The following is a 57,671-nucleotide window of genomic DNA, read 5'->3' on the forward strand; positions in this document are numbered from 1 at the left end:
ATCGACGCTGATGGATTGTAATCAATGTGTTAACTGCGGGATAATAAACCGTACATGCTGAGTCTGTACCCGTTGGGGACGCCTATATTCGTCCCGATTGACGCGGGCGCAGTATACGCTGCCCCTACAAAGCAGGGGGTTATTATGCGATTTAGCGCAATAACCGACTGATTAAAAATACGTAAGGTATGGGGAGTTTTTTGACGCGGCCTGCCCCGAGCTGGCTGAGTAAGTGTGAATTTAACGCAGCTGATGTTGCAAGTGAGAGATCAATGTCGAATAAACCGTTCCATTATCAAGATCCGTTCCCGCTGAAGAAAGACGATACCGAATACTATCTGTTGAGCCGCGATCACGTTTCCGTGAGCGAGTTTGAAGGCCAGGAAGTCCTGAAAGTAGCCCCCGAAGCGTTAACCCTCCTTGCTCAACATGCGTTCCATGACGCCTCATTCATGCTGCGCCCAGCGCACCAGCAGCAGGTTGCCGATATTCTCAAAGATCCGGACGCCAGCGAAAACGACAAGTACGTTGCGCTGCAATTTCTGCGTAACTCAGAAATCGCCGCCAAGGGTATTTTACCGACCTGTCAGGACACCGGGACGGCCATTATCGTCGGCAAAAAGGGCCAGCGTGTCTGGACTGGCGGTGGTGATGAAGCCGCATTGTCACGCGGGGTGTATAACACCTTTATTGAAGACAACCTGCGTTATTCGCAAAACGCCGCGCTGGATATGTACAACGAGGTCAACACCGGCAGCAACCTGCCAGCGCAGATTGATCTCTACAGCGTCGACGGTGAAGAATATAAATTCCTGTGCATCGCCAAGGGCGGTGGTTCAGCCAACAAAACCTATCTTTACCAAGAAACCAAAGCGCTGCTGTCACCGGGCAAGTTGAAGGACTATTTGGTTGAGAAAATGCGCACGTTGGGTACCGCGGCTTGCCCGCCTTATCACGTCGCGTTTGTTATCGGCGGGACGTCTGCCGAGGCAACGTTGAAAACCGTGAAGCTGGCGTCCACCAAGTACTACGACGGGCTACCGACCGAAGGTAACGAACACGGCCAGGCGTTCCGCGATGTGGCGTTGGAAGCCGAATTGCTGAAAGAAGCGCAGAACCTCGGGTTAGGTGCCCAGTTTGGTGGTAAATACTTTGCGCACGACATCCGCGTGGTACGTCTGCCGCGTCATGGCGCATCCTGCCCGGTGGGCATGGGGGTTTCCTGTTCCGCGGACCGCAATATCAAAGGCAAGATCAACCGTGACGGCATCTGGCTGGAGAAACTGGAACATAACCCGGGCAAGTTTATTCCACAGGAACTGCGCCAGGCCGGGGAAGGTGAGGCGATTAAAATCGATCTTAACCGCCCAATGGCCGAGATCCTCAAACAGCTGTCGCAATACCCGGTATCCACCCGTTTGTCACTGAGTGGCACCATTATCGTGGGCCGTGATATTGCACACGCCAAATTGAAAGAGCGGCTGGACAAGGGGGAAGGCTTGCCGCAGTACGTGAAGGATCACCCGATTTACTATGCTGGCCCGGCCAAAACGCCGGACGGCTACGCATCGGGTTCGCTGGGGCCGACAACCGCTGGGCGTATGGACTCGTACGTTGATCTGCTGCAGTCCCACGGTGGCAGTATGATTATGCTGGCGAAAGGTAACCGTAGCCAACAGGTGACCGACGCTTGTAACAAGCACGGTGGCTTCTATCTCGGCAGTATCGGTGGCCCAGCTGCGGTATTGGCGCAGCAGAGCATCAAGAGCCTGACCTGTGTCGAATACCCGGAGTTGGGGATGGAAGCGATCTGGAAAATCGAAGTGGAAGATTTCCCGGCGTTTATTCTGGTCGATGATAAAGGCAATGACTTCTTCCAGAAGATCCAGGCCGGCCAATGTTCACGCTGCGTGAAATAACCCCGCTCTAAAGACCTACCGCCCGACGCCGGGCGGTAGGTTTCCTGCTTGTGGGGTTCATGTGTAAAGTCCTGTAGCCTGCTGGACGCCACCTTTTAACCTGTATAACCTACGCGCTAAGCAGTATCACTCGCGTAAAGGCATATTTGGAATAGAAGGTTCGGCAAACACATGGAAACGCAGGAAAATCATATCAGGGAGTTGCTGGTCTGGATTGAAGACAACCTGACTAACCCACTGTCATTGGATATCGTTTCTGCCAAATCAGGCTACTCGAAATGGTATCTGCAGCGAATGTTCAAAACGCAAACCAACCTGTCGCTGGCCTCCTATATTCGCGCTCGTCGTTTGTATCTTGCCGCCTTCGCCTTACGTTTCACACGCAAAAGCATTCTTGATATTTCAATTGAATATCAATTTGATAACCAACAGACTTTCTCTCGTTGCTTCAAGAAGCACTTTGCTGAATCCCCCAGTGTTTACCGCCATGCCCGCAAGCAGGATTTCAGCCATTTGGTGCGTTCATTGTCGGTCAGTCAACCGGGTGACATCCAAGTGGACTGCATCAAGGTCGCCAAAGGCCAGTATGCGATCCGAGGCAAAAGTTATACTTACCATCTGGACATTGCCGATCTGGATAAATCGCATCTGCATATCCGCAGTAAGCTCAGAGAGAGATTCTATGCGTCGGTGGCTAGTCGGCCGGCGTTGACCTATGCACTCACCGAGTTTATTCCGGATGGTGAACAGGTCAGGGTCGAGTATGTTCTCGGTGTTGCAGCGGACTACCCCGTCAGCGACGATGCAGGTCTTGAGCCGCTGCCTGAAATTTACGGCGATTATTGCCGATTTTTCTACTCCGGCAAGCCTGTTGCCTTGCACGATCATGTCGTACAAATCTATACCCAGGCATTACCGGAGCTCGGCCTGGCCCGTCGTGAAGGGCCAGACATTACGATGTTCAACTATTCGCTGAATGAGCAGGAGGAGCTGCATCTTGAGCTCCAGCATCTGGTGCCAGTGACGCCCCTGGGCTGAGTGACCGAACGTCAGGCGTGCGGTTTTTTTGTTGCACAATATCGGCCATTACCGCCAGCGCAATTTCCGCCGGGGTTTTACTGCCGAGCGGCAGACCGATCGGGGCATGTATACGCTCCAATTCTTGTGGGCTGAACTCGGCAATTTGCTGCAGACGCTGGCGGCGTCGCGCACTGTTACGCAATGAACCCATGGCACCAATGTAAAAGGCGGGGGTGTGAATCGCCTCCATCAGCGTCAGGTCGTCCATGCGCGGATCGTGCGTTAGCGCCACAATCGCGGTATTGGCATGACAGCCGCCATCTTCAATAAATTTGGCCGGGAACTGGCGCAACAAGGTGACGTTGGGTCTGAGCTGCGCGGCAAAATTATCCAGCGCATCTGGGCGGTTTTCACAGACCAGCACTTCAAAACCCAATGAACTGGCGAAGTCGGCGCAATACAGGGCCACGCTGGATAACCCGGCGATCAGTAAACGCGGGGCTGCAGCGATATGCAAAGTGATGTGCGGGCCACGGCGCTCGACTTGGGTGGCGCTGGCAAAATCGGTCAGTGTCAGGCCGTTGCAAGCATCAGGTAAGGTCAGTCGTTTAATCAACGCGTGGTGCCCGTTGAGAGCACCGGCAATGGTAGTCAGATAGTCAATACTCTCATCACCGGCCGGTAGGTACTCAATCAACACTTCCAACACGCCGCCACAGGGCAGCGCGACGTTCGGTTCCAGTCCGCCTTCGCCGTAGCGGATCACCTGGCTGGCCGCCTGATACTCTCCAGCCGCCACACGCCGAAGAAAATCCTCTTCCACACAGCCGCCTGACAGCGAACCGCAATAATGCCCATCTTGGGTTGCCGCCAGCAATGCTCCCGGCGAGCGTGGCGAGGAGCCATAAGTATTCAGTACGGTGCACAGCCACACCGGTTGCTGTTTCAGCCAGTTTATCGCCTGGCTGACCACGCTGATATCGAGATGTTGCATAGATGATTTACTCGCTGACGGGGAGCTGCGACGGAAGATCAATATCCTGCACGACAGCGGGTTGTTCAACAGGAAGCAGATGCACCGGTTGCCCTTTAACTAGCTCTCGTGCCCCATTATCACCACGCAATTGGCACAGTTGTTTGCGCAATAGAGCGGAAAAACCGACCGGATGACCCGGTTGCTGCTGGAAAATGGGGCGAACAATGGCGTGTTGCTGCAGGGCGCTGGCCACCCGTTGGAAAACGGTGGGTGTAACGAACGGCATATCCGCCAAATGTATCAACCAGCCCTGCCAGTGGGGCGTTGCATTAACGCCCGCGGCGATGGAATCGCCAAGACCCGGGCTGGCGAGCAGCGTGGTCGCAACCTGATAAGTGGCGCAGATCTGTTGTACTTGCACGTTATCCGGTCGCGTGACTACCCATACCGGCAGGCCAGAAGCCAGTGCCTGACGCAGCGTTTGTTCAAACAGCGAGCGTTGTTGACCCGCACCATCCACAAACGCAGCATTTAATTTATTGCCTTCGCCACCGGCCTGGGAGAAACGTTCTCCACGTCCGGCGGCTGCGATCAGTATGCCTGCTGTCATTTTCCACGCCCGAATTTGCGCAACTTTTTATTACCTTACTAAAATTATGTGTTTTTGAGATGTATTTTTGTTGAAAACAACATGTTAATCATCACATAATTTTGGTTATAAGCATATGCTTATGACGTCTACGGCAAGGTCGTCAGCGTTTGCGCAACAACACCGCTGAATACAAAAATACAATAAAGATACGAAGGACTTTTTTATGAGCAATTTCAACCCGTCGCGGCGTCGCTTTATCAAAAGCGCCGTGATAGCGGGGGTATCCGTATACCTCGCGCCATTGTACAGCCGCGCCTATGCCGCACTGTTTGAGCAAAAAATACTCCAGTCCCCGAACTGGGATGCCCATGAAAAGCGTATACGCTTCCGTATTGATGGTCGCGCTAAAGTGATGGGGCAAAAAGTGTTCGCGCGTGACATCCGTGCGGTCGACATGCCGCATTGGCCGCAGCAGCAGGCACATGCCTTCGTTCTACGTGTGACCAAGGCCGACAGGCTGTTTGCGGGGATCGATCTCTCATTGCTGGGGGACGACTTACAACCAGACAGACTGGTAACGGCGGAGGATTTGGCCCGTGACGGCCTGGCGTTCCCAGCCTTCTACGGCGATGACATGCTGTTGCCCGTCGGCAAAACCCCAGCCTATCTCGGCCAAGCCGTGGCCATCCTGATTTATCATGATTTCGCGCGTTTCCGCTTTGCAAAAGACAAGCTGAAATTCCGTGAGGAAACCCTGAAATACGGGGCGGAAACCGGCCCGCTGCAGCGTGATCCCTGGGGGACATTCCGTTATGTGCGCGTTGGCGGAGATAAACCGTTTGACGACGATCGCTTCTCCAGCCTGAAAGACACGCCGATTTTCCCTGTATCGATGAAGAAACACCTGCCGGTTTGGCCAGAAGGCCGTGAAGGCGGCAAGCTGGATCAGGAAGGCATGTATTACGCCGGTATGATCGCCAATGAGCTGCAAACCCCGCCGGAAGACTGGCTGGTAATGTCGCGGCGCTACACGACGCAGTCAGTGGATACCTCTGCGCTGGAGCCGGACAACGCGAACGGTTGGTTCGACCCAGCGACCCAGACTTTGCATCTGGTGATACCTACCCAGTCACCGCAGGAAGTGGCAGATGAAATGCCGCGTATGCTGGCTAAGCATAATCCGCCGGTGAAACAGCTGATTCTGCACCCATGCTACACCGTTGGTTACGGTTCGAAAGATCACTATAACTTCCCGTACTACGGGGCGGTGGCGGCAATGTACGGTGATGGGCGTCCTGTACGCTTGGCCAATGACCGTTTTGAACAGTTCCAGACCGCGCTCAAACGCCACGCTTTCGACATGAATTACCGTATTGCGGTGAATCGGCACACCGGCGTGCTGCAGTCATTCCACGGCGAGATGACGGCAGACGGCGGCGGTCGTAGCAACTTTACGCCATCGGTAGTCATGGTGGCGGCAACCGCGGCGCAGTCGATCTACTACTTCCCGAAAAGCGATTTGTCTGCGGTGGGGTTAGCCTCACGTGCGATAGACGCAGGATCGGCACGTGGCTATGGCACGCTACAAAGCATGGCTGCCACCGAAATGATGGTGGATGAGCTGGCTGCCGAGCTGAAGATTGACCCGATCGAGTTCCGTTTGCGCAACGTGCTGAAATCCGGCATGAAAAATACCCAGGGTGCGATTCCTGCCGGGGCCATTCGTGCCGATGAAGTGCTGGAAAAGGCCGCCAAGCATGAGATGTGGTTGCAACGTGCCCAGCGTAAGGCGGAATTTGAAAGCCAGCACCCAGGCAAACGTTTTGGCGTTGGCTTCGGTTGCGTGCAAAAAGACTTCGGTACCGGTGCCGAGACTTCGTTCGCCCGTGTTGAACTGGCGGAAGATGGGCGCATCATGCTGCATCACAGCGGTGCGGAGATGGGGACCGGGATGTCGACTTCGCAGTCGGTGCTGTGTGCTCAGTGGCTGGGCAAACCGGCAGATGAGGCGCACTTCTCGGTGACCGATTGGTCGGTGTTACCAATGGTCACCAGCGGCGATCCTTATATCATGTCACAGGCCGATCAGGATCGGTTGCAAGCCAACCCAGCCTGGACACCAAGCTACTGTTCGCCGTCCAGTGCCAGTAACTCGGCATATTACTTCTCACACAGCACACGCGAAGCTGCACGGTTGATATTCGACCATGGTCTGTGGCCGGCGGCGATGGCCATTTGGCAATCCGGCATCGGCGGTGGCCAGGCTGCCCCCTTGGTGGTGCGCAGAGAAGACGCACGTTGGGTGGAAGGCGGGTTGACCGCTGCGGGTATGGAGGTGCTGAGCCTGGAACTGTTGGCGAAAAAAGCCTACCAGATGGGCGGGATCACCGGTGCGGCGGTGCACGTGTTCAACCGTTGGCAGTGGGCGGAAGCGGACTTCACCCTGGGCGGCAAGAGTGAACGTCTACCGATTGACGGGCTGGCGGTACGCAATGCCAACGGTGAGTTCAAGACGCTGGCGCGCAACCAGGTCTATTACCCACCGACTCAGCGCAATAACGCTGCGGTGACGTATTACAGTGCCGTCGGAACACTGGCGGAAGTGGCGGTGGATATCGCAACCGGCCAGGTGGAACTGTTGAACCACCATTCCATCATGGAGTGCGGCAACCTGATTGTGCCGGAACTGGTTTCTGGCCAATTGCAGGGTGGGTTGGCGATGGGTATCGGCCATGCGCTGCACGAATATTTACCGCTGTACGAAGACGGACCCGGTAACGGTACCTGGAACTTTAACCGTTATCACCTGCCGCGAGCCAGCGATGTGGCGGTCTGGAAACAGACTGATGACATCCTGCCCGCGCTGTCGGAAACCGATCCGCCAAAAGGTATGGCTGAAGTGGTGATGATCCCAGTGGTTGCCGCACTGGTCAACGCTATCGCCGACGCTACCGGCCATCGTTTCCGTGATTTGCCCGTTCGTGCAGAAAATATTCGTGAGGTATTACAATGAGCATTAAAACCCAGCCAATTTCCCTGACCATCAACGACAAGCAGTACGGCCCTATCGACGTGCCGGAAGGGCTGATGATGATCGATTTCCTGCATGAATATCTCGACCTGACCGGCTCACGCCTTGGCTGCGGGCAGGGGATTTGTCACGCCTGTGTGGCGATTGTCGATCATCCGAGCGGCACCAGTGAGGAAGTGCGTACCTGCATCACCGGCGCACATTTCTTCAGCGGCAAGAAAGTGCGCACGGTCGAAGGTCACGCCAAGGTGGATGAACAAGGCGAGGTCGTCGAGCTTTCCCCTATTCAGCAGGCTTTCCTGGAGCATTACAGCTTCCAGTGTGGCTACTGCACGCCGGGCTTTGTCAACGCTGCCACCATTTTCGTGGAAAAACTTAAGCGTGAACCGATAGCCCGCGAGCAACTGGAAAGCGCTATTGAACAGGCGCTGGACAGCCATATCTGCCGCTGTACGGGCTATGTGCGCTATTACGAAGCCGTACGTGATGTGGTGCTGAAAACCCCAGGTCTGGTGAAGGAGACTGCGCAATGAAGAAACGTCTCGCGCTGTTGATCCTGCTGGTGGTGATTGTCATCATTGCCGTGCTGTGGTGGCGTGAAAACCGCCATTATGATGGCCCTGTGCAGCAGGTGACGGCCAGTACTGAACAGGTTGCCCGTGGTCGTTATCTGGCTCAGGCTGCCGACTGTGCCGCCTGCCACACCGCCAGTGGCGGTGCGCCAATGGCTGGCGGTTATCCCCTTGATACGCCATTTGGCACGATCTACGGCAGTAACCTGACACCTTCTGCCGACCAAGGTATTGGCCGCTGGACCAAAGACGACTTCTTCCTGGCGCTGACTCAGGGTGTGGCACCCGGCGGGCGTCATCTGTATCCGGCGATGCCTTATACCTCGTATAAAGGCATGTCGCGCCAAGATGCCGATGATATCTATGCTTACCTGATGACTCGCCCGGCGGTAGATGTCGCCATTCCAGAAAACGCCATGCCATTCCCGTTCAATCAACGCATGGCGTTGATTGGCTGGAATCTGCTGTTCCGCAGCCAGGATCCGCTGCCGGCCAGCTCGCAGGGTGATTCAGCCCAGTGGCAGCGCGGTCGCTATCTGGCGGATACGCTGGGCCACTGTGGCGAATGTCACACGCCGCGCGGCATGCTGGGGCAGATGGATCTCGGCAAACCGATGCAGGGCGGTGATTTGGGGCGCTTTATGGCGCCGAACATTACGCCGCATGGGTTGGCACAACGCGGTTGGACGCCGGACGATCTGAGCCGTTTCCTCGCGACCGGTATAGCACCGCAGGGTTCCGCTTTCAGCGAGATGCATATGGTGGTCGATCTCAGCACGCGTCACCTGACGCCGGAAGATCATCAGGCGTTGGCGACCTATCTGATGGGTGAGCAACCGCCGGCAGCAGTACCGGTCAAAATCGGCCAGGGTAGCGATGCCGGACGCATCAGCTATCTGGATCAGTGCTCGGGTTGCCATGCGCGTGAAGGCGAGGGTAAACCGCACGTGGCGGTGGCGATGCGCGATAACGCCACGCTGCGCCAACCGGACGCAAAAAACCTGATTGTCTCGGTACTGGACGGTTTGCCGGCGCAGCAATTCCCTAACGATGAAAGTATGCAAAGCATGCCAGCCTTTGGCGACCGGCTGGATGATGCGCAGGTGGCGGAACTGGTGAACTATCTGCGTGTGACCTGGGGCGGATTACCGGCGGATGTGACTGCCGAACAGGTGAAAGCCTTGCGTCATAAATAGGTTGAGTTAAGCTAAAAAAATGGCCCGCAGACGATCAATCTGCGGGCCATTTTGTTTTGGGAAAAGCTTATCCGCGGTGGGTTGCGCTTACTGCGCGCTGGCTACGCTGCTTGACGGCGTAACCGATGGCCAGTACCGCTACCCAAACGGGGATCAGCAACACCGAGATTTGAATCCCCGGCGTCAGGTACATGATCACCAGAATGCCGGCCATGAACACCAGGCACAGGTAGTTGCTGAACGGATACCAGAAGGCTTTGAACTTTGGTTCTACGCCTTCACGGTTCTTGGCTGCACGGAACTTCAGGTGTGCCAGGCTGATCATCGCCCAGTTAATCACCAGTGCCGATACCACCAACGCCATCAGCAGTTCGAAGGCGCGGCCAGGGATCAGATAGTTAATCAGCACACAGAATGCCGTGGCCGTTGCGGAGACGGCAATCGCAATGACGGGCACCCCGCGGCCATCGACCTTCAGCAAACTCTTCGGACCATTACCCTGTTTAGCCAAGCCGTACAGCATGCGGCTGTTACAGTAAACACAGCTGTTGTACACCGACAGCGCGGCGGTCAACACCACGACGTTCAGTACCGTTGCCACCAGGTTGCTGTTCAGTGCGTGGAAGATAAGTACGAACGGACTGCCGCCTTCAACCACTTTCCCCCACGGGTACAGTGACAGCAGGATTGCCAGTGAACCGATATAGAACAGCAGGATACGGTAGATGACCTGGTTGGTCGCTTTAGGAATGCTTTTCTGTGGGTTGTCTGCTTCCGCTGCGGTGATGCCGACCAGTTCCAGCCCGCCGAACGAGAACATGATCACCGCCATTGCCATCACCAGCCCCATGATGCCGTTCGGGAAGAACCCGCCCTGAGCCCACAGGTTGGTCACGGTGGCCTCTGGGCCCCCCATGCCGCTAAACAGCAAATAGGCGCCGAACACGATCATGCCGATAATCGCCACGACCTTGATAATGGCGAACCAGAATTCCATTTCGCCATACACCTTCACGTTTGCCAGGTTGATGGCGTTAATGGCCAGGAAGAACACTGCCGCAGACACCCAGGTTGGGATCTCGGGCCACCAGTACTGCACATAGATACCGACCGCGGTCAGTTCCGCCATGGCAACCAAAACGTACAGCACCCAGTAGTTCCAGCCGGAAGCAAAACCGGCGAAGTTGCCCCAGTATTTGTAGGCAAAGTGACTAAAGGAACCGGCAACCGGCTCTTCTACCACCATTTCACCCAGTTGGCGCATGATCAGAAATGCGATAAAGCCGCCAATGGCATAGCCGAGAATAACCGATGGACCGGCCATCTTTATTGTTTGCGCGATACCGAGAAATAGCCCGGTACCAATAGCGCCCCCTAAAGCAATAAGCTGAATATGGCGGTTTTTCAGGCCGCGTTTCAGCTGGTCGCCATGCTGTTGACCATCCATTAATGAAACCCTCTGTCGTTGCAGAATTACTCACATGCTGTAAAGCAGTGGTTACGATGTGTGTTTTGTTTTATTTACGGCGTTATATCTATTAATTCCACGGAGCCGCTACCGTTTGGCAAAGAATAATGTTATGCGCTTCAGTTTGCACCTGCTTTATGTTGTGAGTGATTAAGATTTCAGCAGTTTAGGAAACAAAATGCGGGTTGTGTGACGGCAGGGGGGATTCAATGCATGAAATAAGCAATAACTCACATAATGCGCAAAAATAATTTAGATGGCGTGGGTTGTCGGTGGCGAAGTATTAACCGGTTAAATGGACCTTTTGCGATGCAAATAGGTATTCGTTAAAGCTTAATAAACATGCAGTAATATCCTGCCCTTGAGGCCTCAGTCTGCTGACTGGAAGGTTTCGCAAAAGTTAAATCAAGAACCTACCGCGTAAATGGTATTACCACGCGTGCGTTAGCGGTTTGCAGCAGGTCTGGAATTGAGGTGTTAAAATGTGCGGGTAACCTGATTTCGATCAAGGCCCATATGGACAGGAGGTGAATACTTTGTTACTTTACCGTCACGTTTTTGAAATTGGTATTACCAATTGACTCCGCGCCATTCGCAGAGAAGAATTCACCCATGGCCTACAGCAAAATCCGCCAACCCAAGTTGTCAGATGTGATTGAGCAGCAGCTCGAACACCTGATCCTCGAGGGTACACTGCGTCCAGGCGAGAAACTGCCACCGGAGCGCGAACTGGCGAAACAATTTGATGTTTCCCGTCCTTCTCTGAGAGAGGCCATCCAGCGCCTGGAAGCTAAAGGGCTGCTCCTGCGCCGTCAGGGCGGTGGCACCTTCGTACAAACTAATCTGTGGCAGAGCTTCAGCGATCCGCTGGCTGAACTGCTGGCCGACCATCCTGAATCGCAATTCGATCTGTTAGAAACCCGTCATGCCCTCGAAGGCATTGCTGCCTATTACGCGGCGTTGCGCGGGACCGACGAAGATCTGGCACGCATCCGCGATTGCCACATTGTGATTCAGCAGGCCCAGGAAAGCGGCGATCTTGACGCCGAAGCGGACGCGGTCATGCAGTACCAAATCGCCGTGACCGAAGCTGCCCATAACGTTGTGTTACTGCACCTGCTGCGCTGTATGGGGCCGATGCTGGAACAGAACGTACGACAGAACTTTGAATTGCTCTACTCGCGCCGTGAGATGTTGGCAAAAGTGAGCAGCCACCGCGCCGGAATTTTTGAGGCGATAGTGGCACGCGAGCCGGAAAAGGCTCGTGAAGCCTCGCACCGCCATTTGGCGTTTATCGAGGAAATCTTGCTGGATCTCAGTCGGGAGCATACTCGACGCGAGAGATCGCTGCGGCGTCTCCAGCAACGCAAGGATTAAGAACGGTTCTCTTCAGGGTACACCAGCCTGTGGGGCTTACGTTCGAAGTGCTTAGTTAAGCATTTAAGCGGCAACTAAACTGATGGGCCTGTCTTCGTGTGTTTTGCCTCAGAACACAGGAAGACAGGCTCCAAAACAAACCATTAGACAGATAAGGAATACCACCATGTCAGAACGTTTAAACAATGACGTGGATCCGATCGAAACCCGCGACTGGCTGCAGGCGATCGAATCGGTCATCCGTGAAGAGGGTGTTGAGCGAGCTCAGTTTCTGATTGATCAGGTTCTGGGTGAAGCCCGTAAAGGCGGTGTTAGTGTTGCAGCCGGTGCTGCAGCTCACAACTACGTCAACACCATCGCGGTGGAAGACGAACCTGCTTACCCTGGTAACTTGGATCTTGAACGTCGTATCCGCAGCGCCATTCGCTGGAATGCGGTAATGACCGTTCTTCGTGCTTCCAAAAAAGATCTGGACCTGGGCGGCCACATGGCTTCCTTCCAGTCTTCTGCGACCTTCTATGAAGTCTGCTTCAACCACTTCTTCCGTGCACGCAACGAGCAAGATGGCGGCGATCTGGTTTACTTCCAGGGCCACATCTCTCCGGGCGTTTACGCACGTGCCTTCCTTGAAGGCCGCTTGACCGAAGACCAAATGAACAACTTCCGTCAGGAAGTTCACGGTAAAGGCTTGTCCTCTTACCCGCATCCAAAACTGATGCCTGAATTCTGGCAGTTCCCGACCGTTTCTATGGGTCTGGGTCCAATCAGCGCCATCTATCAAGCGAAGTTCCTGAAATATCTGGAACACCGTGGCCTGAAAAATACCTCTGCTCAAACCGTTTACGCCTTCCTGGGCGATGGCGAGATGGACGAGCCAGAATCCAAGGGCGCGATCACTATCGCTACCCGTGAGAAGCTCGACAACCTGGTCTTTGTCATCAACTGTAACTTGCAGCGTCTGGATGGCCCGGTCACCGGTAACGGCAAGATCATCAATGAACTGGAAGGCATCTTCGCTGGCGCTGGCTGGCAGGTACTGAAAGTCATTTGGGGTGGTCGTTGGGACGAGCTGCTGCGTAAAGACACCAGCGGCAAGCTGATCCAACTGATGAACGAAACCCTGGACGGCGATTACCAGACCTTCAAATCCAAAGACGGCGCTTATGTCCGTGAGCACTTCTTCGGCCGCTTCCCAGAAACCGCTGCTCTGGTCAAAGACATGACCGACGACGAAATCTGGGCGCTGAACCGTGGTGGTCACGATCCGAAGAAAGTCTTTGCTGCACTGAAAAAAGCGCAGGACACCCAAGGCAAACCAACCGTTATCCTGGCCCATACCATCAAAGGTTACGGCATGGGTGAAACCGCGGAAGGTAAAAACATTGCTCACCAGGTGAAGAAAATGAACATGGAAGGGGTTCACCACTTCCGCGATCGTTTCAATGTGCCGGTTGCCGATGCTGACATCGAAAAACTGCCATACATCACCTTCGAGAAAGAGTCTGAAGAGTACAAATACCTGCACGAGCGCCGCCAGGCACTGAAAGGTTATGTACCGACCCGTCTGCCAGCGTTCACCCAGAAACTGGAAATGCCGGCACTGGAAGACTTCAGCTCACTGCTGGAAGAGCAGAACAAAGAAATCTCTACCACCATCGCCTTCGTGCGTGCCCTGAACGTGATGTTGAAGAACAAGTCGATCAAAGATCGCCTGGTTCCAATCATCGCCGACGAAGCGCGTACCTTTGGTATGGAAGGTCTGTTCCGTCAGATCGGTATCTACAGCCCGAACGGCCAGCAGTACACCCCGCAGGACCGTGAGCAGGTTGCTTACTACAAAGAAGACGAGAAAGGCCAGATCCTGCAGGAAGGCATCAACGAACTGGGCGCAGCATCTTCATGGCTGGCCGCAGCGACGTCTTACAGCACCAACGATCTGCCAATGATTCCGTTCTACATCTACTATTCGATGTTCGGTTTCCAGCGTATCGGTGACCTGTGCTGGGCAGCAGGCGACCAACAGGCTCGCGGCTTCCTGATCGGCGGTACTTCCGGTCGTACCACCCTGAACGGTGAAGGTCTGCAGCACGAAGACGGCCACAGCCACATCCAGTCCCTGACTATCCCTAACTGTATCTCTTACGATCCAGCTTACGCATACGAAGTGGCAGTGATCATGCACGACGGTCTGGTCCGCATGTACGGTGACGCACAAGAAAACGTCTACTACTACATCACCACACTGAACGAAAACTACCACATGCCGGCAATGCCGCAGGGTGCAGAAGAAGGTATCCGTAAAGGTATCTACAAGCTGGACACTCTGGCAGGCAGCAAAGGTAAGGTTCAGTTGCTGGGTTCAGGTTCTATTCTGCGTCACGTACGTGATGCGGCGAAGATCCTGGCAGACGACTACGGTGTTGGCTCTGACATCTACAGCGTGACTTCCTTCACTGAACTGGCGCGTGACGGCCAGGATTGTGAGCGTTGGAACATGTTGCACCCAACCGAAACCCCACGCGTACCTTACATTGCTCAGGTGATGAACGATGCGCCAGCGGTTGCGTCTACCGACTACATGAAGCTGTTCGCAGAACAGGTTCGTACTTACGTTCCAGCCAGCGACTATCGCGTACTGGGTACTGACGGCTTCGGTCGTTCAGACAGCCGCGAAAACCTGCGCCACCACTTTGAAGTTGATGCTTCTTACGTTGTGGTTGCTGCACTGGGTGAACTGGCTAAACGCGGTGAAATCGAAGCTTCTGTGGTAGCTGATGCGATTAAGAAATTCGACATCAACCCAGAAAAAGTTAACCCGCGTCTGGCATAAGAGGTACTGAAGAATGTCTATCGAAATTAAAGTACCGGACATCGGTGCAGACGAAGTGGAAATCACCGAAATTCTGGTGAAGGTTGGCGATAAAGTTGAAGCAGAACAATCGCTGATCACCGTTGAAGGTGATAAAGCTTCCATGGAAGTCCCATCCCCGCAGGCGGGTGTGGTTAAAGAGATCAAGGTTTCCGTCGGTGATAAAACCGAAACGGGCAAACTGCTGATGATCTTTGAAGCAGAAGGCGCAGCGGCTGCTGCGCCAGCGGCCAAGGCGGAAGAAAAACCGGCTGCTGCTCCTGCTGCGCCGGCTGCCGCTGCAGCCAAAGACGTTGCGGTACCAGACATTGGTGCTGACGAAGTTGAAGTCACCGAGATCCTGGTGAAAGTGGGCGATAAGGTGGAAGCCGAGCAGTCCCTGATCACCGTTGAAGGCGATAAAGCGTCAATGGAAGTTCCGGCACCGTTCGCGGGCACCGTGAAAGAGATCAAGATCGCTACCGGCGACAAAGTCACCACCGGTTCCCTGATCATGGTATTCGAAGTGGCTGGCGCAGCATCTGCTGCGGCTCCAGCAGCGGCACAAGCACCGGCGGCCGCTGCGGCACCGGCTGCGTCTGCAGCTAAAGACGTTGCAGTGCCGGACATCGGTGGCGACGAAGTAGAAGTGACCGAAGTGATGGTGAAAGTGGGCGACAAAGTTGCCGCTGAACAGTCACTGATCACCGTTGAAGGTGACAAGGCTTCTATGGAAGTGCCGGCACCGTTCGCAGGTACCGTAAAAGAAATCAAAATCAGCGCCGGTGACAAAGTGAAAACCGGTTCTCTGATCATGGTATTCGAAGTTGAAGGCGCTGCGCCTGCTGCTGCGGCACCTGCCCAGAAAGCAGAAGCTGCACCGGCTCCGGCTGCCAGCCCGGCACCTGCCGCGCAGGCTGCTCCAGCTGCCAAAGGCGAGTTCGCTGAGAACGACGCTTATGTGCATGCTACCCCGGTCATTCGCCGTCTGGCGCGTGAATTCGGCGTAAACCTGGCGAAAGTGAAAGGCACCGGTCGTAAAGGCCGTATCCTGCGCGAAGACGTTCAGACTTACGTGAAAGACGCGGTCAAACGTGCAGAAGCGGCGCCAACTGCTGCTGCCGGTGGCGGTCTGCCAGGTATGCTGCCTTGGCCGAAAGTGGACTTCAGCAAGTTCGGTGAGATTGAAGAAGTTGAACTGGGTCGCATTCAGAAAATCTCTGGTGCTAACCTGAGCCGTAACTGGGTGATGATCCCGCACGTTACGCACTTCGACAAAACAGACATTACCGATCTGGAAGCTTTCCGTAAGCAACAGAACGAAGAAGCGGCTAAACGTAAGCTGGATGTGAAGTTCACCCCTGTGGTGTTCATCATGAAAGCTGTTGCCGCTGCTCTGGAGCAGATGCCGCGCTTCAACAGTTCTCTGTCCGAAGATGGCCAGAAGCTGACGTTGAAGAAATACATCAACGTAGGTGTTGCGGTTGATACGCCAAACGGTCTGGTTGTGCCGGTATTCAAAGATGTGAACAAGAAGAGCATCACTGAACTGTCCCGCGAACTGATGGCTATCTCCAAGAAAGCACGTGACGGTAAGCTGACCGCAGGCGAAATGCAGGGCGGGTGTTTCACCATCTCTAGCCTGGGCGGTATCGGGACGACTCACTTCGCACCGATCGTGAATGCACCAGAAGTTGCTATCTTGGGCGTTTCCAAGTCTGCTATGGAACCGGTCTGGAACGGTAAAGAGTTCGTTCCGCGCCTGATGATGCCAATGTCGCTCTCCTTCGACCACCGTGTCATTGACGGTGCTGATGGTGCGCGCTTTATTACCATCATCAACAACATGCTGGCGGATATCCGCCGTATGGTTATGTGATAAAAAAAGGGCGCAGCATGCTGCGCCCTTACTACTTCAGTAGCAGTTTTGTCGGTTTTTGCATGACTCGACAAAATTGTTGAGACACGGGTCACTCGAACACGCTTTGCAGATTATTAACAATTCTGTAAACTGCTCGCGGTGTAAGCGTCCCGGTGGATGAAGGGCGTTATGAGATCGATTAATAACATACCTTAAATAATTGCAGTTGCATCAAGGCGGCAAGTGAGTGAATCCCGTCGAGCTTACGTCAGTAAGTGATTCGGGTGAATGAACCTAGCCAACGCAGAGGCAGCTTCGAGTATGACGGGTATAAATGACGTCTGACCCGCCGGACAATAAATTAAGAGGTCATGATGAGTACTGAAATTAAAACTCAGGTCGTGGTACTTGGGGCGGGCCCGGCAGGTTACTCTGCTGCCTTTCGTTGCGCTGACTTAGGTCTTGAAACCGTTCTGGTTGAACGTTATTCCACTCTGGGCGGTGTTTGCCTGAACGTGGGATGTATCCCTTCCAAAGCACTGTTGCACGTTGCCAAAGTGATCGAAGAAGCCAAAGCCTTGGCCGAACACGGCATCGTTTTCGGCGAGCCGAAAACTGACATCGACAAAGTGCGTGTTTGGAAAGAAAAAGTCATCAATCAGCTGACCGGCGGTCTGGCTGGTATGGCTAAAGGCCGTAAAGTGAAAGTGGTTAACGGCCTGGGCAAGTTCACCGGCGCTAACACCCTGGTTGTTGAAGGCGAAAATGGCCCAACGACTATCAACTTCGACAATGCCATCATTGCCGCAGGTTCTCGTCCGATCCAACTGCCATTCATTCCTCATGAAGATCCACGCGTGTGGGACTCTACCGATGCACTGGAACTGAAAACCGTCCCAGAGCGTCTGCTGGTCATGGGCGGCGGTATCATCGGCCTGGAAATGGGCACCGTATACCATGCGCTGGGTTCACAGATCGACGTAGTCGAAATGTTTGACCAGGTGATCCCGGCAGCGGATAAAGACGTGGTGAAAGTCTTCACCAAACGCATCAGCAAGCAGTTCAACCTGATGCTGGAAACCAAAGTGACCGCGGTAGAAGCCAAAGAAGACGGCATCTATGTCACGATGGAAGGTAAGAAAGCACCTGCAGAACCACAGCGTTACGACGCGGTGCTGGTTGCTATCGGTCGTGTACCGAACGGCAAGCTGTTGGAAGCGGGTAAAGCCGGTGTTGAAGTTGACGAACGTGGCTTCATTAACGTCGACAAACAACTGCGCACCAACGTGCCGCACATCTTCGCTATCGGCGACATCGTCGGTCAACCGATGCTGGCGCACAAAGGCGTGCATGAAGGCCACGTTGCCGCTGAAGTTATCGCCGGCATGAAACACTACTTCGACCCGAAAGTTATCCCATCAATCGCTTATACCGAGCCGGAAGTTGCATGGGTAGGTCTGACCGAGAAAGAAGCAAAAGAGAAAGGCATCAGCTACGAAACATCCACCTTCCCGTGGGCTGCTTCAGGCCGTGCTATCGCTTCTGATTGTGCTGACGGCATGACCAAACTGATCTTCGACAAAGAAACTCACCGTATCATCGGTGGTGCGATTGTCGGCACCAACGGCGGCGAGCTGCTGGGTGAGATCGGTCTGGCTATCGAGATGGGTTGTGACGCAGAAGACATCGCGCTGACTATCCATGCTCACCCAACCCTGCACGAATCCGTAGGCTTGGCAGCTGAGATCTACGAAGGCAGCATCACCGATCTGCCTAACCCGAAAGCCAAGAAGAAGTAATTCTGCTGGTTTGAAAGGGTAATAAGCGGCTCCTGTAAAGGGGCCGTTTTTTTATGGGCGGAATTCAGTAAAAGGCCGCTCAATGAGCGGCCAGTAGCTTACTTGTTCTGGAATATAACGTTCAGTGTCAGGTTGTTGCCGTTAATCGACCAACCCCCTTTGTTCACGCCAAACGCCGATCCCAGTACAATGAGCAGGATAAACATAGAACTCCCTTTCATTGCGCGATCACTGTGGAACCACGACCACCGCGACTTCACCGGAAAAATCCCGGCGGAACAAGCGCTCGGTAGCGCCTGTATCGCAGTAGTTGCAGCACTGTTCTCAAGCCCGATGACCAGCTGCTAAACCGGCAGAACAGACCCGCATTAATAGTACGTTGAAATAAACTGTTGGACATTCTTTTTGTTGATTTTTTAATCGCTCTTGCGCACAATGTCCCTGCTTTGTGGCGCTTGTATCGTTCTTTAACGATGTAAGAAATCCGTAAGGTGCCTGCTAACACCGAACGGAACAAGAGAACCGCCTTCACCTGGGGCGGTTTTTTTGTGTCTTTCGCTCTCAACTTTCGATTTTTGCAACCGTTAACCATTGTAAGTGAGTGGGTATTGTGTTGTTCTCATCAGGCTGAATTATGGTGTAGACGGAACCGTCCTACAGCCCCGGCTGGCAGGTGTAGCAGCCGATTACACTGCGCTCAACGATTCAGCAAAGATTTAATGTTGCTTTTATGTGAACGAATTAACAACCAATTCAAATCCTGATATGCTGGCTGAGCGGAACCGGGCACTGTACTTACAGTCCAGGACATCGACAGCAGTGCCCCGTCAGGATCAATGGCATCAACACCGTGCGCTAAACCCGGTTTGAAGATATACCCTGTGGCTTAAAGGCGACGGGTACAAAACGCCAGGCACAATAAATGACAATGAGAGCGAGGAGAATGTCGTGCTAGAAGAATACCGTAAGCACGTAGCCGAGCGTGCTGCAGAGGGCATCGTCCCTAAGCCGTTAGACGCCACCCAAATGGCAGCGCTGGTTGAATCATTAAAGAATCCGCCAAAAGGCGAAGAAGAATTCCTGTTAGACCTGCTGATTAACCGTGTACCACCAGGCGTCGACGAAGCCGCCTATGTCAAAGCAGGTTTCCTGGCGGCCATCGCCAAAGGCGAAGCAACATCTCCCCTGATTACCCCAGAGAAAGCCATTGAACTGTTAGGCACCATGCAGGGTGGCTACAACATTCATCCGCTGATTGACGCGTTGGATAACGAAAAGCTGGCACCGATTGCTGCTAAAGCGTTGTCCCATACGCTGCTGATGTTTGACAACTTCTATGACGTAGAAGAAAAAGCCAAAGCGGGTAATCCGCACGCCAAGCAGATCATGCAGTCCTGGGCCGATGCCGAATGGTATCTGTCACGTCCAAAATTGGCAGAAAAACTCACCGTTACCGTGTTCAAAGTCACTGGTGAAACCAATACCGATGATCTGTCACCGGCGCCGGATGCCTGGTCTCGTCCAGATATCCCCTTGCACGCCTTGGCGATGCTGAAGAACGAACGTGAAGGTATCGTGCCGGATCAGCCGGGCAGTGTTGGCCCGATCAAGCAAATCGAACTGCTGAACAAAAAAGGCTTCCCCCTGGCCTATGTCGGTGACGTGGTCGGTACCGGTTCTTCCCGTAAATCGGCCACCAACTCGGTATTGTGGTTTATGGGTGACGACATCCCGTATGTGCCTAACAAGCGCGGTGGTGGTGTGGTACTGGGCGGTAAAATTGCGCCAATCTTCTTCAACACCATGGAAGATGCCGGTGCGCTGCCGATTGAAGTGGACGTGAATGACCTGAACATGGGTGACGTGATCGACGTCTATCCGTACAAAGGCGAAGTGCGTAACCATGAAACGGGCGAACTGATCGCGAACTTCGAACTGAAAACCGATGTGCTGCTTGATGAAGTGCGCGCCGGTGGCCGTATCCCGCTGATCATCGGCCGTGGCTTGACCACTAAAGCTCGTGAAGCGCTGGGCTTGCCGCACAGCGACGTGTTCCGTGTTGCCAAAGAAGTGGCAGCCAGCAACAAAGGCTTCTCACTGGCGCAGAAAATGGTTGGCCGCGCCTGTGGCGTTGCCGGCGTGCGTCCGGGTGAATATTGTGAACCTAAGATGACCTCTGTTGGTTCTCAGGACACCACCGGCCCGATGACCCGTGACGAGCTCAAAGATCTGGCCTGTCTGGGTTTCTCTGCCGATCTGGTGATGCAGTCCTTCTGTCACACAGCCGCGTACCCTAAACCGGTTGACGTGACCACGCACCACACGCTGCCAGACTTTATTATGAACCGTGGCGGTGTATCGCTGCGTCCAGGCGACGGTGTTATCCACTCCTGGTTGAACCGTATGCTGCTGCCGGATACTGTAGGTACCGGTGGTGACTCACATACCCGTTTCCCGATCGGTATTTCTTTCCCTGCGGGTTCTGGTCTGGTGGCCTTTGCTGCTGCGACCGGCGTTATGCCGTTGGATATGCCAGAATCCGTTCTGGTTCGCTTCAAAGGCAAAATGCAGCCGGGCATCACTTTACGTGACCTGGTACATGCTATCCCTTACTACGCGATCCAACAGGGTCTGCTGACGGTGGAGAAAAAGGGCAAGAAGAACATCTTCTCCGGTCGTATCCTGGAAATTGAAGGCCTGCCGGATCTGAAAGTTGAGCAGGCATTTGAACTGACCGATGCTTCTGCTGAACGTTCTGCTGCCGGTTGTACCATCAAGCTGGATAAGGCGCCGATCCAAGAGTACCTGAACTCCAACATCGTGCTGCTGAAGTGGATGATCTCCGAAGGTTACGGCGATCGCCGTACGTTGGAGCGTCGTATCCAGGGCATGGAAAAATGGCTGGCGGATCCACAATTGATGGAAGGCGATGCGGATGCAGAATACGCCGCGGTGATCGACATCGATCTGGCCGAGATTACTCAGCCAATCCTGTGTGCACCAAACGATCCTGACGATGCGCGCCTGCTGTCCGACGTGGCCAACAGCAAGATCGATGAAGTGTTCATCGGCTCTTGCATGACCAACATCGGTCACTTCCGTGCTGCCGGCAAGCTGCTGGATCAGCACAAGGGTCAGCTGCCAACGCGTCTGTGGGTTGCTCCACCAACCAAGATGGATGCGGCTCAGTTGACCGAAGAAGGCTACTACAGCGTATTCGGCAAGAGCGGCGCGCGTATCGAGATCCCGGGCTGTTCACTGTGCATGGGTAACCAGGCGCGTGTGGCTGACGGTGCGACGGTGGTTTCCACTTCGACCCGTAACTTCCCGAACCGTCTGGGGACCGGCGCTAATGTCTATCTGGCGTCTGCAGAATTGGCTGCGGTTGCTTCGTTGCTGGGTCGTCTGCCAACGCCGGACGAGTATCAGACTTATATGGCGCAGGTCGACAAGACAGCGGCGGATACCTACCGTTATCTGAACTTTGACCAACTGGGCCAGTACACTGAAAAAGCTGACGGCGTGATTTTCCAAACCGCGGTTTAATTGAGTGACAGAGTCGTCATGTGAAGCGGGGGCCTATAAAGGCCCCCGTTTTTTATGGCAATCATGCCTGCTTGTTTTCATGCTCACAAAATGGGGTTACCCACTGTCTACTTTTTGAAGATTTCAACGTGGATGTCTTTATGGTCGCTTTCCTGGCCGGATGCACCGACAATTCGGTAGTAGCAATCTTTGCCGCTCAATCCGCTGAGTTCATTGCATTTTTGATCGACAGCGTTGGAGATGCCTTTATGTCCGACGGTTGGCACGCCGGTTTGTTGGATTGAGAGGTCGCCGAGTTTTGTATAGCTGGCAGAATCTTCGAGGGTGATCTGCTTGGCGGCAAAAGAAGACGCCGAGAAAATAATGCTCAGTGCTACGATTGGGATAATGTATTTCATGGCACACATCCTGATCTTGATGATAGATATGAAGGCGATGAAATCGCCTCTGGCCGGTATTGAACTTTTATTAAAGCTCCATAATGTAAAAGCTAATCGATATTTGCAGAAAGTCAAAAGAGAAGGATTGTCATGGCTATAATAATATATTTATTTTTCAATGGCATATTGTTTTTATTTGCCTTATTTTGACATGCATCTTCACTTTCTTTACATTGTTCGAATAAATAAGATTATTGAACATTTTCCATGATCCTGCCTTACCCATATCTCGAAATAAGCCGTTCTGGTTTACTTTTCTCCCGGCAATAACGCCAACTTTTCTTTCTATTTTTTATAACAACTTGATTAAGTTAATCCTTAATGCCGACAGGCTGACGAGAAGATTATCGGGGCAATTTGTGCACCGCGGAGATGGCGGTGGGCTTAGTGTCTCGCCCACGGGGAGCAAAACAAAACCGCGAGCCTATCGAGCGAGCGAAAGGCGACTTCCCATTGCCGACGCAAGCGGCTATATTGCGCGGCGATAGCGCCACCGGCGTTTTATTTTTCTCAGTTGCCAACTTTGCGAGCGCTCACTGAGTTAGTCATGAATTAATGTTTACACTAAAGGAAAGTGCTCAGGAGGCGTGCTATGGATTACGAATTTCTGCGTGACGTGACCGGCCAGGTGATCGTCAGATTTTCGATGGGGCATGAGGTCATTGGCCACTGGATCAACGAAGAACTCAAAGGCGACTTTAACCTGTTGGACCGGATAGAAGCCGGTGCGGCGGAGGTAAAGGGCAGCGAACGCCAATGGCAGTTGGAAGGCCATGAATACACGTTGCTGATGGATGGTGAGGAGGTGATGATCCGTGCCAATCTGCTGGAGTTTGAAGGCGACGAGATGGAAGAGGGGATGAATTATTATGACGAAGAAAGTCTCTCATTCTGCGGCGTCGAGGATTTCTTGCAGGTGCTGAAGGCTTATCGCTCTTTCATGCTGAAGTACTAAACGTCGGGCGCGGCATTGCGCTGCGCCCGAAAGTTATCACAGGTGCGGAATATTGCGGCCGTAATAGATTTCCTGCATCTCTTTCCACAGCAGATCGGTAATCTCTTTACGCTCGGCGGCACTCAGTGCATCCGGTTTGGCGTTAAACAGGTAGTGCTTCAGATCGAAATCCTTCAGCAGCATCTTGGTGTGGAAGATGTTCTCCTGGTAAACATTCACGTCCATCATGTGGTATAGCGCCTTCATGTCATCAGACATGAAGTTCTGGATCGAATTGATCTCATGATCGATGTAATGTTTTACGCCATTCACGTCGCGGGTAAAACCGCGCACGCGGTAATCCATGGTGACAATGTCAGATTCCAACTGGTGGATCAGGTAATTCAGCGCTTTAAGCGGTGAAATCACGCCGCAGGTCGAGACTTCGATATCGGCGCGGAAGGTGCACAGACCGCCTTCCGGATGGCTCTCCGGATAGGTGTGAACACAGATGTGGCTCTTGTCCAGGTGTGCAACCACGGTCTTTGACAATGGGCCTGGGTGTTCCGAGGTATCGACATCATTCGGATCAACCGGTTCTTCGCTAACCAGAATGGTGACGCTGGCGCCCTGAGGCTCATAGTCCTGGCGTGCGATGTTCAGAATATTTGCGCCAATGATCGAGCAGGTTTCGCTCAAGATCTCGGTCAAGCGGTTGGCGTTGTATTGCTCGTCAATGTAGGCGATATAGCCAGCGCGGTCATCCGCGGTTTTGGCATAACAAATATCGTAAATACAAAAACTCAGGCTTTTTGTCAGGTTGTTGAAGCCGTGCAGTTTTAGCTTATGCAATTTGGTTCACCTCCTTTATCTTCTCGCTTAACGTGAAACGTTCTTTACCGACCTATTTGAAGCGGCCTCTGTATTGGCTGCGCTCCCTTACCCAGCTCACTGACTGGCGTCAGCTCATCGGGGGTTCGTTCACTTGCCGCGTTACTCGGCAAAGCCTCGCCCGTTGGGGCCAGCGCAAGCGCTGTTCAACAAAGCCGTGGCTTCGTTGTGATGCAACTTCAATTATTTTGGGCGTAGTGCGTCGAGCAAATACTGCGGCAGTGCAAAGCTGCCCACGTGAATTGCCGGGTTGTAATAACGGCAGTTTAAGCCACTTTGATTAAAGCGATGTTGCAGGGTAGGTAAGTCGAGCTGGCGCAGTGCCGGATCCTGACTCGCCCAAGCGAAGGTCATAATGCCGCCGTAATAGGTCGGAATTGCGGCCTGATAGAAGCTGACGTCGTTGAAGTACTGGCTCAGTTTGGTATGGCTATTAACCGCTTCGTCTTGCTGCAGGAAGCACACGCCGTTCTGCGCGACAAAAATGCCACCTTCATTCAGGCAGCGAGCACAGCCTTCATAGAACGCAGAGGTGAACAGACTTTCACCGGGACCGATGGGATCGGTACAGTCAGAGATAATCACATCGAATTTTTCATCGGTCTGACTAACAAAATTGACACCGTCATCAATCACAAGTTTGAAGCGTGGGTCGTCGTAGGCACCCGCATTGTGGTTTGGCAGGTATTGGCGACAGAACTCCACCACACCGGCGTCGATCTCAACCATGGTGATGTGTTCTACGCCCTGATGACGGCTCACTTCACGCAACATGGCGCCGTCGCCACCGCCGATGATGAGCACTTTCTTCACCCGGCCGTGTGCCAACAGCGGTATGTGGGTCATCATTTCGTGATAGATGAATTCATCACGCTCGGTGGTTTGCACCACGCCGTCGAGCGCCATCACGCGCCCCAGAACCGGGTTTTCAAAAATAACCAAATCCTGATGCTCGGTCTTCTCACGATACAGCACGTTCTCTACTGAGAAGTACTGGCCGAAGTTGGCATGCAGCGTCTCATACCAAATTTCTTTCTGGGTCATGTGCGGGAACTCCGTAATAACAGCCATGAAAAATGGGCGCAACATCATAGCTAACTCTGCCTGGTGATGCACGGCTGAATTTCAAACAGAGGTAGCGGAAAGGCGGAGGGGATTAGTTGGCGTAGGCCAGCAGGCTTAGCGAGTCACGAGCCAGGGATTTGCATTTGTTGGGGGTCGGGATGGCAATACCGCTAAGATCACGGTAGCTGTCTTCACCCAGCGCCTTCATATTGAAGCTATTATAGTTGGTCAAATCCCAACGGTTTTGTTGGGCAAAATAGACGATGGCGCGCTTGATTTGTGCATTAGGCAAGTCGTTGTAGCCACAGTCATTTTTCAAATAGATAAATACTGCCGTCAGATCGGCCAGATCTTCCGCCTCAGACTCATTCAGCGCCAGACTGGCGTTGGAGAACCCCAGCATGGTGAGCAGCACCACCAGTAATGTTGTTTTTTTCATCGTGAAAATAGACCTGTTTGTTGTCAACAGACGTTATCACACTTGCCTGTAAAGGCACCAAATTTTATTACCGACGGATAACATAATGGACAGCAAAGGCTTGACCTTCCGCTAAGGGGAGGGTTTAGGCTGTATAGCGTTAAGTTTAGACCCATAATCTTTCAAGCTGCCGCCTGATTGAGTTTGCAGCAGCTTAGTGAGTATTGAGTGCCGATCACTGAAAAAGGGAGTCAGCGATGTTACGCCGTGATTTTATCAAACTGACCGCTGCGCTGGGCGCGGCAAGCGCTTTACCGTTGTGGAGCCGGGGTGTGTGGGCGGCCGAGCTGCCTGCGTTGCCTATTCCGCCGCTACTGACGCCGGATGCGCAGGGAAATATCGCGCTGGCGTTACAAACCGGCGAAATGAACTGGCTTCCGGGTAAAGCGACCCACACCTGGGGCGTGAATGGTGCGCTGCTGGGGCCGGCCGTTCGACTGCAACGCGGCAAACCGGTGACGGTAGATATCCGCAACGCGTTGCCGGAGGCCAGTACCCTTCACTGGCACGGTTTGGAAATCCCGGGCGATGTCGATGGCGGCCCACAGGCGTTAATCCAACCGGGTACCACGCGCAGGGTGCAGTTCACGGTTGAACAGCCCGCAGCGACCTGCTGGTTCCATCCGCATACCCATGGCAAGACGGGGCAGCAGGTGATGATGGGGTTGGCGGGGTTGGTGCTGTTGGAAGATGATGAGAGCAGTAAGTTGCCACTGCCGAAAACCTGGGGGCAGGATGATATTCCTGTGATCTTACAGGATAAGCGGTTAGGCAAAGACGCACAGATTGAATATCAATTGGACGTGATGAGCGCGGCGGTGGGCTGGTTTGGTGACCGCATGTTCACCAACGGCGCGCAGTATCCACGGCATATTGCCCCACGTGGTTGGTTGCGCCTGCGTTTCCTCAACGGGTGTAATGCCCGTTCGCTGAACATAGCGGCCAGTGATAACCGTCCACTTTATGTGATCGCCAGCGACGGGGGTTTTCTGGGTGAGCCCGTCAAGCTGACTGAATTGCCGATGCTGATGGGCGAGCGTTTTGAAGTGCTGGTGGATGCCTCCGACGGCAAGCCGTTTGATATTGTTACGCTGCCGGTTAAACAGATGGGCATGACGTTGGCACCATTCGACCAACCACTGCCAGTGCTGCATATTCAGCCTTCGATGGCGCAGGGTATCAAGACGATGCCGGATAGCCTGGTGACGCTGCCGGCATTGCCTGCGGTGGCGGGTGTGCAAGAGCGTTGGCTGCAACTTATGATGAATCCGCAGTTGGATATGCTGGGCATGCAGGCGTTGATGGATCGTTACGGCCATCAAGCCATGGCAGGAATGAGCATGGATCACGGCAGCATGGGCAAAGGTGACGGGGCAATGGCCGGCATGGGACAGGGCAGTATGAAAGGCATGGACCACGGCAATATGAAAGGTATGAATCACGGCGATATGAAGGGCATGGATCACAGCGCCAAACCGTTCGACTTCAGTCACGGCAATATGATCAACGGCAAGGCTTTCGACATGGCTAAACCGATGTTTGACGCCAAGCGCGGCAAATACGAGAAATGGACCATCTCCGGCGAGGGTGACATGATGTTGCACCCGTTCCATATTCACGGCACCCAGTTCCGTATTCTATCGGAAAACGGCAAGCCGCCAGCGGCCCACCGCAGTGGTTGGAAAGACACGGTGCGTGTTGAAGGCTGGCGCAGTGAAGTGTTGGTGCGCTTTGATCACCTGGCCAACAGCGATCATGCCTATATGGCCCATTGTCACCTGCTGGAACATGAAGATACCGGCATGATGCTGGGCTTTACGGTAACCGACTGATTATCCCGCGGCGTAAAACGGGCGGCGCACTCGCGTCGCCAGCGGCTTCAGGCTATGCTAAACTCTGCGCCCTTCTTCCGGCAACTGACCTGAAACCTATGAAACACACTGTAGAAGTAATGATTTCCGAGCAGGAAGTTAAGACCCGTATCGCTGAACTTGGCCGCCAGATCACCGAACATTACCGCGATAGCGGCAGTGACATGGTATTGGTTGGGCTGCTGCGCGGCTCCTTCATGTTCATGGCCGATCTGTGTCGTACGATTGATGTACCACATGAAGTCGACTTTATGACAGCTTCCAGCTATGGCAGTGGCATGTCCACTACTCGCGACGTAAAAATCCTCAAGGATTTGGACGAAGACATCCGTGGCAAAGACGTGCTGATCGTCGAAGACATCATTGATTCTGGCAACACGTTGAATAAAGTGCGCGAAATCCTGGCACTGCGCGGGCCAAAATCATTGGCGATTTGTACCCTGTTGGACAAGCCTGAACGCCGTGAAGTTGAAGTACCGGTTGAGTACGTCGGCTTCCCGATCCCGGACGAGTTCGTGGTGGGTTACGGCATCGACTACGCCCAGCGTTATCGCCATTTGCCGTACGTCGGTAAAGTGGTGCTGCTGGACGAATAAACTGCGGTTGGCGCGATATACCCTTTATACTTGAAGCTGCACCTGTGTTTGACTGTCATTGTGCAACTTCAATTATTTGGGGTATATGTTCTGTTCTGGGCGGAGTTAAATGCCTTTATCTTGCTGCAGCGTAGCCATCGCCTTGCGATAGCCCATTTCCAGGCTTTCTCGGCTGGTGGCTGCAACTTCCAGATCCCGCAGACGTCCGTCCTGGATCCCATACACCCAACCGTGAATCATCACTTTCTGACCGCGTTTCCACGCCGACTGCATTATGGTGGAATGGCCCAGGTTATAGACCTGCTCAATCACGTTGATTTCGCACAATACGTCAAGGCGCTGTTCAGGTTCCAGCTCACCCAACAGTGAACTGTGTTTGTACCAAAGATCGCGAATGTGCAGCAGCCAGTTGTTGATAAGCCCCAGCTCTGGGTTCTCCACCGCGGCTTCTACGCCACCGCAGCCCAGGTGGCCACAAATGATAATATGTTCAACTTCCAGCACGTCGACGGCATATTGCACGACCGACAAGCAGTTTAAATCGGTGTGAATGACCAGGTTTGCCACATTACGGTGGACAAACAGTTCTCCTGGTTCCAACCCGGTCAGCCTTTCCGCAGGAACGCGGCTGTCTGAACAACCAATCCATAAAAAACGGGGCTTTTGCGCCTGTGCTAAACGTTCAAAAAAATCTGGATCTTCCTTACTGATGTTAGCCGACCAAGTATGGTTATTAGCGATAAGCTTTTCGATTTCTTTCATGGAGGTTATTGGCCTGTAACGAACAGATTGCGTTGGGGTAATATAGGACAAGCGTCACAGTTTGGAAATCGGAACCGTTACGCAAGACGATATTCAGCCACTTTTTATACAGCATGGTGGGATGGAACCTGAATTTTCCGCACGGATTTGCCTCAGTGAAAACGCTGCTGATGATAAGATCACCTTCATTACAATACGCAGCAGCATACTCATCGTCACAAGGTACTTTTTAACTTATGAATTATGCACTGGAATTAGCGCAGTTAACCAAGACTTACGCCGGTGGCGTCAAGGCATTGCGCGGGATCGATCTGAATGTCGAAGCCGGGGATTTCTATGCTTTGCTGGGGCCTAACGGTGCCGGAAAATCCACGACCATCGGCATTATCAGTTCGCTGGTTAATAAAACGTCCGGCAGCGTGCGGGTGTTTGGCTACGACATCGACAAAGACATCGTCAATGCCAAACGCCAGCTCGGGCTGGTGCCACAGGAATTCAACTTTAACCCGTTCGAAACGGTGATGCAGATAGTCGTCAACCAGGCGGGTTACTACGGCGTAGCTCGCCGTGAAGCACTGGCGCGGGCGGAAAAATACCTGACTCAGCTGGATCTGTGGGGCAAGCGTGAAGAGCGCGCCCGCATGCTGTCTGGTGGTATGAAGCGTCGCCTGATGATTGCCCGAGCGCTGATGCATCAGCCAAAACTGCTGATCCTCGATGAACCGACCGCCGGGGTGGATATCGAACTTCGTCGCTCGATGTGGGGCTTCCTGAAAGAGCTGAACGCGCAAGGCACCACCATTATTCTTACCACTCACTATTTGGAAGAGGCCGAAATGCTGTGCCGCAACATCGGCATTATCCAGAACGGTGAATTGGTCGAAAATACCTCAATGAAAGGGTTGTTGGCCAAGCTCAAGTCCGAGACCTTCATCCTGGATCTGGCCGCGAAAAGCCCATTGCCGAAGCTGGACGGTTACCGCCACCGTCTGACGGACACCTCAACGTTGGAAGTTGAAGTGATGCGTGAGCAAGGCCTGAATGGTCTGTTTACCCAACTCAGCACGCAGGGTGTTCAGGTACTGAGCATGCGTAACAAGGCTAACCGGCTGGAAGAGCTGTTCGTCACCCTGGTTAACGGTAATGGAGAAAAAGCATGACGCGTTTGTATTGGGTGGCCTTACAGAGTATCTGGGCCAAAGAGATCAACCGTTTTGCCCGTATCTGGATCCAGACGCTGGTACCACCGGTGATCACCATGACGCTGTATTTCATCATCTTTGGCAACCTGATTGGTTCGCGCATTGGTGAAATGCACGGTTTTGATTACATGCAGTTTATCGTGCCGGGCTTGATCATGATGGCGGTGATCACCAACTCGTATGCCAACGTGGCTTCGTCATTCTTCAGCGCCAAATTCCAGCGCAACATCGAAGAACTGCTGGTGGCACCGGTACCGACGCACGTCGTCATCGCCGGTTACGTCGGTGGTGGCGTGGCGCGCGGCATTTGCGTCGGCGTATTGGTTACCGTGATTTCGCTGTTCTTTGTGCCATTGCAGATCCACGCCTGGTGGGTGATTGTCGCTACACTGCTGCTGACGGCGATTTTGTTTTCGCTGGCGGGGCTGATCAACGCGGTATTTGCCACGACCTTTGACGATATCAGCCTGATTCCGACCTTCGTGCTGACGCCGCTGACCTATCTGGGCGGGGTGTTTTACTCGCTGACGCTGCTGCCGCCGTTCTGGCAGGCGGTGTCCAAACTGAACCCGATCGTGTATATGATTAGCGGTTTCCGTTACGGTTTCCTGGGCATCAGCGACGTTCCCTTGGCGCTGACGATGGCAGTGCTGGTGGCGTTTATTGCGGTGTTCTACCTGTTGTCATGGTACCTGATTGAACGCGGCCGCGGTCTGCGTACCTGATGAACTGGCGTCCCCGTTCAGTCGTCCGGGGACGCTTTTCTTGACCTGAAACAGACATCATGTAAATCAATAAAATTGCTCCAATAACCCCTTTCTCCCCGCTGTTCAAATCGTGCTATGCTGGCGCTCCACATTTCCTCCATTTTGTTATTACGTACTCGTAAGCAGAACATAACCATGCGGTCTAAACATAAGATAGCGGCTGGGCTTCTCGGCATTCTGATGGTATTTGCATCTCCGGCAAGTCTGGCAAATTTGTTGTCGGAAGACAGTGCTGTTAAATCCGAATATATGGAAGCGCAACGCGACAGCGAGGTCTATTCGCTGATTGGCGAGCATGTTATTCCGGTTGGTGAAGTGAAGCAGGGGCAACTGATTCAGGTGTTCCCGGCAGATGCGGAATATTACGAGTTCAAATTCGGTCACGGTACCGGTTTTATCGATAAAGACGATGTGCGGAATCTCAAAAAATCGCGCAAAGTGAAGGATGATCTTGGTGAGCTGAACAAGCCGCTGACCAACCAGAACCTGATCACCCAAAAGGTGACAAACGTCTATACCGATGCGGATAACGGCAGCGATGTTTTTGGCGTGCTGGAAGAGAACCTGCGTTACCCGATCATCGGTAAGCTGAAGGATCGGCTCAACAACACCTGGTATGAGATCAACATTGGTGACCGCCTGGGTTATGTCAGCGAGCTGGACTGTGAAATTGACACGGGTATTCCGGTACTGACTTATCATCATTTGTTGAAGAACGAAGAGAACAAGCGCTTCCGTCATACGTCGACGACCACATCTGATGTGGCGTTCAGCAACCAGATGACCTACCTGAAGCAGGCCGGCTACGACACCATTTCCTTGTACCAGTTGGAAGCTTACCTGAACAACCAGATCAATTTGCCGGGTAAGGCGGTGGTGCTGACGTTTGATGACGGGCTAAAGTCGGTCTACCGGTACGCTTATCCCGTGCTGAAAGACTACGGCTTCCGCGCCACCGCGTTTATCATTTCCTCACGCATCAAACGCCATCCGCAGAAGTGGAACCCAGACTCGCTGCAGTTTATGAGTATTTCCGAGCTGAAGCAGATTCAGGACGTATTCGATGTGCAATCGCATACGCATTTCCTGCATCGCACTGACGGTAACCGTCAACCGATCCTGCTGAGCCGTTCCCTGCATAATATCGAATTCGATTTTGAGCACTCACGCCGTGCGCTGTCGCAGTTTAATCCGCACGTGCTGTATCTGTCCTACCCGTTTGGTGGCTATAACCAGCGGGCGATTCAGGCAGCGAAAGACGCCGGTTTCCATATGGCGGTAACCACGGTGCAGGGCAAAGTGAAGCCGGGGGATAATCCTTATACGCTGAAGCGGCTATATATTTTGCGCACCGACTCTATTCAGACAATGGCGGACAGAATAGCCAACAAGCCGGGAACGCTGGTAGTGCAGTAAGTGCATCGTGCTGCGGTTCATTGCCGTCGCGATGCAATTCGACGTGTTTAGCGTAAAGATGAGACGGGCGCCAAAAGCGCCCGTTTTTGCGTTTAAGCGACCTGAACCGGTACGGCTTTTGCCTTACGCTGCAGGTTGTTGTCACCTTCGAAGTAGGCGACCTTCGGATGATGTTGGCGGGCATCGGCATCGCTCATCTGCACATAAGAACAGATGATCAGCTTGTCGCCCACGCAGGCGCAGCGTGCTGCCGCACCGTTGACCGAAATAATGCGCGAACCGCGTTCTGCGGCGATAGCATAGGTTGAGAAACGCTGACCGTTATCAACGTTATAAATATCGATAGCTTCATATTCCAGAATGCCTGCGGCTTCCAGGAAGTCCTGATCGATGGCGCAGGAGCCTTCATAGTGCAAGTCGGCCTGAGTCACTTTCACCCGATGTAGCTTACCTTGCAGCATAGTACGTATCATAGCTTTACCTAATATAGAGAGGCGATTGGGTTAAACATCCATACCGAAATATATCGTCACCGATAAGCCCGCCATTGTCTACTGTCAGGCTGGCCTCAACGGTGACGGTTGCGCGAAAAATAACCTACAATGTCAGATCAACCTGTTGATTGTCGATCAACCGCGCTTTACCCAGCCAGGCGGCCATTAGCACCACCGCACGTTGGCTCTCAACACCCAGCGGTTGCAGGTTGTCTGCGTCACGGATAAACAGCTCGTCAGGGATGAAACCGGCGTTGCGCAGGTGTGCTGCAGTTTGCTCCAGCAGTTCGTCGACGTGACGTTCACCGTTGCTGAGCTGTTCTGCCAGTGCATTCATGATCTTGCTGAGCTGCGGGGCGATTTTACGCTCTTCGGCGGTCAGATAGCTGTTACGTGAACTGAGTGCCAGGCCATCTTTGGCCCGTACGGTCGGAACGCCGACGATCTCGATATCGTAACCCATGTCCGCCACCATCTTGCGGATCAACGCCAGTTGCTGGTAATCCTTCTCGCCAAAACAGGCCAGATCCGGCTGCACCAGATTGAACAGTTTGCTGACAATGGTAGCCACGCCGCGGAAATGCCCTGGGCGGCTGGCGCCTTCCAGCATGGTGGAGATACCGGGTACATCGACGTAGGTTTGTTGTTCCAGACCTTGAGGATAGACATCCGCTGGCGCGGGGGCGAATACCAGTTCAACACCGCGGCGGGTCAGCTTTTCGCTGTCCTCTTGCAAGGTGCGCGGGTAACTTGCCAAATCTTCAGGGCGTTCGAACTGCATTGGATTGACGAAAATACTGACCACCACGATATCGGCACGTGCACGCGCTTCATCGATCAATGTCATATGGCCTTCGTGAAGGTTGCCCATGGTAGGCACCAACGCGATACGTTTGCCATCTTGACGCCAGCGGCGGATCTGCTGACGCAACAGCGGCAGGGTCTCGATAATTACCATTCCATAACTCCTTGATAGGCTGTTTTGCTCGGCTGTATGCGCTTGCTGCGCGTAATCAGGCGGCGCCATTTATGCCTATTAAACCATGCCGTTAGTTAAATGAGTGTTCTTCTGCGGGATAAATTCCTTGCTCCACATCCTGCATATATTGTTGCACCGCCGAACGGATATCACCGCTTTGCGCCAGGAAGTTTTTAGCGAATTTCGGTGTATGGCCGCCGGTAATGCCGAACGCGTCATGCATCACCAGGATCTGGCCATCGGTGACATTACCGGCGCCAATGCCGATCACCGGAATTGCCAGGGCTTCAGTGATTTTGCGCGCCAGCTCAGTGGGTACGCACTCCAGCACCAGCAGTTGAATACCGGCCAGTTCCAGATTTTGTGCGTCTTCCAATAATTGTTTGGCAGCGAGCTCATCACGGCCCTGCACCTTGTAGCCGCCGAACACGTTTACCGACTGTGGTGTGAGGCCGAGATGACCACATACGGGCACGGCACGCTCGGTGAGCATTTTCACTGTTTCACACAGCCAACTGCCGCCTTCCAGCTTCACCATATTGGCGCCGGCTTGCATCAGCTCAGCGGCATTGGTACAGGCCAGTTGTGGCGTGGCGTAACTCATAAAGGGCAGATCGGCCAGTAACAGGCAGGCTGGAGCGCCACGACGGACGGCGCGGGTATGGTAGGCAACGTCGGCGACGGTGACTGGCAGCGTGGAGTCGTGGCCCTGCAGCGTCATGCCCAGAGAGTCACCCACCAGCAGCACTTTAACGCCTTGCTCTTCAAACAATTTGGCAAAGCTGGCATCGTAGGCGGTTAAGGAGGCAAACTTGCGTTGTTCCTGTTTCCACTGGCGCAAATGGGTCACGGTGGTGGGTTTCATCACTACGTCTCCTGAATCGAGCCGTGCGGCGTGCGCAGGGCTCTGGCTGCAAAAAAGTGCTGTCATTCTACTGTAACCCTAACGGGGTGGGTAGCGCAGATCATAATGCTTAAGAGGTTCTTAAGAACCTTGTGGTGTAATGGATAGCAAGGGCTAAAAAAGGACGCGCATGCGAATTTTGCTGATAGAAGATGACAAATTAATTGGCGACGGTATCAAGGCTGGGCTGACCAAACTCGGTTTTAATCTGGACTGGTTTACCGATGGGCTGGTTGGTAAAAATGCGCTGGAAAGTGCGCCTTACGATGCCGTGATCCTCGATCTCAGCCTGCCGGGCCTCGACGGGCTGGACTTGTTGCGCCAGTGGCGGCAAGCCGGCCATGACGTGCCTGTCTTGATCCTGACCGCACGTGATGCGCTGGAACAACGGGTCAGCGGCCTGCAAAGTGGCGCCGATGATTACCTGTGCAAGCCTTTTGCCCTGGCAGAGGTTGCTGCACGTTTGCAGGCATTGATCCGCCGTCGCCATGGCCAGTTGATGCCGCAATTGGCACATGGGAATGTGGTGTTTGATACTGCCACCCGTAGCGTGAGCTGTAACGGCGAGCCTGTCACATTAACACCGCGGGAGCTGGCGGTGCTGGAGTTGTTCCTGCACAACAAAGGGCGGGTGCTGGCTCGTCCCTTGATCCAGGAAAAGTTGTACAACTGGGACGATGAGGTCAGTAGCAACGCGGTGGAGGTGCATATTCATCATCTGCGACGGAAGCTGGGCAACGGCTTTATCCGTACCATTCACGGTGTGGGCTATACGCTGGGGGATGTGCCGTGAAACATCTCAGTCTGCGGCTGCGGTTGATCCTGATTTTCAGTGTGCTTGCGTTAGTGACCTGGTGTTCTGCCAGTTTGGTGGCGTGGATGATGATGCGTAACAACATCAATGAAGTGTTTGATACCCAACAGATGCTGTTCGCCAAACGGCTGGCAACCACCAATCTGGGTAATCTGCTGGCAGAGGAAAGCGTGCGGAGTTTGCCGAAAACCAAGAGGCTGGTGCACCACGGAAAACGTGGCGAGCAGGACGACGACGCGTTGGCATTCGCCATCTTCGATCGCGACGGCAAAATGTTGCTCAATGATGGCGAGAATGGCGCAGATTTCCGCTTTGACGGTGAGCGTGAAGGCTTTACCGACGGTGAACGCAAAGGCGATGACGACAGTTGGCGTCTGCTGTGGCTAACCAGCCCCGACGGGAGATACCGCATTGTGGTGGGGCAGGAGTGGGACTATCGCCGGGATATGGCGCTAGGCATGGTGACCGGGCAACTGGTGCCGTGGTTGGTGACGTTGCCGATCCTGATGGTGCTGATTGCGCTGATGGTCGGGCGTGAGCTGCGGCCGTTGCGCACTGTCGCCGCGGGGCTGCGCAAACGCGCCCCGGATGATGCTACACCACTGGATGCGGGCCAGGTACCGACAGAGGTGCGTCCGTTGGTGGATGCGCTTAACGCGCTCTTTGCCCGCATCAATGCGTTGCTGGTGCGGGAACGACGATTCACGTCAGACGCTGCCCATGAGTTACGCAGCCCACTTGCGGCACTGCGTGTGCAGACAGAAGTCGTGCAACTGGCGGGTGACGACGAGCCGATGCGTGCGCATGCGTTGGACAACCTGACGATAAGCATCGATCGCGCCACGCGGTTGGTCGATCAACTGCTGACACTGTCGCGGCTGGACTCCCTGTCCGGTCTGGCCGAACTGGAAACGGTCGACTGGGGTCAATGGGTTCCGATGCTCCTGGCGGAGCATGAGCGCCATGCACATGCCGCCAATGTCACGCTGCGCTATGAACAACAAGGTACGCCGCCACCGTTACAGGGGCAACCTCTGTTGCTGTCATTGCTGGTGCGCAATCTGGTGGATAATGCCGTGCGTTATACCCCGAAAGGGGGCAGGGTCACGGTGAGGCTGACAGAACGCTTGCTGGAGGTCGAGGACGATGGCCCTGGTGTTACGCCGGAGCATCTGGCACGGCTTGGCGAGCGCTTTTATCGTCCGCCGGGGCAGGAACAAACGGGGAGTGGTTTGGGGCTATCGATTGTGGAGCGTATCGCGGGTTTACATGGATTGCGTGTTAGATTTGCCAACCGACCTGAAGGGGGATTTGTTGCTCAGGTGATGCTGTAGGGCGCTGGAGATGAACTGCGCCCGACTCAGGATTTCTGCTTGGGGTGATGCCAGAGTTCCATGCCATTTTTCGGCACGCGTTTCAGGCAACTGGCCAGGGATTCGCCATCCGGGAAGATCAACTCGGGGGCGATTTCCGCTAGCGGATAGAGCATGAACTCACGCTCTTTCAGGCCGTAATGTGGCACGGTCAGGCGATCGGTATGAATGACGTGATCGCCATAGAGCATCATGTCCAGATCCAGGGTACGAGGCCCCCAGCGTTCATCTTTGCGTACCCGGCCCTGATTACGCTCTATTGCCTGAGTGTGATCCAGGAGCTGTTCGGCAGGCAATAACGTATCCAATGCAACCACGGCATTGAGAAAGTCCGGCTGGTTCTGTGGCCCCAGTGGTTTCGTGCGGTAAAACGAAGAACAAACGATCAACCGGGTGCGCGGGAGATGCTCCAGCGCTTCCAGTGCGGCTTTCACCTGTTGTAGCGGGTGCGCCAGGTTACTGCCCAGCGCGATATAAACGCGGATCATTATTCCCCTTCTTTACGCGGCGTCCGGCGGCGTGGGCGGCGTTGACGCGTGCGGCGCGGTGCCGGATCGTCACCCAAGGTGTTCAACATGCTTTTTTGGCGCGCTGGCGTAGCGTCCTGGAACTCGCCCCACCATTCGGTCAGACGCAGCATTTCCGGGTTTTCTTCCACTTCCGCACGCAGCGCCAGCAGATCGTAAGCAGCGCGGAACTTCGGGTGTTCCATCAGTTTATGCGCGCGCTTGCCCTGTCGGCGTGACAGCCGAAGCTGCAACTGCCAGATATCACGAACCAGCGTGGTGATACGTTTCGGGATCGCCAGCGAGCGGCACTGCTCGTCCAACACGTCATTCATTGCCAGAGCGAAGGCATCGTAATAGGCCAACCCGCTTTCTTGCGCCAGTTTCTGCGCATGTTCCAGCAGCGGATACCAAAGCATAGCAGCAAACAGGAATGCCGGATTGACGCGCATGTCATTCTGCAGACGATAGTCGGTATTCTTCAACACCTGCACCAGGATACGTTCCATTGGCGTGTCATGGTTAGGGGTGAAGTGACGTGCAATCTGTGGGAATAACGGCTGGAACAACTGGTATTCACACAGCTTCAGATAGGTCGGATAGCCGTAGCCAGCCTGTAACAGTTTGAGTGACTCCTCAAACAGACGCGCGGGTGGGATCTCATGTAGCAGGGACGCCAGACGGGGGATCGGCTCGGCGGTTTCATCACTGATGGTCATGTCCAGCTTGGCGGCAAAGCGCACAGCACGCAGCATGCGCACCGGGTCTTCACGGTAGCGAGTTTCTGGATCGCCGATCAGGCGAATCACGCCTTGCTTCAGATCGCGCAGGCCGTTGACGTAATCACGCAAGGTGAAGTCTGCGACACCGTAATACAAGCTGTTGATGGTAAAGTCACGGCGCTGAGCATCTTCTTCGATTGAGCCAAAGATGTTGTCACGCAACAGCATGCCGTTTTGGGCCTGCTGGGAAGAATTCTTGTCCGATTCCGGCGTTTGCTGTTCGTGGTGGCCACGGAAGGTCGCAACCTCGATGATTTCAGGCCCGAACATCACGTGAGCCAGGCGGAAACGGCGGCCAACCAGACGGCAGTTGCGGAACAGCTTGCGCACCTGCTCTGGGGTTGCGTTGGTAGTGATGTCGAAATCTTTTGGCTTTTTGCCCAATAACAGATCACGTACGCCGCCACCGACCAGATAGGCTTCAAAGCCGGATTTATTCAGGCGATACAGCACCTTCAGCGCATTCTCACTGATGTCTTTACGTGAGATGGCGTGCTGGTCGCGCGGGATCACGGTCATTGAGCCGTTTCCCTCTGCCGCAGGAAAAGGTGGGCGTTTACGCGGTGCCGGCCGGCGGGCAGGGCTTTCTCTGCCGCGATCGGCGGAACGTTGCTGCGGCGCAGCTGGCTGTTCAGCCGCCACGCTTTCTTCGCGGACTACGTTTTTATCGCTGACCGGCGCTTCATCGCGCGGCTGCTTGTCATCGCGGATTAGCACCTTACGGCAGAAATTGGCTACTCGGGTAAAAATGGTACACCTCGATAGTGTCTGATAAAAATGGCGCTAACAAAAAATAGCGGCTAATCATAGCTCACCATGGCTCTTTTGAGAATGCCGATGTGTTTCCGCCCAGGGGATTGCCTCCTGACGCGGCACATTATCCAGCTTCCAGTGTGCGATTGCCCAGCTCAATAATAACGGCAGGTCAAGATCTTGCCAGCTTTCCGGCAGGGGTTGGCGCAGAAACTTCAATGCGGCAACCAGCACGGGGCGAGGATCACCGTCGGGCAACGCTGGCGCATGGTTTTGTTTCGAGAGTTTGATGCCGTTAGCACCCAGCGCCAGCGGCAAATGCGCATACGTGGGTACCGGTGCCTGCAACTGATGATATAGCGCAATTTGGCGCACTGTCGGTTCGATCAAATCGGCACCGCGTACGATTTCGGTAACACCCTGGAAATGATCGTCAACCACTACCGCCAGGTTATAGGCGAACAGGCCATCACGTCGACGGATGATAAAGTCTTCCTGTGCCAACGCGGGATCGGCGTGCAACTCGCCCTGCAGCCGGTCGTGAAAAGCGAAAACCGGTGCGGACTGCCGTAAACGAATGGCGGCATCCTGAGGACCCAGATGCAAATGACGGCAGTGACCGTCATAGAGGCCACCTATCTGCTGGATACGGCTACGGGTACAGTTGCAGAAATAGCTGAGACCTTGCTGATGGAGTTGATCCAGCGTGGCTCGGTAGGCTTCATGGCGTTGGGATTGATAGATGACCTGGCCGTCCCAGTGGAGACCATAGTGTTCCAGAGCGGATAAGATACGATCGGCCGCACCGGCAACTTCGCGCGGGGGATCAATATCTTCAATGCGAACCAACCACTGCCCGCGTTGAGCACGAGCCTGAAGGTAGCTTCCCAGCGCTGCAATCAACGAACCGAAATGCAGATCCCCGGAAGGCGATGGGGCAAAGCGCCCCACATAATGTCTTTCTTGCATATCAGAGGGGAAACTTTCCCTTTGCTCTGTGCGGCGCACGCAGGACGCACGCCGCAGCGGTAACAACTGTATACCCGTCATCTTTGAAGTTGCTTCTGCGTTGGCGGCACTCACTTACCCTAATCACTGACTTGAGTAAGCTCATTGGGATCAGCTCCCTTGCCGCCTTGATGCAACTCCACCTATTTTGGGTATATTAGCCGGCCATCTGCTTTTCGCGGATTTCGGCCAGAGTCTTGCAGTCGATGCACAAATCGGCAGTCGGGCGCGCTTCAAGGCGACGAATGCCAATCTCCACGCCGCAGGATTCGCAGTAGCCGAAATCTTCGTCTTCTACTTTCTTCAGCGTTTTCTCGATCTTTTTAATCAGTTTGCGTTCGCGATCGCGGTTACGCAGTTCAAGACTGAACTCTTCTTCCTGAGTGGCACGGTCGGCCGGATCAGGGAAGTTAGCAGCCTCTTCCTGCATATGCGACACAGTACGATCCACTTCATCCCTGAGCTGGTTGCGCCATGCTTCAAGAATGCGCTTGAAATGCGACAACTGGGCGTCGTTCATGTACTCTTCGCCCGGCTTCTCTTGGTACGGCTCCACCCCAGCGATGGCGAGAATGCTCAAGGACGAGGTTTTACGGGTTTGCCCTTCTTGCATGTTGCTTCTCCTACATACACACGCACTATCGAATCCCCAATGCGGGGGAAAAACAGGCCGCTATAAATAACAGATGGGACGTAGGTTGGCAATTATTCCTGTCGCCTGCTTGACAATGGTGTGAAGGAAGGCGTATTTGGCGACGCGATAACCGGTTGTCGGAATATTTGTGCCCAGTCAGCGCTAATCGATAAAAAACGGTAACTTATCGCAGAGAGATATACCGTCAGGTGATAATTTAGCCCCATAACAAACGACTTCTACGCCCAATTGCTGAACCTGTGCCAACAGTGCCGCATAACGCTCATCTATATGATGTGCCGGTGCGACCTGTTCAATACCGCTATGTAACACAGCAAAGAACAAAACCGCCCGTTGCCCGCTTTCAACCACGCTTAGCAACTCACGTAAGTGCTTCTGTCCTCTGAGCGTTACCGCATCAGGGAAGTAACCACGTTGTTGTTGCAATAATGTGACTGACTTAACTTCAATATAGCAGCTAGCTCGATTTTCTGCCTGTAATAACAAATCGATACGACTGTTTTCACTGCCATATTTTACTTCGCTGCTGATTTTACTGTAACCGGATAATTCATTGATTAGATTCTGTTCGATAGCCTCGCGCACCAAGGTGTTGGCACGTAAGGTATTCACACAGATCCAGTCCCCTTGTTGGGTATGTGTCAGTTCCCAACTGTGGGCGTATTTGCGTTTGGCATTATCTGAGGTGGAATACCAAACGGTGTCGCCGGGTGTTGCGCAACCGGTCATGGCACCGGTGTTGGCGCAGTGCAGGGTAAAGGTTTCTCCCTCCGGCGTGATGACGTCCGCCAGAAAGCGTTTGTAACGTTTAATCAGCGTGGCATGGCGCAGCGGTGGCGTAAAAATCATGAGTTGTCCTGGTTGGCTAAGGGCCATTGTTCAAGCATCTGATAACGCGTGCGGCCGTTTTCAAAAACTGACTGGTACAAGGCAAATGCGTCGGCGCTGAAGACCCATCCCGGTGTAGCCGGTGGTATGGCGACGGGCTGTGTTGCAGAGCGCAATAGTGTGATGTGCGGATGAAACGGCATGGGGCTTTGATAACACCCGCTGCGGGCTGCCTGCGATCGCAAAAGCTCTGCCAACTGCAGCAATCTGCGCGGGGCGCGTCGTGTGCCTAACCAAACCACGCCGGGACGAGGCCAGTGGCCAAGGTCATCCAATACCATGCTGAAGCCGGGTTGGCGAATGCGGCTGGCCAGCTTTTTAAGCGCGGCTTCTTTTGGTGCTGAAACATCCCCGAGAAAGGCCAGCGTCAGGTGCAGATTGGCTGCTGCGACTGGCCGACCCGCTTCGGGTGTGAAGCTTTCTGCGCGCCAACGGATCACCTGCTGCTGTAATGCATCCGGTAAGGTCAGGGCGAAAAAAAGGCGGCGCGAACTGGACATAGATACCCGGCAAGTAAGGAAACGCAGAGTCTAATGCTACAATGTGCGCCGTCCAATGTTAACCACTACGGAGAGTTCTGTGTCTTCACTGCCCGTCAGTGCGGTTCTTGATGAATTGCTCACTGCACTGCAATCCGCCCCGCAGGTATTGTTGCATGCACCTACCGGTGCCGGTAAATCGACCTGGCTGCCGTTGCAGATCCTGGCTAACGCCGGTTTGCCGGGCCGCATTATTATGCTCGAACCCCGGCGGCTGGCGGCGAAAAACGTGGCATACCGATTGGCGCAGCAACTGGGGGAGGAACCCGGTCAGACGGTGGGTTACCGCATGCGCGCCGAAAGCAAAAGTGGGCCGCATACCCGGCTCGAGGTGGTGACAGAAGGCATTCTTACCCGCATGTTGCAGCAGGATGCTGAGCTGCAGGGCGTTTCGTTAGTGATTCTCGATGAGTTCCATGAGCGTAGCCTGCAGGCCGATCTGGCGCTGGCACTGCTATTGGACGTGCAGCAGGGGCTGCGCGACGATTTAAAACTGCTGATCATGTCGGCGACGCTGGATAACGCTCGTCTGACGCAGTTGTTGCCACAGGCGCCGGTGGTGGTGTCCGCTGGCCGCAGCTTCCCTGTCGAGCGTCAATATCAGCCATTAGCCAGCCACCAACGGCTGGAGGACGGTGTGGCGAGCGCGGTTAAGCGCCTGTTGTCTGAGCAGGCGGGCTCATTGCTGCTGTTCTTGCCCGGCGTGGCTGAAATCCACCGCGTACTGGAGCGGTTGAGCGGTGACGTCGCGGGCGATATCGAGTTATGCCCACTGTACGGTGCCTTGCCGTTAGCACAGCAGCAGAAAGCGATTCAGGCCGCACCAGCAGGCCGCCGTAAAGTGGTATTGGCAACCAACATCGCTGAAACCAGCCTGACCATCGAAGGCATTAGGTTAGTGGTAGACAGTGGTCTGGAGCGGGTAGCGCGTTATGACGTGCGTAACGGCCTTACGCGATTGGTGACGCAACGCATTAGCCAGGCATCAATGATCCAGCGTGCTGGCCGTGCAGGGCGCCTGGAGGCGGGCATTTGCTGGCATCTGTTTGCCAAAGAGCAGGCAGAGCGGGCGGCGGAACATGCGGAGCCGGAAATCGTGCAAAGCGATCTCGCCGCTTTCTGGCTGGAGCTACTGCAATGGGGCTGCCATGACGTTGCGCAATTGACCTGGCTCGATCGGCCACCGGAGACGGCGCTGACGGCCGCCAAAAGGCTGCTACGGCACCTTGGTGCTACCGATGAAGGCGATAAACTGACTGCGCGTGGTCGCCAGATGGCCCTTCTGGGCTGTGAGCCGCGTTTGGCGGCGATGCTAACCCAGGGAGCAGAGCGAGGAGCCGATGGGCTTGCGACAGCCGCTGCGTTAGCGGCATTACTGGAAGAACCGCCACGCAGCGGGCAAATGGACATTGGCTACTGGCTGAGCCGCCCGCAGCCGAACTGGCAACGCCGTGCTACCCAGTTGGCCCGGCGTTTACAGACAAAAGCGGGGCAGGTGGATGTTGACCTGGCGCCGAGCCTCCTGGCGTTGGCGTTTACTGACCGTATTGCTCAACGGCGTGGTCAGGATGGTCGTTACCTGCTGGCTAACGGTATGGGCGCTGCGATGAATCAGGATGAGGCATTGTCGCGAGCCCCTTGGCTGATCGTACCTGGCCTGTTGCAAGGGCATAACAGCCCCGACGCCCGTATTTTGCTGGCGCTACCGGTAGAGATTGATGCGCTGGCGGCCCAACTGCCGGCGATCGTTTCCCAGCAAACCGCTGTGGAATGGGACGAGGAAAAAGGCACGTTGCGCGCCTGGAAACGTCAGCAGATTGGCCGTTTGACGCTGCGTGCACAACCCCTTGCCAAACCGGCAGACGAAGAGCTGCAACAGGCATTGCTCAACTGGGTTCGTGCTCAGGGGGTGGCGGTGCTTAACTGGGATACCGCCGCCGAGCAGTTGCGCCTGCGTTTGCAGTGCGCACAAAACTGGCTGCCAGAGGCCGCCTGGCCCCCGGTCGATGATGACGCGTTGCTGGCGTCATTGGAGCAGTGGTTGTTACCGTCGCTGAGTGGCGTACGTGACATGCGTGGATTAAAACAGGTGAACATTGCCGAGGCGTTGTCACGGCTGTTGGACTGGCAGCAAAAGCAACGGCTGGATAATGCGTTACCCACTCATTACACTGTGCCGACCGGCAGCCGGTTACCGATTCGCTATGACGCCGGCAAACCGCCTGCGCTGGCCGTGCGTTTGCAAGAAGTGTTTGGTGAACAGCGTAGCCCGATGCTGGCAGAAGGTCGCATCCCGGTAGTGCTTGAGTTACTCTCACCGGCGCACAGGCCATTACAAATCACCGGCGATCTGGCGGCGTTTTGGCAGGGGGCCTACAAAGAAGTGCAAAAAGAGATGAAAGGGCGGTATCCGAAGCACGTGTGGCCGGACGACCCGGCGAATACCGCACCGACGCGGCGCACGAAAAAGTATCAGTAATCCCCGTTATACTTGACGCCGCATCTGTGTTGGCTGCACTCACTTACCCGAATGACTTACCAGAGTAAGCTCATCGGGATAAGTTCTCTTGCCGCCTTGATGCAACACCAATGATTTAGGGGATGAATTCAGATGTTTCTTCTGTTCAATGGCCTGACGCCGCGACAGATTAAGCGACTCATAATGGCCGGCAGTGCCGCCAAGTCTGGAGAGTAACAGCAATGGCTGGGGATGACCGCGAGCCCATCGGGCGCAAAGGGAAACAACCAACACGCACCGCGTCGCGCAAGCCGCCGCGCCGTCGTCGAGAAGACGATTACGATGATTACGAGGAAGACGAGTACCAGGATGACGATGATGATTATGAAGACGAGGAAGAACGCATGCCGCGTAAGGTAAAAGCGACTCCGCCGCGTAAAAAACGCCGCTGGCTCGGCCTGCTTATCAAACTGATTCTGGTGGTCGCAGTTCTGCTGGCGATCTACGGCGTCTATCTGGATTCACAGATCCGCAGCCGCATTGACGGCAAAGTCTGGCAGTTGCCGGCAGCGGTTTATGGCCGAATGGTCAACCTGGAACCGGGCATGCCGTACAGCAAAAAGGAAATGGTCGATTTGCTTGAGGGCATGCAATACCGTCAGGTAAGCCGCATGACACGCCCTGGTGAATTCACCGTGCAGGCCAACAGCATCGAGATGCTGCGTCGCCCATTTGATTTCCCAGACGGTAAAGAGGGCCAGATCCACGCGCGTCTCAATTTCCAGAACAACCGCCTGGCGAACATCGAGAACATGGAAAACCAGCGCAGTTTTGGGTTCTTCCGCCTCGATCCGCGCCTGATCACCATGTTGCAGTCGCCGAACGGTGAACAGCGTCTGTTTGTGCCACGCGCCGGTTTCCCAGACCTGCTGGTGGATACGCTGATTGCCACCGAAGACCGCCATTTCTATGAGCATGACGGCATCAGCCCCTATTCCATTGGCCGTGCGGTGTTGGCTAACCTGACAGCCGGACGTGCAGTGCAGGGCGGCAGTACACTGACGCAGCAGTTGGTGAAAAACCTGTTCTTAACTAACGAGCGTTCGCTGTGGCGTAAGGCCAACGAAGCCTACATGGCGTTGTTGGTAGATTACCGCTACAGCAAGGATCGCATCCTTGAGCTGTATCTGAATGAGGTTTACCTCGGCCAGAGCGGCAACGATCAGATCCGTGGGTTCCCGCTGGCCAGCCTGTATTACTTTGGCCGCCCGGTAGACGAGCTGAGTCTGGATCAACAGGCGCTGTTGGTGGGCATGGTTAAAGGGGCGTCGCTGTATAACCCTTGGCGTAACCCGAAACTGGCGCTGGAACGCCGTAACCTGGTGTTGAAACTGTTGCAGAACCAAGGTGTTATCGATGCAGAGCTGTATAATATGCTCAGTGCTCGACCTTTGGGCGTGCAGCCGAAAGGCGGGGTGATCACGCCGCAACCCGCGTTTATGCAGATGGTTCGTCAGGAACTGCAAACCAAGCTGGGCGACAAGGTTAACGATCTGTCCGGTGTGAAAATCTTCACCACGTTGGATCCGGTATCACAGGATGCAGCAGAAAAGGCGGTTGAGGATGGAATACCTGCGCTGAAGGCGGCTCGCCACGTTCAGGATCTGGAAGCGGCGATGGTGATCGTCGATCGCTTTAGCGGTGAAGTTCGTGCCATGGTCGGTGGCGCTAACCCACAGTTTGCCGGATTCAACCGTGCCATGCAGGCGCGTCGTTTGGTTGGGTCACTGGCTAAGCCACCGACTTACCTGACGGCCTTGTCCGAGCCGGACAAATATCGTCTGAACACCTGGCTGGCGGATCAACCACTGACGCTGAAATTGTCTAACGGTACCGTTTGGCAGCCAAACAACTATGACCGTAAGTTCCGTGGTCAGGTGATGCTGGTGGATGGCCTGGCATTTTCACTCAACATACCTACGGTGAACTTGGGTATGTCGGTTGGGCTGGATCAAATCAGTGCTACGCTGCAACGTTTGGGCATTCCAAAGGCAGAAATTAACCCGGTGCCTTCGATGCTGCTCGGGGCGATTGGCCTGACACCGATGGAAGTCGCGCAGGAATACCAGACGATTGCCGGCGGTGGTAACCGTGCTCCATTGTCTGCAGTGCGTTCGGTGATTGCTGAAGACGGTTCAGTGCTGTATCAGAGCTTCCCGCAGGCCGAGCGTGTGGTACCTGCTCAGGCAGCTTACCTGACGCTGTACGCCATGCAACAAGGTGTCGCGCGCGGGACTTCCCGTTCACTGTCGGTCAAGTTCCCTAACTACAACCTGGCGGCGAAAACCGGTACCACCAACGATTTGCGTGATAGCTGGTTTGCCGGCATCGACGGTAAAGAAGTGGCTATCGCCTGGGTGGGGCGTGATAACAACGGCCCAGCCAAGTTGACCGGTGCCAACGGTGCATTGACCCTTTATCGCCGCTATTTGGAAAACCAGACGCCGCTGCCGCTGATGCTGCAGCCGCCGGAAGGTATTAACCAAATGGGCATTGATGCCAGCGGTAACTTTGTCTGTAGCGGTGGTGGGCGTACCATTCCTGTATGGACGGATAACCCGCAGGGATTGTGCCAGGCAAGCCAGGCCGCTCAGCAACAACAGCAGCAACAGCAGGCGGGTGAGCAAAAAGATGCTGACGGCGTCGCGGGTTGGATCAAGGACATGTTCGGCAAGTAAGCAGCAAAGCATGTAAAACGCTTAGGCGAAAAGTTTTTCTTTGTTATTAAGCCCGTAACTTTCTGTTGCGGGCTTTTTTATTTCTCCGCGCAGTTTATTTCCATCAGGTTAATGTGGCTAAGCGGTTAATCTCACACCAATTCACAGGCTGAATTCGACTTGCAGTTTAATTTGGCTTCTGCATAAAATGCGTCGCTTATAATAATTATTATCGTTTACATTCGTTATCAAATAATTCATCAGAGAAACCACTTATGCCGACCAAGCGTCTTCCTTCCACGGCCAAACAGAGCCGTTTTCACGTCAGTGGGTTAGCGATTACTATCGCTGCTGCACTTGGCACGCTGGCTATGCCAGCATTTTCCGCCGACACCAAATCGACTGCCAAGGAAGACACGATTACCGTGGTAGGCAGCGGTCAGTCCCAGCAGGAAAGCGCCTGGGGGCCGGTCGGCACCTATGCGGCCAAGCGCAGCGCTACCGGGACTAAAACGGATACGCCATTGATTAAAACGCCGCAGTCAGTCTCTGTCGTGACGCGTGAAGAGATGGATATGCGCCAGCCGGAAACGGTGAAAAGTGCGCTGGCGTATACGCCGGGTGTGATGGTAGGCAACCGTGGTGCCTCTACCGCCTACGACGCCGTGAACATTCGTGGTTTTAGTTCCGTGGGTACCAATATGTACCTGGATGGTCTGAAACTGCAGGACGATAACTATTCCATTTACCAGATTGACCCTTACTTCCTCGAGCGTGCCGAAGTGCTGCGCGGTCCTTCTTCCGTACTCTACGGTAAGAGCAACCCTGGCGGTGTCGTCGCGCTGGTCAGCAAACGCCCAACGACGGAAACCCTGCGCGAAGTTCAGTTCAAAATGGGCACCGACAATCTGTTCCAGACCGGCTTCGACTTCGGCGGTGCGTTGGATGATGCGGGTGTTTATTCTTACCGTTTGACCGGCTTGGCGCGTGATGAAGATCAGCAGCAGGTGGGAGAAAAGAGCAAGCGCTATGCTATTGCGCCTTCGTTCAGTTGGCGGCCTGATGATCGCACCTCGTTGACTTTCCTCAGCAGTTTCCAGGATGACCCCAGCGTGGGCTTCTATGGCTGGTTGCCGAAAGAGGGCACGGTGCAAAATGGTATCAACGGTAAATTGCCGACCAGTTTCAACGACGGTGAGCCGGGCTATAACAACATCTCACGTAAGCAACAGATGGTTGGGTACGCCTTTGAGCATGGGTTTGATGATGTGTGGACGGTGCGCCAAAACTTGCGTTACTCCAAAATGGACGTTGATTACCGATCCATCTATGGCCAGGGCATCAGCGCGACTAACCCTGCGGAATTGACCCGTGGCGTGATGAACTCGAAAGAGCACATGTCCAGTTTTGCTGTGGATACGCAGGCACAGGCCAAGTTTGCCACTGGGCAGGTCGCTCACATCTTGTTGATGGGGGTGGACTACATGCGTATGCGTAACGACGTCGTCTATCAATACGGCAGCGCTTCCCCTCTGAATGTCGTGGCGCCGCAGTACGGTAACCAAAGTTACACCATTACGGGTGGTGCAAGTCAGGTCAATCGCCAGGAGCAAACCGGGCTTTACGTACAGGACCAGGCTGAATGGAATCAATGGGTGCTGACCATGGGCGGACGTTATGACTGGAGTGATACCAACAGCACCAACCGGTTGAACCAGAATTCGGTTTCAAAGCAGAAGGACAACGAATTCACCGGCCGCGCCGGTTTGAATTATGTATTCGAAAACGGCATTGCACCTTATGTCAGTTACAGCGAATCCTTTGAGCCGACTTCAGGCACGGACGTCAGTGGTAACACCTTCGCTGCCTCCAAGGGCAAACAGTATGAGGCGGGCGTGAAATTTGCGCCAAAAGATCGTCCCATCACTGCCAGCATGGCGATTTATCAGCTGACTAAAACCAACAACAAGGTGGCGGATCCGAATAATAAATTCGCCAGCATCCTGGGCGGTGAGATTCGCTCTCGCGGTGTCGAGCTGGAGGCCAAAGCCGCGCTAACAGCCAATGTTAACCTGCTGGGATCTTATACCTACACGGATGCCGAGTACTCCAAGGACACCACGCTTCAAGGCAATACCCCGGCGGCGATTCCAAAACATATGGCTTCACTGTGGGCGGATTACACCTTCCATGAAACCGCACTCAGCGGTTTGACTCTGGGCTCCGGTGTTCGCTATGTCGGTTCCAGCTATGGTGATGAGGCCAATACCTTTAAAGTGAAAGACTACACGGTGGTTGATGCCGCAATAAAATACGATCTGGCGCGTTTCAATCTGCCCGGTTCCTCGATTGGCATTAACGTGAACAACCTGTTTGATAAAGAATACGTCTCTAGCTGCTTTGCTACCTATGGCTGCTATTGGGGCGCAGAACGTCAGGTGGTCGCCACCGCAACCTTCCGCTTCTAATCGGATAACCGGGGCGGCGTTATGTCGCCCCGGACAGAGTAGGACCTATGCAGGATAAACACCCCAATCACGACGCCACTTTTACGTTAGATAGCGCCAGTTTTGCCGTTCCCGGCCGTGTGCTGTTGCAGCCATTATCGCTGACCTTTCCCGTGGGGAAAGTCTGTGGGTTGATCGGTCACAATGGTTCTGGCAAGTCTACGCTGCTAAAAATCTTGGGTCGCCATCAGAACCCGTCCACCGGCAGTGTATTGCTCAACCAACAACCACTGCACCAATGGGACAGCAAAGCCTTTGCGCGTCAGGTCGCCTATTTGCCGCAGCAATTGCCGGCCGCAGAGGGCATGACGGTGCGCGAGTTGGTGGCGATTGGTCGCTACCCGTGGCACGGTGCCTTAGGGCGCTTTGGCGTCAACGATCGCCAACAGGTGGAAGAGGCCATTGCGCTGGTGGGATTAAAACCGTTTGCCAACCGTTTGGTGGACAGCCTGTCCGGCGGTGAGCGCCAGCGTGCCTGGTTGGCGATGATGGTGGCACAAGACAGCCGCTGCCTGTTGTTGGACGAGCCGACCTCGGCGCTGGATATCGCCCATCAGGTTGACGTGCTCGCGTTGATCCAACGATTAAGCAGCCAGCGCGGTCTGACGGTGATTGCAGTGCTGCATGATATCAATATGGCTGCGCGCTATTGCGACCATCTGGTGGCGTTGCGCGGCGGAGAAATGATTGCACAGGGCGCACCATTAGATCTGATGCAGGGTGACGTACTGGAACAAATTTACGGTATTCCTATGGGGACGCTGCCACATCCAAGCGGCGGTGCGCCGGTGAGTTTTGTCTACTGATGTCTGATTCTTCTGAGTTTCATCATGATGCCGTACGCCGTCGCCTGTTGACGGCAATGGCGCTGTCGCCATTGCTGCTTTCCCTGCCGGGGCACGCCGCTGAAACGCCGCCCGACCTGACGCGCATTGTCGCGCTGGAATGGCTGCCGATTGAGCTACTGTTGGCCCTTGGGATTACGCCGCTGGCGGTCGCTGATATTCATAACTACAACCTGTGGGTGGAAGAGCCAAAGCTGCCTGCATCGGTTATTGACGTGGGTCAGCGTACCGAACCTAACCTCGAATTGTTGCAGCAGCTTCGCCCTTCATTGATGTTGCTGTCGAAGGGCTACGGGCCCACACCACAAAAGTTGGAACCGATCGCACCATCGATGAGTTTTAGCTTCAACGACGGCAGTGGCAAACCGCTGACGGTGGCGAGGCAATCGCTGCAGGCCTTGGCGCAGCGGTTAGGGTTGGAAAGCCGCGCTATGCAGCATCTGGCGCAGTTTGATCGCTTTATTGTGGAGATGCGTCAACGCCTGCATTCATATACCCAGCAGCCACTCCTGATGTTTTCACTGATAGATACCCGTCATGCGCTGGTTATTGGCCAGAAGAGCCTGTTCCAGGAGGTGATGGATCAGCTTGGCATAAAAAATGCGTGGGAAGGCGAAACCAACTTCTGGGGCACGGCGGTGGTGGGGATTGAACGCCTGGCAACGGTGAAAAGCGCACGGGCGATTTATCTCGATCACGGTAATCAGGCGATGATGGATAAGGTCAGCTCGACGCCGTTATGGCAGGCATTGCCGTTCGTCAGACAGAATCAATTGCGCCAGGTACCGGCAGTGTGGTTCTACGGTGCGACGTTATCGGCGATGCGCTTTTGCCACCTGCTGGAACACGCGCAGGAGAGCTATTCATGAACGCAGGTATCCGCGCATTGCCGGTGACGTTGGTTCTGGTTCTGCTGGCGAGCGCCAGCGGCTTAACGCTTTATAACCTGCTGCAACAGCTGCCGTGGGCACTGTGGGGACAGGCGCTGAACGCACCGGATATCGACGATGTTCACCAAATGTTGTTCCACTATAGCCTGCTGCCGCGATTGTCCGTGTCCTTGCTGGCCGGTGCCGGATTAGGGCTGGTCGGCGTACTCTTCCAACAGGTATTGCGCAACCCGTTGGCAGAACCCGCGACGCTCGGCGTTTCCGCCGGTGCGCAGCTTGGATTGACGGTCGCGACGCTATGGATGTTGCCGGGAGGGGAACTGACCCGACAATTGGCTGCGATGGTGGGAGCGGTGGTGGTCGGTGGATTAGTGTTCGGTGTGGCGTGGGGCAAACGCATGTCGCCGGTGACACTGATCCTCGCCGGGTTGGTGTTGGGGCTATATTGCGGTGCGGTTAACAGCCTGCTGGCCTTGTTCAATTACGATCAACTGCAAGGCGTATTTTTGTGGAGCACCGGTGCCCTGAACCAGCAAGACTGGAATACCGTGCAGTTTATCCTGCCGCGTTTGCTGGTGGCAGGGCTGTTGGCGGTGCTGTTATTGCGTCCATTAACGCTGTTGGGATTGGACGACGGTGTGGCTCGCAATCTGGGGCTGGGGTTGTCGATGGCGCGTTTTTGCGCGCTGGCCGTGGCAATTATCTTCAGTGCCATGCTGGTTAATGCCGCTGGTGTGATCGGTTTTATCGGTTTGTTTGCCCCCTTGATGGCGAAAATGCTGGGCGCACGTCGACTGGCACACCGCATGATGTTGGCACCTCTGCTGGGTGCGCTGCTGTTGTGGTTAACCGATCAGGTAATGATCTGGCTGACGCAGGTATGGCGTGAGGTTCCTACCGGTGCCGCGACCGCACTATTTGGTGCACCGCTGCTGCTGTGGTTGTTACCGCGTCTGCGCAGCGCCTCCACGCCACCGCCAATGAATCTGGGGGATAAGGTACCGGCGGAACGTGGTCATCTGTTGGTGTGGGTTGCGCTGGCGGGGGCGGTGTTATTCGCTGGGCTGGCTGTGGCACTGATGTTTGGGCAAAACGCTGCCGGTTGGCACTGGAGTCAGGGCGCCGAGCTGGAGTCATTGATGCCGTGGCGCTGGCCACGGGTATTGTCGGCTTTGGCTGCGGGCATGATGCTGGCGGTTGCGGGGACGTTAATTCAGAAGTTGACGGGTAACCCGATGGCCAGCCCGGAAGTGTTGGGTATCAGCTCAGGTGCTGCGTTCGGCGTGGTGATAATGCTGTTGGTCGTACCGGGTGATGCCTTTGTCTGGTTGCTGCCCGCTGGGAGCCTGGGCGCTGCCGGTACTTTATTGGTGATCATAATTGCTGCAGGGCGGGGTGGTTTTTCCACCGAACGCATGCTGTTGGCCGGTATTGCGCTTAGCACGGCGTTCACCACTACCATTTTCCTGCTGTTAGCCAGTGGCGATCCGCGTACCGGTGGGCTGCTGACCTGGATTTCTGGTTCCACCTATTCGGTGACGCCGGAGCAGGCAGTGCGAACGGCGATTATTGCGACGACGTTGATTGTGCTGGCACCGCTGTGCCGCCGCTGGCTCAGTATTTTGCCGCTTGGCAGTGCCACTGCACGCTCGGTGGGTATTGCTTTGACGCCGGTGCGGTTAACCATCTTGCTACTGGCCGCCACGCTGACCGCGATGGCGACATTGACCGTAGGGCCGCTGAGTTTTATTGGCCTGATGGCGCCGCATATGGCGCGCATGCTGGGCTTCCGCCGTGCGTTACCGCAGATGGTAATTTCCGCGTTGTTAGGGGGTTTGCTGATGGTGTTTGCTGACTGGTGCGGACGGATGGTGATGTTCCCGTACCAAATCCCTGCCGGGCTGCTGGCGACCTTTATTGGCGCGCCGTATTTCGTTTACCTGTTGCGTAAACAAACCTCATAACCGACGCCGTTCCTGCCGTTTCTAGAATCAAAGGCTCAGCATCGCTGGGCCTTTATTTTTTTCGTATTTTCATGCTATTGCAACGCTTTGCGTACGGCTACGCAGAACGGATATCCCGTGCGGAAAGGGCGCGGAAATCTGGGGGAAGATAAATATACTGCGCGCGGATGCTCTGAATCCTGTCGAAAGGCAAGGAAAGAGGTACCCCTACACTCAAATTATCAAGGTGTACACAGTACATTTTCTGGTGTACTTTGTACCTCAGCATGGAGAGGGTGCCAGTGAGTCATGCGCTAGTATTTATTGAGACCCCGATGTTTACGCGGCAGGTAAGGCAAATTGCCACGGACGACGAGCTAAAAGAACTCCAGAAAGAACTCATCGAATCACCCGATAAAGGCGATCTGATCCAGAAAACCGGTGGCCTGCGGAAAGTCAGAATGGCTACAGGTTCCCAGGGTAAAAGTGGAAGTGCCAGAGTGATTTACTTTCTGGCAACCAAAGAGGTCATCTATCTGGTAATGGCCTACCCGAAAAATAGTAAAGACAGTCTGAGCGACATGGAAAGGTCAGAGCTGAAGACATTGACGAAATTGCTGAAAGATGAGGTATGACATGAGCTTTTTTGACGATATGAAAACGTCTCTTGAAGAGGCCGTCGCGATTAAGAACGGGGTTGAGGCTCCGGCCAATGTCACTCGTTATGATATCGCCGATGTGAAAGCGATCAGGGCGCAGCTTAATATTTCTCAGAGTGAAATGGCAAAGGTGTTGGGTACCAGCGTTGATACCATTAAAAGCTGGGAAACAAAAAGGCGTAATCCGACCGGTCTGGCTGCAAAGGTGCTGGCGGCGATTCAGGCTAATCCTGCCTTCTTCAGGGAGTTGGCGGCCCATTAGGTCTTGCTTACCTGCTGCTGTATACGCGGTGTCTGACGCCCTTCCTTCAGAAAAAAACGGCGAGCCTAGGCTCGCCGTTTTCACGCTGGATACCCGGGCTTATTTCAAGCCGGCAGCATCGCGCAGCAGTTCTGCTTTGTCTGTCGCTTCCCAAGGGAAGTGCTCACGGCCAAAGTGACCGTAAGCTGCAGTTTCGCGGTAGATTGGTTGCAGCAGGTCCATCATCTGGATCAGGCCGTATGGGCGCAGATCGAAGAATTCACGCACCAGCAGGGTCAACTGTTCGGTAGGGACTTTCTCAGTACCGAAGGTTTCCACCATGATTGAGGTCGGTTCTGCCACGCCAATGGCGTAGGAGACCTGGATCTCACAGCGGTCAGCCAGGCCAGCCGCCACGATGTTTTTCGCCACGTAACGCGCTGCATAGGCTGCTGAACGGTCAACTTTAGACGGATCCTTACCAGAGAACGCACCGCCGCCGTGACGAGCCATGCCGCCGTAGGTATCAACGATGATTTTACGCCCGGTCAGACCACAGTCACCCATTGGCCCGCCGATAACGAAACGGCCGGTTGGGTTGATGTGGTATTTGGTGCTGGCGCTTAACCATTCAGTTGGCAGCACGGGCTTGATGATTTCTTCCATTACCGCTTCTTGCAGATCTTTCAGAGAAATATCTTCGGAATGCTGGGTGGACAGGACGACTGCGTCGATGCCGACGATTTTGCCGTCGTCATACTGGAAGGTCACCTGGCTTTTCGCATCTGGACGCAACCATGGCAGGGTGCCGTTTTTACGCACTTCGGCCTGACGCTGCACCAGACGGTGCGCGTAGGTTACCGGTGCAGGCATCAGCACTTCGGTTTCATTGGTAGCATAGCCAAACATCAGGCCCTGGTCGCCGGCACCTTGTTCCAGCGGATCGGTGCGGTCAACGCCCTGATTGATATCTGGGGATTGCTTGCCGATTGCGCTTAGTACGGCACAAGAGTTGGCGTCAAAACCCATATCCGAGTGGACATAACCGATTTCGCGTACGGTTTTACGGGTGATTTCTTCGATATCAACCCAAGCGCTGGTGGTGATTTCACCGCCAACCAGTACCATGCCGGTTTTCACGTAAGTTTCGCAGGCGACGCGTGCTTTAGGATCTTGTTCCAGGATGGCGTCGAGGACGGCATCGGAGATCTGGTCAGCAATTTTGTCAGGATGCCCTTCGGAGACGGATTCGGACGTGAATAGGTGTTTAGCCATTGTATTCTTTACCTTGCATAAGACGGGTTAGAAATTACTGCACAGCGCTGGAGATCCGGCATCAAAGCGAAGGGTCTTCCGCTGATGGCGCGAGATACATCCTGCAACGCCCCTCAGGCAAAGCCGTTAAGCAGTTTCTTCGTTAATCAGTATAGATGGATTAACATCTGGACGTCTATTTTAGGTCAGGCCTTGACCGGATTGCCAGTATTTTTTTGCCATTTCGCTCTTTTGCGCAAAGCTACTGGCGCCATTTTCATCGCTTGAAACAGTTTCCGACAAATTTTCATTTTGCATTTTCCCCTGGTTATCGGTATAAACTGCGCGCGCGGCTCATTTGGTGCACAGTGCGGGGAAAGAAGTTGTAAACTTCTGTGACTCGCCATGGGTAGCCGGATTGTCAGCTGCAGACGTCGGCCTTTTGACGTCGCCGCTTCATAGAACGGTCACGTTCTTACACTATTAATTAATAGAGGCTCGGTCGTTCATTGAGGACGACGTGCGTGGAGGTGGTTGGATTAATGATCCGTTGTCTACCGGTTGTTGGTTCTCAACAGCAGTGCCGTTCTGGCGCACATTCTTCTGCTATTTCCCGTCTTGTCTCTACACCACCTTTCAGGTGTGATAAACACCTGGGCGCTACTCAGGATTCTCGGGCCGGTTAACGGTCGTCTGAAGAACTGAACAAGGGTAGCCTGCAGCCTTCCTGTGGGATGTTTCTTGACCCGATTCACGAGGTTTGAACAGGGTGTCTTACAATTATATGAGTAATAAACCGATCGCTGACCGCGAACGGCAGTTTTATTCGCTGCCGCAAGGGCGGTTTGTTGGGTTGTTCTCGCGGGTTGTAGCTGCGATAGTGGCTGACTGTATCGTCAGTACGGGATGTGAGGCGAGTAATGTCTGATGATCTGTTGATTCACCGTCCGTCAGCAACGGGCGAATCTATATCTTTGCGCTCCATGCAGGAGGTTGCCATGAATGATCGTGATGCCAGCAAGATGCTGCGCACTTATAACGTCGCCTACTGGGGCAACAATTATTATGACGTCAATGAACTGGGTCACATCAGCGTGTGCCCGGATCCTGACGTCCCGCAGGCGCGTGTCGATCTGGCCGATTTGGTCAAACAACGCCAAAAAGACGGTCTGCGTCTGCCGGCGCTGTTCTGCTTCCCGCAGATCCTGCAGCACCGCCTGCGTTCGATCAACGCCGCTTTCAAACGTGCGCGTGAATCGTTCGGTTATGAAGGTGGTTATTTCCTGGTTTACCCGATTAAGGTCAACCAACACCGTCGCGTGATTGAATCTCTGGTCAATTCCGGCGAGCCGCTGGGGCTGGAAGCCGGCTCTAAAGCTGAGCTGATGGCGGTGCTGGCACATGCCGGCATGACTCGTTCCGTGATCGTCTGTAACGGCTATAAAGACCGTGAATATATCCGTCTGGCGTTGATCGGCGAAAAGCTGGGGCACAAGGTGTACCTGGTGATCGAGAAAATGTCCGAAATCAACATGGTGCTGGAAGAAGCTGAACGTCTGAATGTGGTACCACGCCTGGGCGTGCGTGCGCGTCTGGCGTCACAAGGCTCCGGCAAATGGCAGTCGAGCGGCGGCGAAAAGTCCAAGTTCGGCCTGGCAGCCATTCAGGTGTTGAAACTGGTGGAAACCCTGCGTGAAGCGGGCCGTCTTGATAGCCTGCAACTGCTGCACTTCCACCTGGGTTCGCAACTGGCCAATATTCGCGACATCGCGACAGGCGTACGCGAATCGGCACGTTTCTACGTTGAACTGCACAAACTGGGCGTTAACATCCAG

General features: G+C 54.4%; 46 protein-coding genes and 1 pseudogene (1 of these 47 only partly in view). 29 read left to right on the forward strand and 18 right to left on the reverse strand.

Going from position 1 to position 57,671, the window contains the following annotated elements:
- Positions 1 to 272: 272 nt before the first annotated feature.
- Positions 273 to 1,919: a class I fumarate hydratase FumA gene (gene fumA / locus AC2FC2_RS21135; RefSeq protein WP_209637505.1), complete on the forward strand. Its 1,647-nt coding sequence runs from the start codon at positions 273 to 275 to the stop codon at positions 1,917 to 1,919.
- Between the two features lie 171 nt (positions 1,920 to 2,090).
- The gene (locus AC2FC2_RS21140; RefSeq protein WP_265556832.1) at positions 2,091 to 2,957 is read left to right on the forward strand and encodes a helix-turn-helix domain-containing protein; all 867 of its coding nucleotides are present in this window, start codon (positions 2,091 to 2,093) and stop codon (positions 2,955 to 2,957) included.
- Here AC2FC2_RS21140 and AC2FC2_RS21145 read toward each other — a convergent pair.
- Both AC2FC2_RS21145 and AC2FC2_RS21150 read right to left on the reverse strand, forming a co-directional pair.
- Entirely contained in the window at positions 2,881 to 3,933 is a 1,053-nt protein-coding gene (locus AC2FC2_RS21145; protein ID WP_209637510.1) for an XdhC family protein, read from the reverse strand. The genes AC2FC2_RS21140 and AC2FC2_RS21145 overlap by 77 nt on opposite strands.
- Positions 3,934 to 3,940: 7 nt before the next feature.
- The gene (locus tag AC2FC2_RS21150; protein ID WP_209637512.1) at positions 3,941 to 4,525 is read right to left on the reverse strand and encodes a nucleotidyltransferase family protein; all 585 of its coding nucleotides are present in this window, start codon (positions 4,523 to 4,525) and stop codon (positions 3,941 to 3,943) included.
- Positions 4,526 to 4,730: 205 nt separating this feature from the next.
- Here AC2FC2_RS21150 and AC2FC2_RS21155 point away from each other — a divergent pair, with 205 nt between their 5' ends.
- Genes AC2FC2_RS21155 through AC2FC2_RS21165 form a run of 3 tightly spaced genes read left to right on the forward strand, consistent with a single transcriptional unit; the run spans position 4,731 to position 9,306 of the window.
- A complete protein-coding gene (locus tag AC2FC2_RS21155) occupies positions 4,731 to 7,520 on the forward strand; it encodes a xanthine dehydrogenase family protein molybdopterin-binding subunit (protein WP_265556831.1) in 2,790 nt (929 codons plus the stop codon).
- Positions 7,517 to 8,071 carry a (2Fe-2S)-binding protein gene (locus AC2FC2_RS21160; protein ID WP_209637516.1) on the forward strand — a complete coding sequence of 185 codons (555 nt, stop codon included), beginning with the start codon at positions 7,517 to 7,519 and terminating at the stop codon, positions 8,069 to 8,071. Before AC2FC2_RS21155 ends, AC2FC2_RS21160 begins: the two co-directional genes overlap by 4 nt.
- Positions 8,068 to 9,306 carry a c-type cytochrome gene (locus AC2FC2_RS21165; RefSeq protein WP_490659872.1) on the forward strand — a complete coding sequence of 413 codons (1,239 nt, stop codon included), beginning with the start codon at positions 8,068 to 8,070 and terminating at the stop codon, positions 9,304 to 9,306. Before AC2FC2_RS21160 ends, AC2FC2_RS21165 begins: the two co-directional genes overlap by 4 nt.
- Positions 9,307 to 9,373: 67 nt before the next feature.
- Here the strand turns inward: AC2FC2_RS21165 and AC2FC2_RS21170 are convergent, their stop codons facing one another.
- Positions 9,374 to 10,753, reverse strand: coding sequence for an amino acid permease (locus AC2FC2_RS21170; RefSeq protein WP_209637520.1), 1,380 nt, complete (start codon positions 10,751 to 10,753; stop codon positions 9,374 to 9,376).
- A gap of 633 nt (positions 10,754 to 11,386) precedes the next feature.
- On the opposite strand from AC2FC2_RS21170, the gene pdhR reads away from it, so the two are divergent.
- The 5 genes from pdhR (at position 11,387) to acnB (ending at position 22,205) form a co-directional block, all read left to right on the forward strand.
- A complete protein-coding gene (gene pdhR, locus AC2FC2_RS21175) occupies positions 11,387 to 12,151 on the forward strand; it encodes a pyruvate dehydrogenase complex transcriptional repressor PdhR (RefSeq protein ID WP_020828585.1) in 765 nt (254 codons plus the stop codon).
- Positions 12,152 to 12,317: 166 nt separating this feature from the next.
- Positions 12,318 to 14,981, forward strand: a complete 2,664-nt coding sequence (aceE, locus tag AC2FC2_RS21180) for a pyruvate dehydrogenase (acetyl-transferring), homodimeric type (RefSeq protein WP_061807927.1) — start codon at positions 12,318 to 12,320, stop codon at positions 14,979 to 14,981.
- 13 nt (positions 14,982 to 14,994) lie between these two features.
- On the forward strand, positions 14,995 to 16,878 hold the full coding sequence (gene aceF / locus AC2FC2_RS21185) for a pyruvate dehydrogenase complex dihydrolipoyllysine-residue acetyltransferase (RefSeq protein ID WP_265556826.1): 1,884 nt from the start codon (positions 14,995 to 14,997) through the stop codon (positions 16,876 to 16,878).
- Between the two features lie 356 nt (positions 16,879 to 17,234).
- Complete coding sequence (gene lpdA, locus AC2FC2_RS21190; protein WP_012146711.1) at positions 17,235 to 18,659, forward strand: dihydrolipoyl dehydrogenase; 1,425 nt, start codon at positions 17,235 to 17,237, stop codon at positions 18,657 to 18,659.
- Between the two features lie 948 nt (positions 18,660 to 19,607).
- On the forward strand, positions 19,608 to 22,205 hold the full coding sequence (gene acnB, locus AC2FC2_RS21195) for a bifunctional aconitate hydratase 2/2-methylisocitrate dehydratase (RefSeq protein ID WP_265556822.1): 2,598 nt from the start codon (positions 19,608 to 19,610) through the stop codon (positions 22,203 to 22,205).
- A gap of 107 nt (positions 22,206 to 22,312) precedes the next feature.
- Here acnB and AC2FC2_RS21200 read toward each other — a convergent pair whose 3' ends face one another.
- Positions 22,313 to 22,603 (reverse strand): hypothetical protein, encoded by a 291-nt coding sequence (locus tag AC2FC2_RS21200; protein WP_265556821.1) that lies wholly within the window; start codon positions 22,601 to 22,603, stop codon positions 22,313 to 22,315.
- A gap of 634 nt (positions 22,604 to 23,237) precedes the next feature.
- Here AC2FC2_RS21200 and yacL point away from each other — a divergent pair.
- Positions 23,238 to 23,600 carry a protein YacL gene (gene yacL / locus AC2FC2_RS21205; RefSeq protein WP_037416800.1) on the forward strand — a complete coding sequence of 121 codons (363 nt, stop codon included), beginning with the start codon at positions 23,238 to 23,240 and terminating at the stop codon, positions 23,598 to 23,600.
- 36 nt (positions 23,601 to 23,636) lie between these two features.
- On the opposite strand, the gene speD is transcribed toward yacL, so the two are convergent.
- The 3 genes from speD to AC2FC2_RS21220 all read right to left on the reverse strand — a co-directional run bounded on the left by speD (position 23,637) and on the right by AC2FC2_RS21220 (position 25,974).
- Positions 23,637 to 24,431, reverse strand: a complete 795-nt coding sequence (speD, locus tag AC2FC2_RS21210; RefSeq protein ID WP_012146704.1) for an adenosylmethionine decarboxylase — start codon at positions 24,429 to 24,431, stop codon at positions 23,637 to 23,639.
- Between the two features lie 222 nt (positions 24,432 to 24,653).
- Entirely contained in the window at positions 24,654 to 25,514 is an 861-nt protein-coding gene (gene speE, locus AC2FC2_RS21215; protein WP_209637529.1) for a polyamine aminopropyltransferase, read from the reverse strand.
- A 112-nt stretch (positions 25,515 to 25,626) separates the two neighbouring features.
- Complete coding sequence (locus AC2FC2_RS21220; RefSeq protein ID WP_209637531.1) at positions 25,627 to 25,974, reverse strand: YacC family pilotin-like protein; 348 nt, start codon at positions 25,972 to 25,974, stop codon at positions 25,627 to 25,629.
- A gap of 236 nt (positions 25,975 to 26,210) precedes the next feature.
- Here AC2FC2_RS21220 and cueO point away from each other — a divergent pair, with 236 nt between their 5' ends.
- Positions 26,211 to 27,845, forward strand: coding sequence for a multicopper oxidase CueO (gene cueO, locus AC2FC2_RS21225; protein WP_490659873.1), 1,635 nt, complete (start codon positions 26,211 to 26,213; stop codon positions 27,843 to 27,845).
- Positions 27,846 to 27,943: 98 nt separating this feature from the next.
- Positions 27,944 to 28,480, forward strand: coding sequence for a hypoxanthine phosphoribosyltransferase (gene hpt, locus AC2FC2_RS21230; protein WP_209637535.1), 537 nt, complete (start codon positions 27,944 to 27,946; stop codon positions 28,478 to 28,480).
- A gap of 105 nt (positions 28,481 to 28,585) precedes the next feature.
- Here the strand turns inward: hpt and can are convergent, their stop codons facing one another.
- Entirely contained in the window at positions 28,586 to 29,242 is a 657-nt protein-coding gene (can, locus tag AC2FC2_RS21235) for a carbonate dehydratase (protein WP_061807929.1), read from the reverse strand.
- A gap of 236 nt (positions 29,243 to 29,478) precedes the next feature.
- Between can and AC2FC2_RS21240 the strand changes: the two genes are divergently transcribed.
- From AC2FC2_RS21240 to AC2FC2_RS21250, 3 genes are all read left to right on the forward strand, one after another.
- Positions 29,479 to 30,402, forward strand: coding sequence for an ABC transporter ATP-binding protein (locus AC2FC2_RS21240; RefSeq protein WP_209637537.1), 924 nt, complete (start codon positions 29,479 to 29,481; stop codon positions 30,400 to 30,402).
- Positions 30,399 to 31,169, forward strand: a complete 771-nt coding sequence (locus tag AC2FC2_RS21245; protein ID WP_209637540.1) for an ABC transporter permease — start codon at positions 30,399 to 30,401, stop codon at positions 31,167 to 31,169. The genes AC2FC2_RS21240 and AC2FC2_RS21245 overlap by 4 nt, the downstream gene beginning before the upstream one ends.
- A gap of 177 nt (positions 31,170 to 31,346) precedes the next feature.
- A complete protein-coding gene (locus tag AC2FC2_RS21250; RefSeq protein ID WP_209637542.1) occupies positions 31,347 to 32,627 on the forward strand; it encodes a polysaccharide deacetylase family protein in 1,281 nt (426 codons plus the stop codon).
- 92 nt (positions 32,628 to 32,719) lie between these two features.
- Here the strand turns inward: AC2FC2_RS21250 and panD are convergent, their stop codons facing one another.
- From panD to panB, 3 genes are all read right to left on the reverse strand, one after another.
- Entirely contained in the window at positions 32,720 to 33,100 is a 381-nt protein-coding gene (gene panD / locus AC2FC2_RS21255; protein WP_037416822.1) for an aspartate 1-decarboxylase, read from the reverse strand.
- A gap of 124 nt (positions 33,101 to 33,224) precedes the next feature.
- The gene (gene panC, locus AC2FC2_RS21260) at positions 33,225 to 34,079 is read right to left on the reverse strand and encodes a pantoate--beta-alanine ligase (RefSeq protein ID WP_209637544.1); all 855 of its coding nucleotides are present in this window, start codon (positions 34,077 to 34,079) and stop codon (positions 33,225 to 33,227) included.
- Between the two features lie 91 nt (positions 34,080 to 34,170).
- Positions 34,171 to 34,965 (reverse strand): 3-methyl-2-oxobutanoate hydroxymethyltransferase, encoded by a 795-nt coding sequence (gene panB / locus AC2FC2_RS21265; RefSeq protein WP_404760450.1) that lies wholly within the window; start codon positions 34,963 to 34,965, stop codon positions 34,171 to 34,173.
- 169 nt (positions 34,966 to 35,134) lie between these two features.
- Between panB and qseB the strand changes: the two genes are divergently transcribed.
- The gene (qseB, locus tag AC2FC2_RS21270) at positions 35,135 to 35,797 is read left to right on the forward strand and encodes a quorum sensing response regulator transcription factor QseB (protein ID WP_265556813.1); all 663 of its coding nucleotides are present in this window, start codon (positions 35,135 to 35,137) and stop codon (positions 35,795 to 35,797) included.
- Positions 35,794 to 37,152: a quorum sensing histidine kinase QseC gene (gene qseC / locus AC2FC2_RS21275; RefSeq protein WP_490659874.1), complete on the forward strand. Its 1,359-nt coding sequence runs from the start codon at positions 35,794 to 35,796 to the stop codon at positions 37,150 to 37,152. The genes qseB and qseC overlap by 4 nt, the downstream gene beginning before the upstream one ends.
- A 26-nt stretch (positions 37,153 to 37,178) precedes the next feature.
- On the opposite strand, the gene folK is transcribed toward qseC, so the two are convergent.
- From folK to thpR, 6 genes and pseudogenes are all read right to left on the reverse strand, one after another.
- Complete coding sequence (gene folK, locus AC2FC2_RS21280) at positions 37,179 to 37,679, reverse strand: 2-amino-4-hydroxy-6-hydroxymethyldihydropteridine diphosphokinase (protein WP_209637552.1); 501 nt, start codon at positions 37,677 to 37,679, stop codon at positions 37,179 to 37,181.
- Positions 37,679 to 39,229, reverse strand: coding sequence for a polynucleotide adenylyltransferase PcnB (pcnB, locus tag AC2FC2_RS21285; protein WP_404760566.1), 1,551 nt, complete (start codon positions 39,227 to 39,229; stop codon positions 37,679 to 37,681). Before pcnB ends, folK begins: the two co-directional genes overlap by 1 nt.
- A gap of 61 nt (positions 39,230 to 39,290) precedes the next feature.
- A pseudogene (gene gluQRS, locus AC2FC2_RS21290) lies at positions 39,291 to 40,201 on the reverse strand (tRNA glutamyl-Q(34) synthetase GluQRS).
- A 196-nt stretch (positions 40,202 to 40,397) separates the two neighbouring features.
- A complete protein-coding gene (gene dksA, locus AC2FC2_RS21295) occupies positions 40,398 to 40,853 on the reverse strand; it encodes an RNA polymerase-binding protein DksA (RefSeq protein WP_012146687.1) in 456 nt (151 codons plus the stop codon).
- A gap of 183 nt (positions 40,854 to 41,036) precedes the next feature.
- Positions 41,037 to 41,744 carry a DNA/RNA nuclease SfsA gene (gene sfsA, locus AC2FC2_RS21300; RefSeq protein WP_061807932.1) on the reverse strand — a complete coding sequence of 236 codons (708 nt, stop codon included), beginning with the start codon at positions 41,742 to 41,744 and terminating at the stop codon, positions 41,037 to 41,039.
- Positions 41,741 to 42,283, reverse strand: a complete 543-nt coding sequence (gene thpR / locus AC2FC2_RS21305; protein ID WP_209637554.1) for an RNA 2',3'-cyclic phosphodiesterase — start codon at positions 42,281 to 42,283, stop codon at positions 41,741 to 41,743. The genes sfsA and thpR overlap by 4 nt, the downstream gene beginning before the upstream one ends.
- A 79-nt stretch (positions 42,284 to 42,362) precedes the next feature.
- Here thpR and hrpB point away from each other — a divergent pair, with 79 nt between their 5' ends.
- The 8 genes from hrpB to nadS all read left to right on the forward strand — a co-directional run bounded on the left by hrpB (position 42,363) and on the right by nadS (position 54,603).
- On the forward strand, positions 42,363 to 44,801 hold the full coding sequence (gene hrpB, locus AC2FC2_RS21310) for an ATP-dependent helicase HrpB (protein WP_490659875.1): 2,439 nt from the start codon (positions 42,363 to 42,365) through the stop codon (positions 44,799 to 44,801).
- 221 nt (positions 44,802 to 45,022) lie between these two features.
- Positions 45,023 to 47,518, forward strand: a complete 2,496-nt coding sequence (gene mrcB / locus AC2FC2_RS21315) for a bifunctional glycosyl transferase/transpeptidase (protein ID WP_490659876.1) — start codon at positions 45,023 to 45,025, stop codon at positions 47,516 to 47,518.
- 254 nt (positions 47,519 to 47,772) lie between these two features.
- Positions 47,773 to 49,965 carry a ferrichrome porin FhuA gene (fhuA, locus tag AC2FC2_RS21320; RefSeq protein WP_490659877.1) on the forward strand — a complete coding sequence of 731 codons (2,193 nt, stop codon included), beginning with the start codon at positions 47,773 to 47,775 and terminating at the stop codon, positions 49,963 to 49,965.
- A 47-nt stretch (positions 49,966 to 50,012) separates the two neighbouring features.
- Positions 50,013 to 50,810, forward strand: a complete 798-nt coding sequence (gene fhuC, locus AC2FC2_RS21325) for a Fe3+-hydroxamate ABC transporter ATP-binding protein FhuC (RefSeq protein ID WP_209637562.1) — start codon at positions 50,013 to 50,015, stop codon at positions 50,808 to 50,810.
- Entirely contained in the window at positions 50,810 to 51,718 is a 909-nt protein-coding gene (fhuD, locus tag AC2FC2_RS21330) for a Fe(3+)-hydroxamate ABC transporter substrate-binding protein FhuD (protein ID WP_209637564.1), read from the forward strand. Before fhuC ends, fhuD begins: the two co-directional genes overlap by 1 nt.
- Positions 51,715 to 53,703, forward strand: coding sequence for a Fe(3+)-hydroxamate ABC transporter permease FhuB (fhuB, locus tag AC2FC2_RS21335; RefSeq protein ID WP_490659878.1), 1,989 nt, complete (start codon positions 51,715 to 51,717; stop codon positions 53,701 to 53,703). Before fhuD ends, fhuB begins: the two co-directional genes overlap by 4 nt.
- 281 nt (positions 53,704 to 53,984) lie before the next feature.
- Positions 53,985 to 54,317 (forward strand): type II toxin-antitoxin system RelE/ParE family toxin, encoded by a 333-nt coding sequence (locus AC2FC2_RS21340; protein WP_209637568.1) that lies wholly within the window; start codon positions 53,985 to 53,987, stop codon positions 54,315 to 54,317.
- A gap of 1 nt (position 54,318) precedes the next feature.
- Complete coding sequence (gene nadS, locus AC2FC2_RS21345; RefSeq protein WP_209637570.1) at positions 54,319 to 54,603, forward strand: NadS family protein; 285 nt, start codon at positions 54,319 to 54,321, stop codon at positions 54,601 to 54,603.
- A gap of 99 nt (positions 54,604 to 54,702) precedes the next feature.
- Here nadS and metK read toward each other — a convergent pair whose 3' ends face one another.
- Positions 54,703 to 55,857 (reverse strand): methionine adenosyltransferase, encoded by a 1,155-nt coding sequence (gene metK / locus AC2FC2_RS21350; protein ID WP_004947833.1) that lies wholly within the window; start codon positions 55,855 to 55,857, stop codon positions 54,703 to 54,705.
- A 521-nt stretch (positions 55,858 to 56,378) separates the two neighbouring features.
- Between metK and AC2FC2_RS21355 the strand changes: the two genes are divergently transcribed.
- The 3 genes from AC2FC2_RS21355 to speA all read left to right on the forward strand — a co-directional run.
- Positions 56,379 to 56,522 (forward strand): hypothetical protein, encoded by a 144-nt coding sequence (locus AC2FC2_RS21355; protein ID WP_490309091.1) that lies wholly within the window; start codon positions 56,379 to 56,381, stop codon positions 56,520 to 56,522.
- Positions 56,523 to 56,620: 98 nt separating this feature from the next.
- Positions 56,621 to 56,764 (forward strand): virulence promoting factor, encoded by a 144-nt coding sequence (locus tag AC2FC2_RS21360; protein WP_112347340.1) that lies wholly within the window; start codon positions 56,621 to 56,623, stop codon positions 56,762 to 56,764.
- Positions 56,757 to 57,671, forward strand: the beginning of a protein-coding gene (speA, locus tag AC2FC2_RS21365) for a biosynthetic arginine decarboxylase (RefSeq protein WP_209637572.1). The gene runs 1,062 nt beyond the window's last position; the window shows 915 of its 1,977 coding nt (coding positions 1–915); the start codon lies at positions 56,757 to 56,759; its stop codon lies beyond the right edge, outside the window. Before AC2FC2_RS21360 ends, speA begins: the two co-directional genes overlap by 8 nt.

The organism is Serratia sp. CoH_122_TC_1 (genome assembly GCF_058191755.1).

Coding starts and splice junctions, on each gene's coding strand:
- mrcB (WP_490659876.1), top strand. CDS start 45,023: ATGGCTGGGGATGACCGCGAGCCCATCGGGCGCAAAGGGAAACAACCA.
- fhuC (WP_209637562.1), top strand. CDS start 50,013: ATGCAGGATAAACACCCCAATCACGACGCCACTTTTACGTTAGATAGC.
- AC2FC2_RS21145 (WP_209637510.1), bottom strand. CDS start 3,933: ATGCAACATCTCGATATCAGCGTGGTCAGCCAGGCGATAAACTGGCTG.
- AC2FC2_RS21160 (WP_209637516.1), top strand. CDS start 7,517: ATGAGCATTAAAACCCAGCCAATTTCCCTGACCATCAACGACAAGCAG.
- AC2FC2_RS21170 (WP_209637520.1), bottom strand. CDS start 10,753: ATGGATGGTCAACAGCATGGCGACCAGCTGAAACGCGGCCTGAAAAAC.
- AC2FC2_RS21355 (WP_490309091.1), top strand. CDS start 56,379: ATGATCCGTTGTCTACCGGTTGTTGGTTCTCAACAGCAGTGCCGTTCT.
- panC (WP_209637544.1), bottom strand. CDS start 34,079: ATGGTAATTATCGAGACCCTGCCGCTGTTGCGTCAGCAGATCCGCCGC.
- yacL (WP_037416800.1), top strand. CDS start 23,238: ATGGATTACGAATTTCTGCGTGACGTGACCGGCCAGGTGATCGTCAGA.
- fumA (WP_209637505.1), top strand. CDS start 273: ATGTCGAATAAACCGTTCCATTATCAAGATCCGTTCCCGCTGAAGAAA.
- aceF (WP_265556826.1), top strand. CDS start 14,995: ATGTCTATCGAAATTAAAGTACCGGACATCGGTGCAGACGAAGTGGAA.
- lpdA (WP_012146711.1), top strand. CDS start 17,235: ATGAGTACTGAAATTAAAACTCAGGTCGTGGTACTTGGGGCGGGCCCG.
- AC2FC2_RS21140 (WP_265556832.1), top strand. CDS start 2,091: ATGGAAACGCAGGAAAATCATATCAGGGAGTTGCTGGTCTGGATTGAA.
- panD (WP_037416822.1), bottom strand. CDS start 33,100: ATGATACGTACTATGCTGCAAGGTAAGCTACATCGGGTGAAAGTGACT.
- sfsA (WP_061807932.1), bottom strand. CDS start 41,744: ATGATTTTTACGCCACCGCTGCGCCATGCCACGCTGATTAAACGTTAC.
- AC2FC2_RS21240 (WP_209637537.1), top strand. CDS start 29,479: ATGAATTATGCACTGGAATTAGCGCAGTTAACCAAGACTTACGCCGGT.
- AC2FC2_RS21245 (WP_209637540.1), top strand. CDS start 30,399: ATGACGCGTTTGTATTGGGTGGCCTTACAGAGTATCTGGGCCAAAGAG.
- dksA (WP_012146687.1), bottom strand. CDS start 40,853: ATGCAAGAAGGGCAAACCCGTAAAACCTCGTCCTTGAGCATTCTCGCC.
- AC2FC2_RS21200 (WP_265556821.1), bottom strand. CDS start 22,603: ATGAAATACATTATCCCAATCGTAGCACTGAGCATTATTTTCTCGGCG.
- can (WP_061807929.1), bottom strand. CDS start 29,242: ATGAAAGAAATCGAAAAGCTTATCGCTAATAACCATACTTGGTCGGCT.
- fhuD (WP_209637564.1), top strand. CDS start 50,810: ATGTCTGATTCTTCTGAGTTTCATCATGATGCCGTACGCCGTCGCCTG.
- aceE (WP_061807927.1), top strand. CDS start 12,318: ATGTCAGAACGTTTAAACAATGACGTGGATCCGATCGAAACCCGCGAC.
- nadS (WP_209637570.1), top strand. CDS start 54,319: ATGAGCTTTTTTGACGATATGAAAACGTCTCTTGAAGAGGCCGTCGCG.
- fhuB (WP_490659878.1), top strand. CDS start 51,715: ATGAACGCAGGTATCCGCGCATTGCCGGTGACGTTGGTTCTGGTTCTG.
- pdhR (WP_020828585.1), top strand. CDS start 11,387: ATGGCCTACAGCAAAATCCGCCAACCCAAGTTGTCAGATGTGATTGAG.
- metK (WP_004947833.1), bottom strand. CDS start 55,857: ATGGCTAAACACCTATTCACGTCCGAATCCGTCTCCGAAGGGCATCCT.
- AC2FC2_RS21150 (WP_209637512.1), bottom strand. CDS start 4,525: ATGACAGCAGGCATACTGATCGCAGCCGCCGGACGTGGAGAACGTTTC.
- AC2FC2_RS21360 (WP_112347340.1), top strand. CDS start 56,621: ATGAGTAATAAACCGATCGCTGACCGCGAACGGCAGTTTTATTCGCTG.
- AC2FC2_RS21165 (WP_490659872.1), top strand. CDS start 8,068: ATGAAGAAACGTCTCGCGCTGTTGATCCTGCTGGTGGTGATTGTCATC.
- AC2FC2_RS21155 (WP_265556831.1), top strand. CDS start 4,731: ATGAGCAATTTCAACCCGTCGCGGCGTCGCTTTATCAAAAGCGCCGTG.
- qseB (WP_265556813.1), top strand. CDS start 35,135: ATGCGAATTTTGCTGATAGAAGATGACAAATTAATTGGCGACGGTATC.
- speE (WP_209637529.1), bottom strand. CDS start 25,514: ATGACCCAGAAAGAAATTTGGTATGAGACGCTGCATGCCAACTTCGGC.
- hpt (WP_209637535.1), top strand. CDS start 27,944: ATGAAACACACTGTAGAAGTAATGATTTCCGAGCAGGAAGTTAAGACC.
- AC2FC2_RS21250 (WP_209637542.1), top strand. CDS start 31,347: ATGCGGTCTAAACATAAGATAGCGGCTGGGCTTCTCGGCATTCTGATG.
- cueO (WP_490659873.1), top strand. CDS start 26,211: ATGTTACGCCGTGATTTTATCAAACTGACCGCTGCGCTGGGCGCGGCA.
- fhuA (WP_490659877.1), top strand. CDS start 47,773: ATGCCGACCAAGCGTCTTCCTTCCACGGCCAAACAGAGCCGTTTTCAC.
- thpR (WP_209637554.1), bottom strand. CDS start 42,283: ATGTCCAGTTCGCGCCGCCTTTTTTTCGCCCTGACCTTACCGGATGCA.
- folK (WP_209637552.1), bottom strand. CDS start 37,679: ATGATCCGCGTTTATATCGCGCTGGGCAGTAACCTGGCGCACCCGCTA.
- panB (WP_404760450.1), bottom strand. CDS start 34,965: ATGAAACCCACCACCGTGACCCATTTGCGCCAGTGGAAACAGGAACAA.
- AC2FC2_RS21220 (WP_209637531.1), bottom strand. CDS start 25,974: ATGAAAAAAACAACATTACTGGTGGTGCTGCTCACCATGCTGGGGTTC.